Consider the following 55309-nt stretch of genomic DNA (forward strand, 5'->3'; position numbering starts at 1 on the left):
CGGCAACAGGCTGATCACCGTCCGAGCGGCCTTGCGCCGAAGCGCGTAGACATCCGCGAACTCCGGATCGGCCATCCAGTCCTTTGCTGCCTGAGCGTCGGGGAAGGCTAGCAGAACGCTGGCAGGTGCGCCCGCACCGGTGTCCTCCAGTACTTCGCACTCCGGTCCGCCGGCGATCATCTCACCGCCATGCTTGAGAACGGGCGCATACCCGCGTTCTCGATAGGCTGCCATCGCCTCCGGATCTGTCACGTCGATTTGTACGGTTACGTAGTGGGTCACGATGTGTCTCCTTTCGACAGGAACCTAGGCCCATAGATGCCCCTTGCAGAATTGCTCAACTTTTCAATGGGGATGTGCGATATTGCACGGCATCATCTTGCCATTCCGGCTGCGAGACTGAGACATGCTCGATTGGAACGACCTGAGATTGATCCTGGAGATCGCGCGGGCGGGGAGCCTCTCCGGCGCTGCGCGCAAGATGGGGGTCAACCACGCCACCGTATCGCGCCAGCTTCAACGGCTGGAAACGTCGTCCGCGCGGCGCTTCTTCGAGCGCATGCCGGATGGGATGATCCCCACGGCGGACGGAGAGGTGGCGGTTGCACGGGCAGAAACGATGGAAGCCGAAGTGCTGGCGCTTGACCTCGATCTGACCGCGCGGGCACCCGGCAGTGGGGTCTTGCGCGTGACTGTGCCGCCATTGATGGCCGATGCGGCCTTCGCCAGAGATATAGCGCTGTGGCGCGATACGCATCCGAACGTGGACCTGCACCTGCTCGGCGATAACCGGATTCTGGACCTGCACCGGCGCGAAGCCGATGTCGCGATACGCATCCAGCGCCACCCGAGCGAAAGCCTCTGGGGGCGCAAGGTGGCCAACCAGCGAGCCGGGTATTATGCCACCCCGGCATTCGTGGAGCGCCATGCCGCGGCGCTTGCGGGCGATGGCCCGCTGCCGCTCGTCGGCTTCACTGCCTGGGATCGCCCAATCGCGCCATCCATCCTCGAACGGTTCCCGAACACCGTGCTCGCCGCGCTCTGCGACGACATGATCGCGGCGCGGTCTCTCGTCCGCGAGGGGATCGCCTTTACCCGAATGCCGCATTTCATCGGCGGTACAGATCCCGCGCTCGTGCGGCTTCCGGGCACGGAAATGTCATCCTATGCGCCGATCTGGGTGCTGACCCACCCAGACCTGCGCCGCGCACCGCTTGTTGCCGGATTTCTGCGCTTCATCGCGGAGCGTTTCTCCGGTCGCGCAGCGTATTACGCCGGGCCTGACGACTAAGGGCTGCGTGCACGGCCGTAACGGGCGTGGGGGCCAGAGTGCGCAAACAATTACTGCGCGATGTCTCATCGTCGGTCCCGGTCGTGCCTTTCTATGCCGCCGCAATCGGCGCGCAGTCGCGTGTTTATATTTTGTTCTCATTTTCCGATTGGAGAATCCCCGCGCCTCGCTTATCTCTTGTCGCATCCGTCACGGGGTGGGACATGCCTGAACAGAAGTTCATCGAGGTGCGCGGGGCGCGCGAGCACAACCTGAAGAGCATCGACGTGGATATCCCGCGCGACGAGCTGGTGGTGATCACCGGCCTGTCTGGTTCCGGCAAATCCTCTCTGGCGTTCGATACGATCTATGCCGAAGGGCAGCGGCGCTACGTGGAGAGCCTGTCGGCCTATGCCCGGCAGTTCCTCGACATGATGGAAAAGCCGGATGTGGACCACATCACCGGCCTCAGCCCGGCGATTTCCATCGAACAGAAAACCACCTCGAAGAACCCGCGCTCCACCGTCGGCACCGTCACCGAAATCTACGACTACCTGCGCCTGCTCTTCGCCCGCGTCGGCACACCCTATTCGCCCGCCACCGGTTTGCCCATCGAGGCGCAGCAGGTGCAGGACATGGTGGACCGGGTGATGACCATGGAAGAGGGCACGCGGGCGCATTTGCTTGCCCCCATCGTGCGCGACCGGAAGGGGGAATACCGGAAGGAATTCCTGGAGTTGCGCAAGCAGGGCTTCCAGCGCGTGAAGGTGGACGGTGAGTTTTTCGACCTCGATGAACCGCCAAAGCTCGACAAGAAGTTCCGCCATGACATCGACGTTGTGGTCGACCGCATCGTGGTGCGCGAGGGGATGGAGACGCGTCTGGCCGACAGTTTCCGCACCGCGCTCGATCTGGCCTCCGGCATTGCCATTCTGGAAACCGCACCGCGGCCGGAGGAGGGGGAGCCCGAGCGCATCACCTTCTCGGAGAATTTCGCCTGTCCCGTGTCGGGTTTCACCATCCCGGAGATCGAACCGCGCCTTTTCTCCTTCAACGCGCCCTTTGGTGCCTGCCCGGAATGTGACGGCCTGGGCGTGGAGCTCTTTTTCGACGAACGCCTTGTGGTGCCGGATGCGACGCTGAAGATCTATGACGGGGCGCTCGCGCCCTGGCGCAAGGGGAAATCGCCCTACTTCCTGCAGACCATCGAGGCAATCGCCAAGCACTACGAATTCGACAAGAACGCCCGCTGGAAAGACCTGCCGAAGAAGGTGCAGCAGGTGTTCCTCTACGGTTCGGGCGACGAGGAGATCCTGTTTCGCTACGACGAGGGCGGACGCGTCTATCAGGTGACGCGCAGCTTCGAAGGCGTGATCCCCAATATGGAGCGCCGCTACCGCGAGACCGACAGCAACTGGATCCGCGAAGAATTCGAGCGGTATCAAAACAACAGACCCTGCGGCTCCTGCGGGGGCTACCGGCTGCGGCCCGAAGCGCTGGCGGTGAAGATCGCGGGTTTGCATGTCGGCGAGGTGGTGCAGATGTCGATCCGCGAGGCCTTTGCCTGGATCGACACCGTGCCCGAGAGCCTGACCCAGCAGAAAAACGAGATCGCCCGCGCGATCCTGAAGGAAATCCGCGAACGCCTTGGGTTCCTGAACAATGTGGGTCTGGAATACCTCACGCTGTCGCGCAACGCCGGCACGCTTTCGGGGGGAGAGAGCCAGCGCATCCGGCTCGCCAGCCAGATCGGCTCCGGGCTGACCGGCGTGCTCTACGTGCTCGACGAGCCCTCCATCGGGCTCCACCAGCGCGACAACGACCGCCTGCTCGGGACGCTGAAAAACCTGCGGGATCAAGGGAATACTGTGATCGTCGTGGAACACGACGAGGAGGCGATCCGGGAAGCGGATTATGTCTTCGACATCGGCCCCGGCGCCGGCGTCCACGGCGGGCAGGTGGTGGCGAAGGGAACGCCAGAGGAAATCGCGGCGCACCCGGCCTCCATTACCGGCGATTACCTGAGCGGCAAACGCGAGATCCCGGTGAGTCAGTTCCGCCGCGAGGGGAACGGCAAGAAGGTAACGGTGGTGAAAGCCACCGGCAACAACCTCAAGAAGGTCACTGCCGACTTCCCGCTTGGAAAATTCGTATGTGTGACAGGGGTTTCCGGGGGCGGCAAATCCACGCTGACAATCGAGACCCTGTTCAAGACCGCCTCGATGCGGCTGAACGGGGCGCGCCAGACCCCGGCGCCCTGCGAGACCATCAAGGGGCTGGAGCATCTGGACAAGGTGATCGACATCGACCAGCGGCCCATCGGGCGCACGCCGCGCTCCAACCCGGCCACCTATACCGGCGCCTTCACCCCGATCCGCGACTGGTTCGCCGGCCTTCCGGAGGCCAAGGCGCGCGGCTACAAGCCGGGGCGGTTCTCCTTCAACGTCAAGGGCGGGCGCTGCGAGGCCTGCCAGGGCGACGGTGTGATCAAGATCGAGATGCACTTCCTGCCCGATGTCTACGTGACCTGCGAGACCTGCCACGGCGCGCGCTACAATCGCGAGACACTGGAAATCAAGTTCAAAGGCAAGAGCATAGCCGATGTTCTTGATATGACGGTCGAGGACGCGCAAGCGTTTTTCAAAGCGGTGCCGAGCATCCGGGAGAAGATGGATGCGCTTGTCCGGGTGGGGCTGGGCTACATCAAGGTTGGGCAGCAGGCGACGACGCTTTCGGGCGGCGAGGCGCAGCGGGTGAAGCTCTCAAAGGAACTGGCGAAACGTTCGACCGGGCGGACGCTCTACATTCTCGACGAGCCCACCACGGGGCTGCACTTCGAGGATGTCCGCAAGTTGTTGGAAGTTCTGCATGAACTGGTCGAGCAGGGGAATACGGTGGTGGTGATCGAGCACAATCTCGACGTCATAAAAACCGCCGACTGGATCATCGACATCGGCCCCGAGGGCGGCGACGGCGGCGGCACGGTCGTGGCCACCGGCACGCCCGAAGAGGTGGCCGAGGTGCCCGACAGCCATACCGGGCGCTACCTGCGGCCGATGCTGGAAGCCGCGCGGCGACACGCGGCGGAATAGTCTCTCAGGTACGGATTACCTGACCCGGCGCATTTTCTCGCGTCGGGTCACTTGAATGTTATGGCCGTTTACATATGTTAAGGCCATTAACTTATTGCCGTCATGGAAATGAAAGTCATGAAACCGATCCTACTGGTATCGACAATCGCGCTGGCCACGGCGACGCCTCTGCTGGCTGCGGACAAGAGCTATGATTTCGAAGGATTCACCAAGGTTGTTGTGCGCGGAGCGGTGGATGTCGATATCCGCTCCGGTGACACTTACGGCGTCGATTTGGATGTTTCCCGCCGCTCCTTGCTCAGGCGGCTGGACATTCGCCAATCCGGCGACACCCTGATCATCGAGCGCCGCAAGGGCGCGAGTTTTTTCCTGATGGGAATGGCCGATCACTACGAGGTAACGGTGTCGATGCCCGAATTGGAAGAGGTCGCCGCGGTTGCCTCGGCCGATGTGGACGTCGCGGGAGTGCGGGCGGCGAGCGTCTCGGCGAAAGCCTCCAGTGGCGCGTCTCTTGATCTGCACGGGGTCGACGTTCAATCGGCCGTGTTGAAAGCGTCTTCCGGTGCGGAGATCACGGCCGAGGGTGTGTGCGGAACGCTGACCGCGCGGGCGTCGTCCGGGGCCGAGATCGAGGCATCTGACCTCGTTTGCAGCCAGATTACGGTGAAGGCGTCAAGCGGCAGCGACATGGAGGCCCACGCCACCGATGCGGCGCAGGCCGTCGCGTCGAGCGGCGGTGACATCCGTTTGCACGGCACGGCCACAGATCAGGATCTACGCGAATCCTCTGGCGGCGATGTGAGGGTTGCCGGCTGACCGCCGGCCGGTCTCCTTGAACGGGTAGTGCCGACCAGGAGAGGCGCATGCCCGACGCCTATGTCGAGTGCAAAGGGCAGTCCACAGCCGTGAGCGGAATCTGCGCCCGGCACCTGGCGTCGGGCGAGGACCCCGGTAGGGGATGCGTTCGGATTGGAACACAGCCCCCTATCGGCTCCCGGTTCGGGGACGCCAGTCCACACACCGCACATCGCCCCGGCCGGTCTCGATGGACTCGGTATTGGCGATCCGATCCTGCGGGTTTTCACACGGCTCTAGCCGCGCCCGCGTTTCTCGAAGCGCGGCAGCATGGCGGAGAAGTCCATGCCCTTGCCGTCCTCACTCTCCACGAAGGTCTCGTAAAGTGCCGTGGCGGCCTGACCGAGCGGCGTGTCGGCGTCTGCCGCCTCGGCGGCCTGTTGCGACAGGCGCAGGTCCTTCAGCATGAGCTCGGCGGCGAATCCGGGCTGGTATCCGTTGTCAGCAGGCGAGGTCGGGCCGACGCCGGGGGCGGGGCAATAGGCGTTCATCGTCCAACTGTAGCCGGAGGAGGTGGAGACGACATCGAACATCTTCTGGCGATCGAGCCCGAGCTTGTCGGCCAGCGCAAAGGCCTCGCAGGTGCCGATCATCGTGATGCCGAGGATCATGTTGTTGCAGATCTTCGCCGCCTGACCAGCGCCCGCGCCGCCGCAATGCACGGCCTTCTGGCCCATCACGTCGAAGAGCGGTGAAACGGTCGCAAAGGCCGCCTCCGGACCACCGGCCATGAAGGTGAGCGTGCCGCCCTGGGCGCCGCCAACACCGCCGGAAACCGGCGCGTCCACCGCTGCAAGCCCGGCCGCCTGCGCGGCCTCGGCCACGGCGCGGGCGCTGTCGACGTCGACGGTGGAGCAATCGAGATGCACAGCGCCGGGGGCCATCGCCGGGTGGATCTCCTCGGCGACGCGGCGCAGGATGGCACCGTTCGGCAGCATGGTAATCACGACCTCGGCGCCGCGCGCGGCCTCGGCCGCGGACGGTGCCTTGGCCACGCCTTCGGGGCAGGGGGCGGCGAGGTCGAAGCCTGTCACCTGGTGACCGGCGGCCACGAGATTGGCGGCCATCGGCGCGCCCATATTGCCCAATCCAATGAATCCGACCTTCATGCGCGTTCCTCCCTCTGCGCCTCGTCCTCGAAAACCAGTTCGTCGGCCCCGAGTGGGGCCAGCATCCCTGTCACGGTTTCCGCCCGGACATTGCCAATTGAATCCCGCCAGGCGGGAGTGCGATCCTTGTCGATAATGGCGGCGCGGATCCCTTCGAGGAAATCGCTCTGTTCCAGTGCGCGCCAGGTGAAGCGGTACTCCTGCCGCAGCGCATCGCGGACCGAGGTGCCATCGGCGCGCAGGCGGCGCAGGGCCTCCAGCGTGCAGGCCATGGCGAGCGGCGAATTGCGGGTGAGCGTCTTTGCCGTGGCGGCGGCGAAGTCACTCACCGCCGCGGTCAGCGCCGCGAGGATCCGCGACATGTCCGGTTGCGCGAAATGGCGGTCGATCTCGGCGCGGGCCCCGGCCAGCGGGCCCGGGGGCGGTGCGGCGGCGGCGGCGCCGATCAGGTCGGCGTCGCCGGTCTCCTCCAGCCGAGCAATCAGCGTGGGCCAGGTCTCTTGCGGGACGAAATGGTCGGCGAACCCTGCGAGCAGGGCGTCGGCCGGCCCCATGCGCGCGCCGGTGAGGCCGAGGTAGTCGCCCAGCCGCCCGGGGGCGCGGGAAAGCAGCCAGGTGCCGCCGACATCCGGCAGCAGGCCGATGCCGCATTCGGGCATGGCGATCTGGCTTGTTTCGCCGACGACGCGGTGGGAGGCATGGCAGCCGAGCCCGACGCCGCCGCCCATGGTGAAGCCGTGCAGGAAACTCGCCACCGGCTTGGGATAGCCTGCAATGCGGGCGTTCATGTTGTATTCGTCGTGCCAGAAGCGGCGGGAGTAGGCGTAGTCGCCCGCCTTTCCGGTGGCATAGACCTCGGCGATATCGCCGCCCGCGCAGAAGGCGCGCTCTCCCTCGCCGTCGATCACCACGAGCGCGACCTGCGGGTCATCTGCCCATGCCTTCAGCGCGGCATCGACCTTCAGGCACATGTCGTAGTTCAGCGCGTTCAGCGCCTTGGGGCGGGTCAGGGTGATGCGGCCGGCGCGGCCCGCGGTGCGGATGTGGATGTCGCTCATCTGTCGCTCAGCAGGCTGCGCGCCACGATCAGGCGCATGATCTCGTTGGTGCCTTCGAGGATCTGGTGCACGCGCAGGTCGCGGACGATCTTCTCGATACCGTAATCGGCAAGGTAGCCGTAGCCGCCGTGCAGTTGCAGGCATTGGTCGGCCACGCGGCTGCCGGCCTCGGTGACGAAGGCCTTGGCCATGGCGCAGAACGTGCTGGCGTCGGGCGCTGCCGTGTCGAGCTTCCACGCCGCCTGGCGCAGGAAGGTCCGGGCGGCCTGCAACTCGATCTCCATGTCGGCGAGGCGGAATTGCAGCGCCTGGAACCGGTCGATAGTCTGGCCGAAGGCCTTGCGCTCTCCCATGTAGTGCCGCGTGGCGTCCAGGGCTGCCTGCGCCGCGCCGAGAGAACAGGCGGAAATATTGAGCCGCCCGCCGTCGAGCCCGGCCATGGCATAGGAAAAGCCGCGGCCTTCCTCGCCCAGCAGGTTCGCCGCCGGGACGGGGCAGGCGTCCATCTGCACCTGTCGGGTGGGCTGGCTCTTCCAGCCCATCTTCTGCTCCAGCCCGCCGAAGGAGAGCCCCTCGGTGCCGTCCTCGATCACCAGGGCAGAGATGCCGCGCGGGCCGTCCGCACCGGTGCGGGCCATGACGATATAGGCGTCCGAGTAGCCGCCGCCGGAGATGAAGGCCTTGGTGCCGGTAACGGCATAGCCTTCGGTGTTGCGCGGGGCGCGGGTTTTCAGCGCGGCGGCGTCGGAGCCGGAGCCGGGTTCGGTGAGGCAATAGGAGAACACCGTCTCCATGGTGAGCGCGCCGGGCAGGAACCGTGCCTTGAGGTCGTCCGAGCCGAAGGCGTCGATCATCTTGGCGCACATGTTGTGGATCGACAGGAAGGCCGCGACCGACGGGCAGGCCGCCGAGAGGGCCTCGAAGACCAGCGTGGCATCGAGCCGTCCGAGCCCCGCCCCGCCGGACTCCTCCGAGACGTAGAGGCCGCCGAACCCGAGCTCTGCCAACCTTGGCCAGAGGTCGCGCGGGATCGTGCCCTCGGCCTCCCATGCCTGCGCGTTGGGCGCGATGGCGTCCTGGCCGAAGGCATGGGCCATGTCGAAGATCGCCTGCTGTTCCTCGCTGAGCGCAAAATCCATGAGCTTCCTCCCCAAAGCCGCTGGAAATTGAATATGCGTTCAATTTCCACAGGCGGGCGCGCGGAAGCAAGGGGATTTCTTGCAATGACACCCTGCGCCGATGCCGGTACGCGGCGCGGCTGTCTCAGAGTTCACCGGTCTCTGCGATCGCCAGGAGCGCGCCGAGCACCGCATTGGCGGCGACCGATGCGAGGATCATGCCCATGACACGGCTGACGATGGCAGCACCGGAATTGCCAATCAGGCGAATCAGCGGATCGGCAAGCCGCATGCAGAGGTAGGCGACGACGAGGACGCTGAGCATGACAGCGGCGGTCACCGCCTGGCTGGGGATGGAGAAGTGCGTGTTGTCGGTCAACAGCACGATGGCGAGCATGGCGCCGGGCGAGGCGAGCGACGGCACCGCGAGCGGGAAGACGCCAACCGAGGCGGTCTGCGACGCGCTCCCTTCGTGGTCGTCGGCGAAATGCAGGTCGGAGTCCTGTTTCGCTTCGCCGAAGATCATGGTCAGCGCGAAGAGGAACAGCACGATTCCTCCGGCGACCTGGAACGAGTTGAGGCCGATGCCGAGCGCGTCGATCAGGATCTGGCCGAAGACGAGGAAGAACATCAGAACGCCGGCGGAGACGATGGCGGCCTGAAGCGCGGTCTTGCGGCGCTCGGCGGCGGACATCGCGGCGGTGACGGCGACGAAGACCGGGATCGTCCCGATCGGGTCGATCACCACCCAGAGAGTGACGAATTGTTCGAGTAAATCCTGCATCCTTCCCTATTTCCGACGGGAGGGCGGACCGATCAAGCCGGTATTTACATACCGGCGGCGATGGCGCCTCACTGCTGCGTGGTGCGGCGCAGCGCCTCTGGCGTGGTGCCCGTCCATGTATGAAACGCACGGGTAAAGGAATTCGGGTCGGCATAGCCCAGCAGATACGAGATCTCGGCGCTGGAATGGGCAGTGTTGCGCAGGTAGTCGGTCGCCAGCCTGCGCCGCAGCGCGGTAAGTTCGCCCTGGTAGGAGGTGCCGGCCTCGCCCAGCCGCCGCTGGAGGCTGCGCGGGCTGAGCCCGAGGCGCGGCGCAACCTCGGCAATGGCGGTCCGCCCGGAGGGCAGCGCCTCCATCAAGGCGGCGCGCAGACGTTCCGCGAGGGTGACATCGGCGGCGAGTTCGCTCAGGCGCAGGCGCAGGTCGGATTCGAAGACAGCGAAAAGGGCCGGGTTCACGCTCAGGAAGGGCCGGTCGGCATCGCGGGCCGAGAAGACGAGACGGTTGGCATCGCTCTTTCGGGGCGGCGCGCCGAAGAAGTCGCCGTAGTCCGGGCTGGTGGGTGGCGCCGCCATTTCCACCCGCAGCGGGCGGATTTCGGCGCGTGTCGCCATGCGTGCGAGCGAGACGAGGAACACCATTTCGGTGGCGACAAAACCCGGCGGCAGGTGCACGCCGTCCTCCGCGCCATAGGTGACGTCAAGCCCGTCGGCGCCCCGGCGGACCTTCAGCCACAGCGGGCCGAAGAGCGGCTTGAAGAGCGACAGGCGCTCCATCGCGACGCTCAGGTCGGGGGAGCAGAAGGCGGCGAAGATCGGTGGGCTGAAGGCCTCCACCTGCACCGCCTGCCCGAGCAGGACGCCGGGCGCCGGATGGTCGAGCAGCGCCTCCAGCGCCTGCCAGAGCCGCAGGAAGGCGGGCGGCTCCAGCACCGGGCGGGCTTGCCGGAACAGGTCCGCCGGCAAGTCGGCGGCGCGCAGAAGGTCGTCGGGTGCGACGCCGATCCGGTCCAGCAGCGCGGCCCAGCCGAGATCGACGGTGAAGGGGCGGCTCATGTGAACTGGCTCATGATGATCCGGTCGAACATCCGGTCACTGACCAGCCAGCGCAGAAAGAGCGAGGGACGCGCCATGGAACCGGCGGCGTAGCGGGTGCGCGGGCGGTCGGCACGGATCGCCTTGAGGACAACATCGGAGATGACGCTGGGGGGCGAGCCACGCAGGGAGCCGCCCTCGGCGGATTTCATCAGCGCGCCGATCAGGGTGGCGTAAGCGCTGCCCTCTGTTTGCGAGAAATTGGAGGAAACCGCCCCGGCAAAGCCTGTATCGATCAGGCCGGGCTCCACGATCACCACGTCGATACCATGGGGCTTCAACTCCAGTCGGAGGCAATCCGACCAACCTTCGAGCGCATGTTTGGTGGCGTGGTACCAGGCGCCGAGCGGCGTGTAGATCTTGCCTCCCATGGATGAGATATTGACGATAAGCCCCTGTTTCTTCTCCCGCATGTCCGGCAGCAGGAGCTGCGTGAGCCGGGCGAGGCCAAAGAGATTGACCTCGAACTGGTAGCGCGCGGTGTCGATGGGCGTGTCTTCGACCGGCCCGTATTGACCGTAGCCTGCATTGTTCACCAGCACATCCACACCGCCCGTTTCCGCATGGATACGCGCGGCTGTAGCGGTGATCTGGTCGTCTTTGGTGATGTCCATCTCCAGCACGATGGCGCCGGCCTCGGCGAGGTCTGCCATCTTGTCGGTGCTGCGGGCGGCAACATAGGTCGTAAAGCCCTCCTTGAGCAGGCGGTGGGCGATGTCTTTGCCCATGCCGGAAGATGCGCCGGTGACGAGGGCAGTTTTGTAGGGGCGGGCCATGGGGCAGTCTCCTGTTCTGACGGGTACAAGCGGGAGATAGCTCGCCAATCCTGCCATCGCACTCGCGCAACGCGCCAGAGTTTATGCAGATCGCGCCAAGGTCCGGCGCGGCCGCGCCAGCGGTCAGGCCTTGCGGGAGAACATGCCCGCGACCGGGAGGATCACCCGTTCCACCAGCGGCAGCAGGACGAAGCCCAGGGCGAGGCCGAAGAGCCCGTCGAGCGTTGCCTTGACGGCCCAGGTGACGAACCCCGTCAGGTCCTCGGGCACCGCGTGGCCGATCACATGCGCCAGATCGTGAATCCAGTGGCCGATGAAGGCGCCCACATGCAATTCTTCCATGCCGTGAATGACGATACTGCCGCCGACCCAGAGCATCGCCGCCGTGCCGACCACCATCAACAGCGACATGAAGCCCGGCATACCGCGGACGATACCGCGGCCGACGGCGCGGGTGAGGCCGAGCCGGCCGCGATTGGCCATCAGCAGCCCCACATCGTCGGCCTTCACGATCAGCGCCACCGAGCCGTAGACCAGCACGGTGATACCGACGGCGACGATCGCCAGCGTCAGTGCCTCGGCCCAGAAGTTGGATTCCGGGATCGCCGAGAGCGCGATGGTCATGATCTCGGCCGACAGGATGAAATCCGTCTTGATCGCCCCGGCGACGCGGCTGGCTTCCAGGTGTTCGGGGCTGCCTGTCTCCGTCTCGTGGTCGTCATGGTGGGCGTGGGGCCGGAGCGCGTGCAACACCTTCTCCGCGCCCTCGAAACACAGGTAGCCCCCGCCCAGCATCAGGAGCGGCGCGATCAGCCACGGCGCGACCGTGTTCAACAGCAATGCGGCCGGCAGCAGAATCAGCAGCTTGTTGCGGATGGACCCCCAGGCGATGCGCCCGACGATCGGCAACTCGCGGGCAGCCGGGAACCCGGTGGTGTATTTCGGGGTGACGGCGGCATCGTCGATCACCGCGCCGGCGGCCTTCGCCCCGGCCTTGGCGGCGTCGTCGATCACGCCGCCGGCGACCTTGGCGGTCGTCTTGGCCGCCTGGCTCGCCACGTCATCGATGGAGGTCGCCGCCACCTTGGCCAGCGCGGCCACGTCGTCCAGAAGCGCCAGCAATCCGCTCATCGCACCCTCACGCGAAATCAATCCGTGCCGCTGAGCCTAGCCGGTCCCCTCGCGCAGGCCAAGCGGCGCGGTTTCAGCATTCCGTCCGCAGCTTCTCGCGCAGCGCCGTGCGCACCGACGGCGTGACGAATTGCGAGACGTTGCCACCCAGCCGCGCGATCTCCTTGACCAGCTTGGAAGCAATCGCCTGGTGCTGCGCCTCGGCCATGAGGAAGACGGTTTCGATGGAGGCATCCAGCCGCCGGTTCATGCCAACCATCTGGAATTCGTACTCGAAATCCGCCACCGCGCGCAGCCCGCGAATGATGATACCGGCGCCCACGTCGCGGGCGCAGTCGATCAGCAGGTTCTCGAAAGGATGCGCGATGATCTCGCAGCCGGTCTCGGCGGCGATCTTGGCACATTCCGCCTCGATCATCGCCACCCGATGTTCCAGGTCGAAGAGCGGACCCTTGTCGCGATTGATCGCCACGCCGATCACCAGCCGGTCCACCAGCAACGTCGCGCGGCGGATGATGTCCAGGTGTCCCAGCGTCACCGGATCGAAAGTTCCCGGGTACAGTCCGACGCGCATGGTGATGGCTCCCTCGCTCTCCTCCGGCGCGCCGGACGGGCCCTTTTCCCGGGCATGTCGCGGTCGCGCGCAAGAATCTTCCGCGTCGCCTTAGCATTCCGCAGCGCAGCAATCCACATTCTTGTTGGAGGACACCGCCCGCGGGACAAATTCGTGCGCCTCTGCTCCTCTGCGCCGCGCGGGCCTGCGTCCGAGGCGTTGCGGCGGCGGGTCGTCCGCCGCCGTGGCTATCCCGGCAGAAAAGGGGGCGTCAGTGCCCCATGATCATGCCTTCGAGCGCATCCTTCTCCATGGCCAGTTCGGTGAGCCGGGCCTTGACGACATCGCCCAGGGTGATGATGCCGATCATCTCGCCGTCGGACATGACGGGCATGTGGCGAAAACGCCCCTCCGTCATGCGGGTCAGGATCGATTCCGCGTCGTCGCCGAGCGCGCAGGTCTCGATCACCTTCGTCATCATGTCATCGACCTTGTCGGCCATGCAGGACGGGCCGCGGCGCCCCAGTTCGCGGACAATGTCGCGCTCCGACAGGATGCCCGCGCATTGCCGGCCATCGGCCGAGACCACCACCGAGCCGATCCGCTTTTCCGAGAGCACCTTGGCTGCCGCTTCGACGGACGCGCCCGGTGCCACGGTGAACACGCCTTCGGTCTGCTTCGTTTTCAGAATTTGTTGAACGATCATGGACCTGCTGTCTCCTCGCCAAATTGCCTTGACCTGTGCCTTGCCGCAGCGTCCACCGAGCGGGGCTCCGCTGTCAATGCCTGCCGCACCTGCGCCATCTGCCGGCGCATGCCGGTCACCAGCAGTTCGGCGAAGCGCGCCAGGCGCCGCGCCCGGGCATCGTCGGCATGGCGAATGAGATAGAAACTGCGCTCCAGCCCGAACTCCGCCGGCAGGACCCGCGCCAGGTCCGGGTCGCCGGCAAGCGCGAAATCATGCGTGACGGCGAGCCCGGCACCGGCGCGGACCATGTGGTATTGCACCGCTGCGGAGTTCGAGGCGAGTTGCGGCCGTTCGACGCCCAACTCGCCCAGGTAGTCCAGTTCCTTGTCGAAGATCATCTCCGGGATGTATCCCACCAGCCGGTGACCGCGAAGGTCGCTCAACGTCCGAATCGGCGGCGCGGCGGCGAGGTAGCGGCTCGAGGCGGCCAGCACCAGCCGGTAGTCGACGATCTTCTGCACCGTCAGGCGCCCCACCGTGGGGGCGCTCACGGCGACGGCCATGTCGGCCTCGCGCTGATTGAGGTTGAACACCCGCGGCAATGCCACGACCTGCACCTCCAGGCCGGGATGCGCCGCGGCGATTCCCGCAACCACCTGCGGCAGCAGGAAACTCGCGCATCCGTCCGGCGCGCCGATCCGTACGGCGCCGGTGAGCCGGTCGCCCTGTCCGCGCACGGCATCCTCGGCACAGGCCATCGCCTGTTCGGCCTCTTCTGCATGGGGCAAAAGCCGCTCGCCGGCATCGGTCGTGGCATAGCCCTGCGGCGATTTCAGGAACAACGGCGCGCCGAGCGCCGATTCCAGCCGCGCCACGCGCCGCCCCACCGTCGCGGGGTCGAGCGCGAGCGCCGCGCCCGCCGCGGAAAGGCTGCCCTGCCGCGCCACGGCAAGGAACACGCGCAGATCGTCCCAGCTTGGGGTCATCGCTTCATCCTTTGCAATTCTGCAAAACGCTTTTGGAATCCTGCCGGTTTTCGGCGCATTCCTGCAAGATTATTCTTCGTCGCAACAGCCAGGGAGGTCACTATGGAAGAGATCGGACATTACATCGACGGCGCACGCGTTGCCGGCACGTCAGGGCGTTTCACGGAGGTCTTCAACCCCGCCACGGGCGAGGTGCAGGCCCGGGTCGCACTGGCGACCAAGGCGGAGATGGACGCCGCCGTGGCGAAGGCCGCCGAGGCGCAGAAGGGCTGGGCGGCCACCAACCCGCAGCGCCGGGCGCGGGTGATGATGCGCTTCGGCCAGCTGATCAACGAGCATATGGACGAACTGGCCGAGCTGGTGAGCCGCGAGCATGGCAAGACGCTGCCCGACGGGCGTGGCGACGTGCAGAGGGGCCTTGAGGTGGTCGAGGTCTGCATGGGCGCGCCGGCGCTGCTGAAGGGCGAGTTCACCGACGACGGCGGCCCGGGCATCGACCTCTATTCCATGCGCCAGCCTCTGGGCGTGGTGGCGGGCATCACGCCCTTCAACTTCCCCGCGATGATCCCGCTGTGGAAGATGGCCCCGGCGCTGGCCTGCGGCAACGCGATGATCCTGAAGCCGTCCGAGCGCTGCCCCTCGACCTCGCTGCGGCTTGCCGAGCTGATCAAGGAAGCCGGCCTGCCCGACGGCGTGCTGCAAGTGGTGAACGGCGACAAGGAGGCGGTGGACGCCATCCTCGACAACGAGACCGTGCAGGCCGTGGGCTTCGTCGGCTCCACCCCGATCGCGCAATATATCTACGGGCGCGCCGCGACCAACGGCAAACGCGCGCAATGCTTCGGCGGCGCGAAGAACCACATGATCATCATGCCGGATGCCGACATGGACAAGGCCGCCGACGCGCTGGTGGGCGCGGGCTTCGGCGCCGCGGGCGAGCGCTGCATGGCGATCTCGGTGGCCGTGCCGGTGGGCCAGGAGGCGGCCGACGCGCTGGTCGAACGGCTGGTGCCGCGGATCGAGAAGCTGAAGGTCGGCCCCTATACCGCCGGCGACGACGTGGATTTCGGCCCGGTCATCACCGCTGCGGCCAAGGCGCGGATCGAAGGGCTGGTCGAAAGCGGCGTGGCGCAAGGCGCCAAGCTCGTGGTCGACGGGCGCGGCTTCAGCCTGCAGGGCTATGAAAACGGCTTCTTCGTCGGCCCGTCCTACTTCGACAACGTGACGCCGGAGATGGATATCTACCGCGAGGAAATCTTCGGGCCGGTTCTGAGCCAGGTGCGCGCCGACAGCTACGACGACGCCGTCGACCTGATCATGGAGAACGCCTATGGCAACGGCACCGCGATCTACACCGCCGACGGCGACACCGCGCGCGATTTCGCGCATCGGGTGAACGTGGGCATGGTGGGCATCAACTTCCCGATCCCGGTGCCGCTCTCCTACCACACCTTCGGCGGCTGGAAGAAATCCGCTTTCGGCGACCTCAACCAATACGGGCCGGATGCCTTCCGCTTCTACACCCGGACCAAGACGGTCACCGCGCGCTGGTTCTCCGGTATCAAGGAAGGCGGCGAGTTCAACTTCAAGGCGATGGACTGACGCGCCGAACGTCCCGTCCGGACGGCGGCCGACCGCCGTCCGGCCCCATGACCCACGCCGGAGGGGGGCGCTGCCCCCCACGCGCTTGCGCGCGCTCCCCCCGGGATATTTCTCGACAGAAGAAGCGGGCGGGGGCGCGGTGTTTCTTCTGTCCACAAGTATCCCCGCCGGAGGCACGATCTTCCGCGGGAAGATCGTTCAGGGCGCGTGTGTGCTCACCTCGGTGCGGCTGCGTTCCAGGGTGTCGGCGATGACCCGTTCCAGCTTCGTCAGCAGTTTGGCGTTGTCGAAGCGCGCCTCCGCCGTGGCGCGGGCGGCGGCTTCCATTTCCGACTGGCGGCCTTCGGAAAGCACCCGTTCGATCTGGGCGGCGAAGCCCGTTTCGTCCCATTCTTCCACCAGAAAGCCGTTCAGGCCATGGTCGACCGCCTCCGGGATGCCGGCATGGCGGGTCGAGATGGTGATGCAGCCGCAGGCAAGCGCCTCCTGGATCGCGGTCGGCAGGCCTTCGGTGTTGCCATCGGCGGCGGTCACCGAGTGCTGCAGGAAGACGGCCGTTTGCGACAGCCGTTCGCGGACGTAGTCGTGCGCCATGGCGCCGGGGAAGGTCACGCGGTCCGCCGCGCCCAGGTCGCGGGCGCGGGCGCGGCAGTCTTCCAGCAGCGGTCCGTCGCCGATCATCTCCAGCCGCGCCTCCGGGTGGTTGCGCGTCGCCTCCGCGAAGGCGCGGAGTGTAACGAGCGGGGCCTTCTTCTCCACGAAGCGGCCGACGGCGAGGAAGCTGGAGGGCCGCTTGTCGCCGGGGCGGAAGCGCGCGGTGTTCACGCCGGAGGGGATCACATGCGCATTGGGATGGCGGATGCCCTCGGCCGCGAGGTTGTCGATCAGGAATTGCGAGACCGAGAAGACACCCGCGAGCTTGGGCATGAGCTTGCGGTAGGCTTTCTGGATATGCGTCCGGCGCAGGTGCTTGGAGGCGTCGGTGCCACGGAAATAGGTGAAGGCCGGGATGCCCATCTCGCCCGCCAGCGGCGCCACGGCGAGCGCCTGCGTGCCGAATTCGGCCAGCACGAACGCCACCCCGTTGTCGCGCCAGAACTGCGCCAGTTCCCGCTTGGCCCGGCCGAAGGGCAGGCGCGACGTGCCGTGGACCAGCGTATTGTGCGCCAGCCAGTAGGGGGCGATCAGCAAATCGGCCGAACCGGCGCGCTTGCGGCGCTCGAACACCGGGCGTCCGAGCGGGTTCTCGCCGTGGTAGCGGCCGGCGACCACGCAGGTCTCGCCGCCGAAAAGGTGCTGGATATGCCGGTTGATGAAGGTCTCGCCGGGCCGATAGAAATCGCCGGTTGCGATACAGCTCTTCATGGGCGCTCCTTCGCCGTCGGAAGCCTCTCGAGCAGCGCGTAATCCTGTGCGTAAAAGGTCCGCACCCGGTCGCGTGTCTGCATGCCGATCTCCGGATACTGGAAGCTGGCCGGTTTCTGCCGCTCGGGCGCGGTGCCGGGGGCCGTCTCCGTCACGGTGTCGAGCCAGCGAAACACCGGCTCCAGCCCGTCTTCGAGCCGGAACAGCCGCTCGTCGCCACGCAGGAATTCGTGCTGCGGGCGCAGGTGGTTGCCGTAGATGAAGGGGTCCGCCGGGTAGCGGTCCAGCAGGTAGGCGACCCATTCGTCGAAGGTGAGGAAGCGTTTCTTGCCGCGGATCAGGAACCGGCCGCGCCGCGACAGGTCGCGCAGGCCGAAGCGCGCGTATTTCGGGTCGGGCACCCGGGCGCGCCAGCGAAACTCGCTGACCAGCCGGTCAAGCGGGTCGCGCAGGACGGCGAAGCGGGCATCGAAGAAATCCGCATCGAAGAGGCTGTCCATCATCCCGGCATGGAGATGCTGCGGCGTGGTCGCCAGCCCGTCGATCAGGTCGGGATGGTAGAGCGAGAGCGGCCCCTTCTGGCGCATGTAGGCCTCGACGGAGGTGCCGCCCGTCTTGGGAATATGGATGAACAGGATCAGCCGATTGCCATGCTTGAGGATCGGCATCAGGCCGCTCCGCCCGGATGCGCCGCGCCGCGCCCGCCTGGCACACAGGCCCGACCGTCGCGGGCGGGGACAGAAGGGGGGTGAAGCGGCATCGCGGCGGGTCTCCCAGAGGGCGGCGGGGCAGGGCGCTGTTTAGCCCCGGGACGCGGGCAATTCAACATTTTGGCGGCCTCTCACGGCGCCTGAAGGGCGGCGCGGATCTCACCCGCGTGGGCGGCGGTATCGTATAGGCGCTCATAGGCGGCGCGGCCGTTCCGGGCGATGGCGATACGTTCCTCGGGATGATCGAGATACCAGCGGATCTTGTCCATCATGTCGTCGGTGCCGTCGAAGGCGACGTAATCCTGCCCCTCCACCAACGGCGCGCGCAGCCGCAACGGCCGGATATTCGGCGTGCTGAGGGTGAAGGCGCCGGCCCAGAATTGCTCCAGATGCCGGAAGGTGAATGGCCCGATACCTTCAAGCGCAAGGTTGATCCGGCTTTGCATCATCGCCTCGAGATAGGCGGGCTTCGGCAGCGGGGCGGTGACAAGCTCCGGCGGTACGGCCTCCGCGACGCCGGCCAGCGGCAGCAGCCCGCCAATGCGGTCCAGCCCGCTTTGTGCAACCGCCGCCCATGCATTCAGCCGCTCGTCGAGCCGGTCATGGTTGACCGTGCCGATGAAAAAGACGTCATGCGTGCCCGGCTCCTCCCAGGCGTAGCGGGCGAGCGGGCGTGTCCGGTTGCGGCCCGGGAAGCGGTAACTCATGGAGACCAGCGGGTTCGAGAGATGTGTCGGCACGATCTTGGCGGCATTGGAGGGCGTGAGCCCGTAGCGGTCCGTGTCGGCGAAGGGTTCGCGCTTGAAGACCGCGCGGAACGGGTCGAGCAGTCTGTCAGGTGGCATCCTGTCGGGCTGGGCCTGTCCGAGAAAGAGCGCCAGCGGCGCGCGGAAGCCGTCGAGGGCGGCGCGGGCCGCCGCCGGGTCCCTCGCCCAGGGCCAGCCGGATTTGGCATTGATGACCACCGCGTCAAAAGCGTCGCGCTGGGCGGCCGGCATGGCCATCGCCTCGGCATAGCTGCGCCGCGTGACGCGGGCCGCCTGGTGCAGGGAGGCCTCGAAAAATCCGTCCTGCCCGTCGAGGAACCCCACCGACCAGCGGTGCAGGCGCTTTCTGACGTTGCGGCTGGATCGGTCGCGGATGATGTAGAGAACGCGCATGGGTGTCGGGGGGCCTCCGGGTTACCCTGCGGTCGCATGGCGCTTCGGCGCGGTCAAGCGTTCGCCTCTCGGCGATTGCCTGCACTGCGGGCGGGGCCCGCACTGAGGTGCCATGCAATGCCCAACAACCGGGTGTGGAATCGGACGTTTGGATCGTCCGCCGCAAAGGTCCGCAGGGAGCTGAGAGCGCCCGATGTTGCGAGCTGCGCCTGTGGCAGCCGTGCCGAGCGTGCATCCGCCCACTGCTGGTGTCCTTACGAGCGCCCACGCAGCAGACATTCGTCAAGGATCACGCCAAAGGGGGAGTCAGCCCACCGGGCCGACCAATGATAGCGCTGGGGGACCAGCGAAGCCGAACGAACCCACACGATCAAAATCGGGTTGTCGAACCGCCGCCTCGGAAACAACGACGAACGCTGATGACGTGATCAGATTGGTCCGCCGGTACCTCGGCCGAAGGGCGTCACATGTTCGGACCACCGGACGTGTTGGCCGCGATGTCGAAGTCGAGGCCTTGCCTCATGCCAAATCCGGGATCACGCATGAGGAGGTCTCAGAACGAGCATCACCCGCAGCCGGTTGGGCCGCGGGTGTTTGCCCATCTGGTCTTTCTGGTGTCATGCATGGGCGGGCCGGGCGGGGCCATGGCCGATCAGCATGCCGAAGAGTGCCTTAAGATAGGCGGCGCGCATGCGCTTGGCCTTAATCAGCAGGCTGTTGTCGATTTCGACGATCATCGGGGTCTCCGTTGGATCTGATCACATTTACAGGGCGCGAGCTATCCATGCGGCACCGCAGAAACAACGCCCAAGCGCGCAGCTCGGATATGCAAATCGAACATACTTTGTGCAGGTACGATGAAATACGCGACACTCTCAGAAAAGGGGGCGCCGTCCTTGGTATCTCAGGATGAAGTCGCGCTTGACTTCGTGCGCCTGGGCTCGCGGTTTGGTGCGCCCCTTTGCTGGTTGGATTCGCCGCCAGAGTTATGGGCGTCGGGCGCCCCCATGACATGGGCTTGAAGCGATGTATTCCCGGGGTCCGTCTCGCCGATCGCGGCTGATGCGGCCCGGTTTTCGTATCCGGGCAAATCCGCAGGGTCGCGCGTGGCGCGATGGACTACGGATGCTCGGCTCTCGCCAAGTCGGTCCGAACCTGAGCTGGCTTTGCGCTGGGCAGCACGGTTTCAGCGCCTCAGCATTGTCGGCAAACCCAACACGCCTCCCGTCGCTCCGAACTGCGTGAAGCGCCGCCCATTTCTGAATGAAGTGTTAAGATGGGCGCATAACACCTTGAAATCGTTTGATCGGTATCATGTCTCACGCGTGAGACACTGGAGGCTCCCCGGCCGACCTGCCGCTTTGTCTTGCGCCGGGCTTGGCGCTCTGCCACCTTGCCGGGACGACCTGGGAGGGACAGATGTCGCGGATCGCCCCTGCACTTACCCTTGGAATCGAAGAGGAATACCTCCTCGTCGACCTGGAAACGCTGGAGCTGGCCAATGCGCCGGAGGCGCTGATCGAGGAATGCGCCGGGGCCATGCAGGGGCAGGTCAGCCCGGAGTTCTTGCAGTGCCAGATCGAGATCGGCACCAAGGTCTGTGCTGACATCTCGGCGGCGCGGGACGAGTTGAAGCGGCTGCGCTCCACCGTGGCGACCCACGCCGCGCGTCACGGGCTGGCGCCGATTGCCGCCTCCTGTCATCCGTTGGCGGACTGGAAGCAGCAGGAGCACACGGACAAGACGCGGTACAACGAGCTGGAACGGGCGCTGGCGGGCGTGGCGCGGCGGCTGCTGATCTGCGGGATGCACGTGCATGTGGGCGTGGAGAGCCCGTCGCAGCGGATCGACCTGATGAACCAGCTGACCTATTTCCTGCCGCATCTGCTGGCGCTCAGCTGTTCCTCGCCCTTCTGGATGGGGCAGGACACCGGACTCTGCTCCTACCGGTTGACCGTCTTCGACAACCTGCCGCGCACGGGCCTGCCGCCGCAGCTCAACTCCTGGGCCGAGTTCGAGCGGATGACCGGGGTGTTGGTCGACCTGGGCATTATCGAGGACGCCTCCAAGATCTGGTGGGACCTGCGGCCGTCGTGGCGGTTCCCGACGATCGAGACCCGGATCTGCGACGTGCCGACACGACTGGAGGACACGCTGACGATTGCCGCGCTGACGCAGTGCTTCACCCGGATGCTGTGGCGTCTGGCGGCGCGGAACCAACGCTGGCGGCTGTATGACACCGTGTTGATCGGCGAGAACCGTTGGAGGGCGCAACGCTACGGGTTGAAAGAGGGGATGATCGATTTCGGCCAGCGGGAGATCGTGGGCTTCGAAGCGCTGGCCGAGGAGATAGTGGAGATCCTGTCCGAGGATGCCGAGGCGCTCGGTTGTCTGCCGGAAGTGGAGCGTGTTGTCGAGCTCGTGGCCGGCGGCAACAGCGCCGATCGCCAGCGGGCGGTGCGCAAGGAGCGGCAGGACGCCGGGGATGACGAGAAGACCGCGATGAAGGCGGTTGTGCGTCACCTTATCGACGCGTTCCACGAGGGGTTGTGACGGCGGCAGATGTGCGATCTGATTTGGGGCAAGGACAGCGCTGGCCGGACCTGCGATAGTGGTGGCAGTTGCATTGGAGCGCTGTTTCATGACTCAATCCCTTGCCTTCTGGAGCATTCAGGGACCGGGGTGGATCTTGTTCCTGTACCTCGCGATCGCCCAATGTCCGTCTGCCTTCAGCTATGCGTTGGGTGTCCGCATGGGCACCCAGGAACCGGAGGCGCGGATTACCCGCGTCGGCACGGCATTCTGGTGGGGGTTAGCGCTGGCCGACCTTGTCTTCTACACGCCGATTCTCGGCCTCGGTCTTTTCGGCCACGCGCTTGGCCTGGAGTGGGGCACCCTGATCCTGGCAGCCGCACTGGGCGTGACGATTTACTGGCCCATTGCCTGCCTGGCGACCGTGGCCGCCGCTCGCGGCGCGCCGGGGTGGTCGCTTCCGAAGGAGCGCGACTACTGGATCGTTCTGCCGCTGATCGCGGGATGGGCCACGTTGGCACTTCTGATTGTGCTGTTCGTTTGACGCAAACGCGCGGGAGCGGATGGTGACCCGGCCGGTGCGGGAAACTGATCTCTATGGCCCGGTCAAGGCCCTGCTGGAGACGCAGGGCTACGAGGTGAAGGGCGAGGTCGGTCCGGCGGACGTGGTTGCCTGCCGCGCCGGAGAGCCGGCGCCGGTGATCGTGGAACTCAAGAGAGGCTTCTCGCTGTCGCTTTTCCATCAGGCGGTCGCGCGGCAAAGCGTGAGCGATGCGGTCTACATCGCGGTGCCGCGCGGCACGGGGCGGCGGTTTCAGAAGGCGCTGAAGGAGAACCTCACCCTTTGCCGCCGACTCGGCCTGGGGCTGATCACGGTGCGGCTGCGCGATGGGTTCGCGGAAGTGCACGTGGACCCCGGCCCATATCGGCCGCGGAAACACACCGCCCGTCGCGACCGGCTCTTGCGGGAATTCGCCCGCCGCGAGGGCGATCCGAACACGGGCGGGGCGGCTGCGGGGCCGCTGGTGACGGCCTACCGGCAGGACGCACTGAAGCTCGCCGCGCACCTCGCGACCCATGGGCCGGATCGTGGAGCGCAGGTAGCACGGGCGACGGGCGTTCCTCAGGCCACCCGGATCCTGGCGGCCGATCACTACGGATGGTTCGAGCGCGTGTCGCGCGGCATATACGCGATCACGCCGAACGGGTGCCGCGCGCTTGCGGACCGCAAAGACTGACGATCGGGCTGCGGGGGTCGGCCTTGGCGTTGGGGCACACGGAACAAATGGCCACCATCGGTGCCGTGTTTGTATCCCGCGGGGTCGGAATACTGCCGCCGGGGCCTTTGTGAGGCACGCGGCCCCTCGGGGCCGCGTGCCCGGCCCAACGGGGCCGGTTGCATCTGCGATGCGGCCGGGCCGGGCGGGAGCGCGCCCGAGACGGCCGGCGTCAACCGCTCAGAGAAGTGCCTTGACCTTGTCCGCCGTGGCCGCAGCGGTAATGCCGAAGTGCGAGTAGAGATCGCTGAGCGGGGCGGATGCGCCGAAATCGGACATGCCTACGAAATCCGACTTGGCCGCGCGTCCGCGCTCGCCCAGAAGCCACTGATCCCAGCCCTGGCGCACGCCGGCCTCGATTGCCACGCGCACGCCTGTGCCGGGAAGGACCTTCTTGCGATAGGCTTCCGGCTGGGCAGCGAAGAGCTCCATGCAGGGCATGGAGACAACGCGGGTGCCGATCCCGGCCTCCTCCAATGCTGCGCGCGCCTCCAGTGCGATTGCAACCTCCGAGCCGCTCGCCAGCAGGATCGCCTGCCGCTTCGAGCCGGCCTCCGCCAGAATGTACCCGCCCTTGGCGGTGAGGTTCTCCGACGCGTCGTCGCGCACGGTGGCGAGGCCCTGCCGCGACAGCGCCAGCACGGACGGCGTGTCGGCCTGTTCGAGCGCCACTTCCCAGGCTTCGGCGGTCTCCACCGCATCGGCCGGGCGGAAGACCAGCATGTTAGGCGTCGCACGCAGCATCGCCAGATGTTCCACCGGCTGGTGGGTGGGGCCGTCTTCGCCGAGCCCGATACTGTCGTGGGTCATGACGTAGACGACCGGCACGCGCATCAGCGCCGACAGACGCATGGACGGACGTGCGTAGTCGGTGAAGCACATGAAGGTGCCGCCATAGGGCCGCAAACCGCCGTGCAACGCGATGCCGTTCATCGCCGCCGCCATACCGTGCTCGCGTACGCCGTAGCGCATGTAACGGCCGGTACGGTCATCGGGGGTGAAGTCTGCCATCTCGGCGGACTTGGTATTGTTCGATCCCGTCAGGTCGGCGGAGCCGCCGAAGGTCTCGGTCATGATCGGGTTGATCACATCGAGCGCCATTTCGGAAGCCTTTCGGGTGGCGACCTTCGGGGCGTCGGCGACCAGCTTGGCCCGGTACTCGGCCAGCGCGCCGGCAAGCGCGGCGGGCAGTGTTCCGGACTGGACGCGCTCGAATTCAGCGCGGCTGTCGGCGTCGAGCGCGGCGAGCCGGCCTTCCCACTCGGAGCGGGCACCGGCGCCGCGGGCGCCGATCTGCTCCCAGGCGGATTTGACATCTGCCGGGATCACAAACGGGCCGTGTTCCCAGCCATAGACGGCGCGGGTATCGGCGATGAGCTGGGCGTCGGTGAGCGCGCCGTGGCCCTTCGAGGTGTCCTGCGCAGAGGAGCCGAGGGCGATATGGGTTTTGCAGGCGATCATCGTCGGCAGGTCGCTGGCCCGGGCCTCGGCGATGGCGGCGTCGATCGCATCGGGGTCATGCCCGTCGATGGAGATCACGTGCCAGCCGGAGGCGGCGAAGCGGGCCTGCTGGTCGGTGCGGTCGGCAATGCCCACGGGGCCGTCGATGGTGATGCCGTTGTCGTCCCAGAAGACGATCAGATGCGAGAGCTTCTGCCGGCCGGCAAGCGCGATGGCTTCCTGGCTGACGCCTTCCATCAGGCAGCCGTCGCCGGCGATGCAATAGGTGTAGTGGTTCACCACGTCGGCGCCCCAGGTGGCGCGCAGGTGTTCCTCCGCGATTGCGAAGCCGACGGCATTGGCGATGCCTTGGCCGAGCGGGCCGGTCGTGGTCTCCACGCCGCGGGCGTGGCCGTATTCCGGGTGGCCGGCGGTGATCGCGTTGAGCTGGCGGAAATTCTTCACCTGTTCCAGTGTCATGTCGGGCGAGCCGGTCAGGTGCAGCAGCGAATAGAGCAGCATCGAGCCGTGGCCGGCCGACAGGATGAAGCGGTCACGGTCCGGCCATTCGGGATTGGCGGCGTCGAATTTCAGGTGCTTTCCGAACAGGACGGTGGCGACATCGGCCATGCCCATGGGCATGCCGGAATGACCGGAATTGGCGGCGGCGACGGCGTCGAGCGCGAGTACCCGGATGGCGCATGCCTTTTGCCAGTGCTCGGGGTGTGCCGCTTTCAGGGCTTCGATATCCAACGTGAGATCCTTTCGGTTGCCGGGCGCGCCGGAGGAGGGCGCGAAGAACGCTCGGGGCGGTTTACCAGCGGCAGCGGGCGCGTCAACGTGGCGTAGTGTACATGAAGGGCGTACATGAAGAAGCTGGTCTAAGTGCCTGAGTGCCAAGGGGGGGCGCAATCCGTGACGTTGTTGGATAGAATTGAATGCAATCGTTCGCGGGCCGATTCGCTGCGGCTGCGTAGCCCGTCCTTGCAACGAAGCCGTGACACGGGGAGAGGAGCATGAACGAAATCGCCGATCTGGAGGGCCGGATCTCTGCCGCAATGGCGCGGATTGCGACGGCCGTGGAGCGGTTCGAGGGTGACGGGACCGGATCCGCCGACGCGCTCGACCACGCGCGCCGGGCAGCGGAAACCGCGGAAGCGGAGGCGCGTGCGGCGCTGGCCCGGGCCGAGTCGGCCGAGGCGGAGGTGGCGCGTCTGACCCAGGCGCTGGAAGCCGAGAGCGATGCGGGCGGGCAATTGCGCGAGCGAGTGGGCACCCTGAAATCCATGAAGGAGCGCCAGCAGGAGCGGATTGCGGAGCTTGAGGCGGAGTTGAAGGCGATTGCCGGGCTGCGCACGGCCGACAGAGAGGAACTCGACGGGCTCATCTCGTCGCTTGCACCACTGGTGGAGGGGCAAAGCGATGCCTGAGATCAAGATCAAGATTGGCGGCAAGGAATTCACCGTGGCCTGCCAGGACGGCGAGGAGCAATACCTGCTGTCGGCGGCAGCGATGCTGGACCGGGAGGCGCAGGGGCTGGTGAGCCAGATCGGCCGAATGCCGGAAGCGCGGATGTTGCTGATGGCCGGTTTGATGCTGGCCGACCGAACCGCTGCCTACGAGGAGAAGGCGGCGGCTGCCGAGCAGCAACTAGCGCAGCAGCAAAAGGTGATCGACGAGATGAAGGCGTCGCCGACGCCCGCGCCCGAACGTGTCGAGGTGCCGGTCATTCCCCCGACACTCGCCGACAGCCTTGCCGAGATCGCGGCGCGCGCCGAGGCGCTCGCGGCCCGCGCGGAGGAAAAGACCGGGGGGTAGGCGTTTTGCCGCCACCGAACGGCACCTGCGGCCGATGGCGCCTGGCCGGTCGTGGCGCCCGCGTTTCGCGGGCGACGGCGGTACGGTAAGGAGCGTCTGTGACGCAATCTATGCAGGCGTCGGCCGTGTCAGGCGTTGGCTTCGCGGATCTTGTCCGCGGCGTCCTTGTCGTAGGCGACACCGTTCTGGTCGAAGAGCTGGTCCAACTCTCCGGAGAGCGTCATCTCCGTAATGATGTCGCAGCCGCCCACGAATTCGCCCTTCACGTAGAGCTGCGGGATTGTCGGCCAGTCGGAGTATTCCTTGATGCCCTGACGGATTTCCTCGTCGGCGAGCACGTTCACATCCGTGAAGTCCACGCCCATGAAGTTCAGCACCCCGGCAACGCGCTGTGAGAAGCCGCATTGAGGCGCCATTTTCGTGCCTTTCATGTAGAGGACGACATCGTTGTCGGTGACGGTCTGTTTGATGGTGTCTTGTGCGGTCATGGTCTGATGGTTCCTTTGTTCCTATCCGGCGCCCGGAGGAGGGCTCGCCGTGGCAGTATCCGTCGCCCTGGCGCACGCGCGCTGAGCGACGTCCCTACAGGTCGTTTCGATCAGTCGGGCGCTTTGGTTGTCAGGGCCAATGCGTGCAGATCCGCGTTGCTGCCATCCATCATGCCCTTCAGCGCGGCATAGACGGCACGCTGCTGCTGCACGCGGTTCAGGCCGCGAAAACTCTCGTCGATCACTTCCGCGGCATAGTGCGCCCCGTCACCGGCGACGTCCGTGACGACGATGACGGCTTTGGGGAAGGCATCTCGGAGCAGTGTTTCGATTTGCTGGGCCTCGATGGCCATGGGCGGGAATCCTCTGGCTTATGATTGGGGTAAAACGTAGTGGCGGGGGCAGGGCGCTGCAAGCCCGCTGATGGCGCCCGGCCCCGACGCAACGGATCGGGTGGCACGGTCGCTGCACGGATGATGGGCCGCGCAAGGGGCGCGGCCGTTCGGGTTATCAGACGGTCAGCCCACCGCCCCGGCAAACGCGCTCCGGAAGAGCGCGCTCAACTCGGCAAGCGGTGCCTCCGACGCGGCGAAGCGGACCTTGTCGCCGGTGAAGCGCCCGATGGTCTGAAGCGGCACGCTCGCCTTGCCGGCTGCGATCATCAGCGCCTCGGCCTTGTCGTAGGAACAGGCGATGAGGTAGCGGCCTTGATCCTCGCCGAAGAGCGTTGCGGTGTCTGCCGCATCGATGATGATGCCGACGCCGGCGCTCTCGGCCATTTCGAAGGCGGCGAGCGCCAGCCCGCCGTCGCTGAGGTCGGTGCAGCCGTCGATCCAGTCCCGGTTGGCACGGATGAAATCGCCATGGGCGGCTTCCGCGGCCAGGTCCACGTGGGGCGCGTCGCCGTCCTCGCGGTTGAACACCTCGGCCAGCAGGGCGGACTGGCCCAAATGGCCGGCGGTTTCGCCCAGCAGGAGCAGCACGTGACCCTCGCGGGCCTCGCGCCCGATCATGTGGCTCAGGTCGTCGATGAGGCCGATGGCGCCGATGGTGGGGGTGGGCAGGATCGGCTCGCCATCCGTCTCGTTGTAGAGCGAGACATTGCCGGAGACGATGGGCATGTCGAGGGCCGCGCAGGCCGCGCCGATGCCCTGTATGGCGCCGACGAACTGGCCCATGATCTCGGGTTTCTCTGGATTGCCGAAGTTGAGATTGTCAGTGGTTGCCAGCGGCTTTGCCCCGACGGCGGTGAGGTTGCGATAGGCCTCTGCCACGGCCTGTTTGCCGCCTTCAACGGGGTTCGCGCGGACGTAGCGCGGGGTGACGTCGGAGGTGAAGGCCACGGCCTTGTTTGTGCCGTGGACGCGCACGACGCCGGCCCCGGCGCCTGGGGTGCGGACGGTGTCGCCCATGACCGACTGGTCGTACTGCTCGTAGACCCATTGCTTCGCGGCATAGTTCGGCGAGGCGATCAGTGCCTTGAGCGCGTCGATCGGATCGACGTCGGGCACCGGCTCCATCTCGGCGGCGGGATCGGTGGGCACCCAGAGGCGGTCATATTCCGGCGAGGAGCCTGCCAGCGTCGCGAGCGGGAGGTCTGCGACGACGGCGCCATTGTGCTCGATCAGGAAACGATCCTCGGGGATTGTTTCGCCAACGATGGCGAAGTCGAGGTCCCATTTCTCGAAGACGGCGCGGGCCTCCGCCTCCTTCTCGGGGCGCAAGACCATGAGCATGCGCTCCTGGCTCTCCGAGAGCATCATCTCGTAAGGCGTCATCGCCTCCTCGCGCTGCGGCACGCAGTCCAGGTCGAGCCGGATGCCGAGGCCGCCCTTGTCGCCCATCTCGACAGCAGAGCAGGTAAGGCCCGCTGCGCCCATGTCCTGAATCGAGATCACAGCGCCAGTCTGCATCAGCTCCAGGCAGGCTTCCATCAGGCGCTTCTCGGTGAAGGGGTCGCCGACCTGGACGGTCGGGCGTTTCTCCTCGATGGTCTCGTCGAATTCCGCGGAAGCCATGGTCGCGCCGCCTACACCGTCGCGGCCGGTCTTGGCGCCGAGATAGACGACCGGCATGCCGACGCCCGAGGCGGCGGAATAGAAGATCTTGTCGGTATCGGCGAGGCCTGCGGCGAAAGCGTTGACGAGGCAATTGCCGTTATAGGCGGGGTGGAAACGGACCTCGCCGCCCACCGTCGGCACGCCGAAGCAATTGCCGTAGCCGCCGATGCCGGCCACCACGCCGGAGACGACCGAGCGGGTCTTGGGGTGGTCCGGCATGCCGAAGCTGAGCGCGTTCATCGCCGCGATGGGCCGTGCACCCATGGTGAAGACATCGCGCAGGATGCCGCCCACGCCGGTCGCCGCGCCCTGGTAGGGCTCGATATAGGAGGGGTGGTTATGGCTCTCCATCTTGAAGATCACCGCCTGACCGTCGCCGATATCCACCACGCCGGCGTTCTCGCCCGGCCCGCAGATCACCTGGGGGCCGTCGGTGGGCAGGGTGCGCAGCCATTTCTTCGAGGACTTGTAGGAGCAATGCTCGTTCCACATGGCCGAGAAGATGCCCAGTTCGGTGAAATTCGGATCGCGGTTCAGGATCCGCAGGATCTCCGAATATTCCTCGGGCTTCAGGCCGTGGGCCTCGATGATCTCCGGCGTGATGGCTGGCTCTTGCATGAACTGTCCCCTGATGTCGGCTGCGCTTTTAGGCCGGGCGGGCGGAAAGGGGAAGGGGCGGTTGCCAGGGGCGCGCTGTCGCGGTAGGCCGGGGGTACTTACAAACGTCTGGTCCACATAGATCCGGAAGCTGTTCCGGCGAATAGGCGGGGCATGCCCCTGCCAGGTTTCCTATTGGATTTCGCGGATACGCCGAGGCGATCCGCAGTTAGGACAGACGATGTTCGACACTCTAGAGTTTTTCACGAAGCGCCCCGGGATATTTGACGGGGCGGATACCGCGGCTCTTTGGGCGGACCCGCATGTGGCGCGGCAAATGCTGGCACTGCATCTGGAGCCGGGGCACGGGATTGCGTCCCGGCCGCATGCGGAAATTGCCGAAATGGCGGGATGGATCGCCGACGATCTGGATCTGCGCGGCAAGCGGCTAACGGATCTGGGCTGCGGGCCGGGCCTCTATGCGGCGCATTTCGCGGCAGCCGGTGCGGACGTGACGGGGCTGGACCTGTCAGAGATCGCGCTCGATCACGCGCGACGGGTGGCGTGCCCCGTGGGGACCTTTCGGTGCGCGAATTACCTGGATGACCCATTGCCCGGAACGGATGTCGCCACATTGATCTACGGCGATGTCTGCGCGCTCTCGCCTGCGCAGCGGGGACGGTTGTTCGCCAAGGTGCGCGGGGCATTGGCGCCCGGTGGCACATTTGTGCTGGATGCCTTTCCTCCCGCTCAGTTCGAGACACGCGAAGAGGACAGCGAGGTTGCCTTGCGGCTGATGGACGGATTCTGGGCGGCGGGCGACTACGTGGGGCTGCGGCGGACGTACCTCTACCCGGAGCACTCGACCGCACTCGACCGGTACTTGATCGTGGAGCCGCACCGGCAGCGGCAGGTCGATACCTGGCTGCAATATCTCTCGCCGGAGGCGTTGACGCAGGCGCTGGAAGCCGCGGGGTTCCGAAGTGAGCCGGCGCGCGATGCGGTGAGCGGGCAACCATGGGCCGGCGGAGGACGGCCCTTTGCACTGGTTGCACATGCATAGGTCAGCCGGTGTCGGTGGGCGGGACCCTCTGCCCGCCGGTACAGCTCACTTTCGATTGACCAATTGCCGTGCCTGAGAAGGTATGCCGCGACTCAGAGCACGGCGCCGCTGAACATGGCGCCGACGTAGCCTGCGTAGAGGGCGGGCGCCTCGACGTTCATTGAGTGGCCGATCTCTGGCAGGCGAACCAGACGGCAGGCGGGCAGGCGCTCGACCATCGTCTGCATGTGGGAAAGCGGGATGATCCCATCCCATTCGCCCCACAGGACGAGGGTTTCATGGGTAAGTTCGGACATGCGGGCCGCGACCTCGCCGGCGTCGTGTTCGGCGGACAGGTGAAAAGGCGTTCCAAGCCAGATGCCGTCGGCGCATTGCTGCGTCTGCGCGAGGAGGCGGTCGTAAAGCGCGGCCGAGTCGGCGTCCGGGGCGCGATAGATCGGGGTCTTCCCAAGACCCAGACTGTCGGGATCAAAGAGCGTGGGCGCAACACCCGCCATGACCGCGCGGGTCAGGGTCGCATCGGCTTGCATGGTGCGGAAAACCTCCAGCGCCGCCTCTTCGAACGGCAAGCCGAAGGGGGAAACCGGATCCAACGACAGGATGCGGCCGAAGCGGTCTGGCTGAGCAAGCTGCATCCGGTTGGCGATGAAACCGCCGGTGGAGTGGGTCGCGAGGTGGCAGCGCGCGATGCCGAGCGCATCCAGCGCTGCGAGCATGTCCTCCGCGTGCTGCTGCATGGAGTAATTGGAGAAATCCGCGGTCGCGGTCGGCTTCTCGCTGTCGCCGCAGCCGCGCCAGTCGATGCCGATCACGCGCAGATCGGACGGAAAATGGCGGGCGGCGAGTTCGATCCAGTCCTTGCTGGCAAGATTCCCGTGGATGAAGACAACCGTCACCGGGCCGTCGCCCCAGATGCGGCAACCGAGCTGGATGCCGCCGGCCTGTATTTGTCCTGGCATGTGGAAATCTCCTGCGACGCCGGTCAACCGTCGATCTGCGCCCCCATGACGGCCAGCGACTGCTGGTAGACGGATGCCGCATTCCATTCCTTGAGCACATTGTAGTTGCGGCTGCCTGGCTGGTAGCTCTGACCCGGCGCCCAGCCCTTCATGCGCAAATAGTTGGCGGTGGAGGCGAGGGCGTCGGTCATGTTGTTGAAATCGACGCGGCCGTCGCCGTTGCCGTCCTGGCCGTAGCGCAGGGCATTGCCCGGCAGGAACTGGGTGTGCCCCAGCTCGCCGTGCTTGGCCCCGATGGCATTGGGAGACATCATGCCCCGGTCGATCATGACCAAAGCGCTGAGCAGATGCGGCTGGAAGAAATGCGGCCGCCGGCAATCGTAGGCCAGCGTCGCGGTGGCGCTGAGCACGTTGGAATTGCCCATGAAGCGGCCGAAGCCGGTCTCCATTCCGTGGATCGCGATAATGACGCCGGACGGCACGCCGTAGCGATTCTCCAACGACTGGTAGAAGGCCGGGTTCTGCGCCTTGCGCTTCTTACCTTGCGAGACGATCACGTTGCAGCCGCGCTTCTGGCAGAATTGCTCGTAGCTGAGCTTGAAGCTCTTCTGGCCACGGTCGGCATTGATCGTGGACTGGGCGTATTGGGTGTTGGCCAGTGCCGCTAGCCCTCGCTGGCCGATACCCTGACGCGCGGCCTCCTTGGCGAATTCCTGTTTCCACGCGGGGAAGCCGCCTGCGGAATTACCGCAGTTTGCCGCGAAGCCCGGCGTGCCGGACAGCAGTGCGACAGCACAAAACAGAGTGGTGACAAGGCGGCGCATCGGCAGTTCCTCCAGGTGCATTTCATCCGAAACTACCGCAAGCGCGGTTGCTGTACCAAGGTTGCTGTCAATGTATGGAGACGAACATATCAGAGCTGGTCGGGCTGTTGCCGGCGTGTCGCAGCAATTGGCGAGGGGGCGGCACGGGGAACACCGGCTCAGGCCCGGTCATGGCCCGCTCGTGGCCATGGTGCAACCCGGTCGACTCCCGATTCTTGAGCACGTCCGCCGAAGCCAAAAAAAAGGCCGAGAACAAGTCTCGGCCCAAGTCCAACAGGGAGGTAAAGGCAAGTACATTGTACCCGCCGATAGATCGGATTTAGAAATCTGAACGGTCCGGTTCAAGTCTAAAATTGCCGCAAGTGCAAATGGCAGGCATTCCTGTGGTGCATGTGCAACGAGATTGCCCGGAGATTAAAACCTAGGCTTCCGCGGGCGGATGGGCTTCCAGGTGCCGCCTGTGCAGCTGGATTTCTTCGACAACAAAGTCGCGGAAGGCCGCTATCCTCTTGGATTGCCGCAGTTCTTCCGGGTAGGCGAGGAAGACCGGGACCTCGGCGCTTTCCACATCCGGCAGGACGCGCACGAGATCGGGCTCGGATTCGACGATGTAATCGGGCAGCACGCCGATTCCGAGGTGGTTTTTTACGCACTGCAGCACGCCGAAGTAGTTGTTGACGTTGAGGCGCGAGGTGATGTCGTGCCCGAGCAGCCACTGGACCATGGAAGCGCCAGCCGCAACCTGGGTGGAGGACGTGCCCTGGCAGATCAACCTGTGGTCATGCATGTCGTCAGGCGTTTGCGGGGTGCCGTAGCGCTCCAGATAGGTGCGCGACGCATAGAGGCGCATCCGAACGGTCATCAGGCGCTTTCGGATCAGGTCCGCCTGGGAGGGCTCTTTCATGCGGATAGCAACATCTGCTTCGCGCATGGGCAGGTCGAGAACACGCTCCTCCAGCATCAGGTCGATATTGAGATCGGGGTACTTCGAATAGAGCTTCTCAAGGCGCGGCGCCAACCACAGCGAGCCGAATCCGTGAGCGGTGGTGACGCGAAGCTCGCCGAAGACCTCTTCCTCGCTGTCGCGGATTCTGGCCGACGCAGCCTCAAGCCGTTTGCTCATGGAGCGCGTCGCTTCAAACAGCAGCTCTCCTTGCTCGGTCAGGATCAAGCCACGGGCGTGGCGGTGAAACAGGGTCGTGTTGAGGCTTTCCTCGAGCGCCCGGATTTGCCGTGAGACCGCCGACTGGCTGAGGTGCAGGGAATCGCCGGCATGCGTGAGGCTGCCTGCCGAAGCCACCGCGTGAAATATTCTCAGCTTGTCCCAATCCATTGTCGCGTACCCGTGTTGGCTCGATTGTCGGCGATGTTCTGTTTGCGATCACACGCAAGCGCTTTGGCGCCTCTTGCCATGCCCTGCGGCAGGATCATATCCCCCTTGCCAGAAAAATCTACTCACCGCCGCAGTCTGGCAACGAGCTGCTGCGGATCGGTTCCCGAGGCCCGTCGTTTCCTCTCCCAATGACTTGGGGAGTTTCCTATATTGACTGCCATCGCCGGGTGTTCCTTCGTCGCGCGCGGCGTATTCGTCACGATGGAGCCCTGGTAATGTCCAACCGCCATGTCGCACGCGACATAAGCTATGCAACAAGCGTCCGGTCGCGGGGCGGGCGGGCCGTGGTGCGGGTTCTGGAGAATGCGACCGGGCGGATCGGGCTGATCCGGCGCGCCGAGGGCTACGAGCAAGAAGTTGCCCAGGGCAAGAATTTCTGGGGCGTGATGGTGGCCCGCTACGGGTTGAGCCTGGACGTGGTCGCCGGCAGCCTCGACAACATCCCGGGCGACGGGCCCCTGATCGTGATTGCCAACCATCCGTATGGCATTCTCGACGGTTTGATGATGGGGCACATCCTCAGCATCGTGCGTGGCGATTTCCGCATTCTTGCCAACAGCGTGTTCCGCAAGGCGGAGGATCTGGACAAGGTAATCCTGCCGATCTCCTTCGAGGAAACGAAGGAGGCGATGCGCGAAAACCTTGCAACCCGAAAGATCGCTGTGGAGTATCTCGCCGGTGGCGGCGCGATCGGCGTGTTTCCGGGGGGCACGGTTTCGACGGCGGCGAGGCCATTCACGCGGCCGATGGACCCCGGTTGGCGCAGTTTCACCGCGCGCATGGTGGCGAAGTCGGATGCGGCCGTCGTCCCGATTTTCTTCGAGGGGCACAACAGCCGGCTGTTTCAGTTCGCGAGCCATTTGCACTCTACCTTGCGGCTGGCGCTTCTGATCAAGGAGTTCCGAAAGCGGGTGGACGAACCCGTGCGAGTTGCGATTGGCACGCCGATCCCACGGTCGGAATTGGACAGGCGAGGCAACGATGCCAAGGCAATGATGGACTTTCTGCGCGCCGAGACCTATGCCCTGTCGCCGAAGCCACTCAAGTCGCTCGACTACGGCTTTGAATTCGATGACAAGTATCGGGACGAAAAGGGCGAGAAAGGCATGCGGATTTACTGATGGCTGTAGGGATATTCGACAGCGGGCTTGGTGGGCTGACGGTGCTGGATGCAGTGGCCAAGCGGCTACCTGACGTGCCCTTCGTTTATTTCGGTGACAACGCCCATACGCCCTACGGCGTGCGCGACGCCGAAGACGTCTATGCGCTCACCACGGCCGGCGTGGAGCGCATGTGGGACGAGGGCTGCGATCTGGTGATCTTGGCCTGCAACACGGCTTCCGCGGCCGCCCTGCGCCGGATGCAGGAAGTCTGGATCCCGCCGGAGAAGCGGGTGCTGGGCGTTTTCGTACCGCTGATCGAGGCGTTGACCGAGCGGCAGTGGGGAGACAATTCGCCGCCGCGGGAAGTCGCCGTGAAACACGTGGCTCTCTTTGCCACGCCTGCGACGGTTTCGAGCCGGGCCTTCCAACGGGAACTGGCATTCCGTGCGATCGGCGTCGATGTCGAGGCGCAGGCTTGCGGAGGCGTCGTCGACGCGATCGAAGAGGGCGACCTGATCCTGGCAGAAGCGCTGGTGCGCAGTCATGTGGATGCGCTCAAGCGCAAGATGCCCGTGCCCGAAGCCGCGATCCTTGGCTGCACCCATTACCCGTTGATGGAGGATGTGTTCCGCGACGCGCTCGGACCGGACGTACAGGTCTATTCACAGGCGAGTCTCGTTGCCGAAAGCCTTGCCGACTATCTCGACCGGCATCCGAAAATGCGCGGACCGGGAGAGGAGGCCGTGTTTCTGACCACGGGCGATCCGCGTGTCGTTTCGCGACGCGCAACACAGTTCCTGCGACGAAAGATCGAGTTCGCGGCAGCTTGAGGTCCGTGACTGATCTTTAACACATCCTATATCCGCAATATGAAGGGCTGGTCATGACCCATTCCGTCGCCATTCTTGGAGCGTCCGGCTACACCGGCGCCGAGCTCGCCCGGCTGATCGCCACGCATCCGGGCATGACGGTGCGTGCGCTGTCGGCCGACCGAAAGGCCGGCATGGAAATGGCGGCGGTCTATCCGCATTTGCGGCATTTGGACCTTCCACGATTGCAGAGAATCGAAGAACTGGATTTCGCCGCTATCGACCTGTGCTTTTGCGCGTTGCCGCATGCCACGAGCCAGGCCGTTATCTCCGGATTGCCGCGCAGCGTGAAGGTGGTGGATCTCTCTGCCGATTTCCGGCTGCGTGATCCGGCGGAGTACGAGAAGTGGTACGGCAAGCCGCATTCGGCACCGGATTTACAGAAGGAGGCCGTTTATGGCCTGACCGAGTTTTACCGGGACGAGATCGGGGGCGCCCGGTTGGTGGCTGGGACCGGGTGCAATGCCGCGACTGGGTTGTTCTCGCTGTTGCCGCTTGTCAGGGCTGGCGTGATCGACCTCGACGCGATCGTCATCGACATGAAGGTGGGGGTGAGCGGGGCCGGCAGATCGCTCAAGGAAAACTTGCTCCATGCGGAATTGTCGGAGAACTGGCACGCTTATTCGACAGGCGGAAAGCACCGGCACCTTGGCGAGTTCGACCAGGAGTTTTCCAAGGCCGCGGGGCGCCGGGTGGAAGTGCAATTCACGCCCACGTTGCTGCCGGCGAACCGGGGTATTCTAGCGGCGAGCTACGTCAGCGGGAATGCGGCCGAGATCCATGCGACCCTTGCGGCGGCCTACGCGGCGGAGCCGTTCGTTGTCGTCCTGCCCATGGGCGAGGTGCCGGCGGCGAAACATGTGCGGGCGAGTAATTTCGTGCACATCGGTGTGGTGGAGGAGCGCGCCGCAGGGCGCGCGACGGTCTATGCCGCACTTGACAACCTGACCAAGGGATCGTCCGGACAGGCGATCCAGAATGCCAACCTGATGTTGGGATGCGCGGAGACCGAGGGGCTGATGCTGGCCCCTGTCTACCCGTGAGCCCGGTCTGGCCAGCGACGGAGGAGAAAAACGATGGCGGGAATGAAGGGCCTGAAGAAGAAGCGCAGGATCCAGGTGATCGTGCTGGCCTTCGTGGCGCTCGCCGGTAGCACGGCGCTGATCGGCTACGCGATGAGAGATGGAATCAACTATTTCCGCGCGCCCTCGGACGTGGTGGCGGAGCCGCCGGCGGCACGTGAGACCTTTCGCATCGGCGGGCTCGTGGAGGACGGCACCCTTGTGCGCGGGCAGGGTGAAACCATTACCTTCAGCGTTACAGACGGCGGGGCTTCGGTGCCGGTTTCCTATACCGGCGTGTTGCCCGATCTTTTTGACGAGGGGCAGGGGATGATCGGAACCGGCAACCTCGTGGACGGGGTTTTCGTAGCGACCGAGATCCTCGCACGCCACGACGAGACCTACATGCCCAAGGAAGTGGTGGACGCCCTGAAGGACCAAGGGGTTTATCAGGACCCCGCCGAGAGCGGCGGCTCCTGACTTGGGCGGAGCCACGGGCGGTCGCGTGTAATCGTATCTTGTACGCTAGATCATCGCCCAATCGGTGAAGCGCCAGGTTTTCGGTGCGCTGTGCGTCACGCCCGGACGTGGCATCTGGTGTTTCGTCGCCGAGTGGTTTACCCGCGCTGTATTCGGCTTTTGGACTGTCGCCTTACCGTCGGTTGTATCGAAATGTGTCATTGTGCCGGACCTCCCACTGTCGCTGTGGTAGGGGCCCCGGCCGTTCCGAAGCTCATTCCTACCGCATGCCTCAGGGATACCGAACCGGCGGGATCTTCGATGTGATGGGCGTCACACGGCGTCCATTAGACCCGCGACTGGCCATACCGCAAGTCTCTCTCTGACAGCGCACGCACCGCTTCAACTTTCTTAAACGATTTGCCTGAGCCTCTTGCGCAATCAATTGCGCCGGAGAACAGGCTCCATGAAAGACATTGAGGCAATCGCAACCGAGATCGTCGCCCGTGAGGGTGGCTACGTGAATGACCCCGACGATCCGGGCGGGGCGACGAAATACGGTGTCACCTACGCGACCTTGCGGCGCCTCGGCGTCGATGTGGACAGCGATGGTGTGGTGACAATCGGGGATCTGCAACAGCTCGACCAGGCGACGGCGGTGGAGATCTTCGTCCAGCACTATTACCACAAACCGCGGATCTCGGCGTTGCCGGAACCGCTTCGAGCGAGCGTCTTCGACATGTACGTCAACGCCGGTTCCAATGCCGTGAAGATCCTTCAGCGGCTATTGGCGAGCTTTGGCGAGCCCGTTGATGTAGATGGGTTGATCGGACCACAGACCGCCGGCGCCGCGGCGCGTGCCGCGCAGAAGGCCCCCGACCACCTTGCGGATGCCTACGGGATCGCGCGGCGCAACTACTACTACGCACTTGCCGATGCACGGCCGGCGAGCCGGAAATACGCGCAGCGCCGCGATGGCGGTAAGGGCGGCTGGATTGCGCGTGCCGAGGAATTCATCAGCCCGCGGTTTCATCTATCGGACGCACAGCATCGGGCGCGGGTGGCGGCATGGGGGTGATGTCGGGTTTGCTGGGCGCGCTCTTTGGCAGCGGACGCAACGTGGTGGCCGAAACCGTCGAGGTGTTCCGCGAGAATGCAGAGGCCGGTGCCGCGCGCGAGGCGCTACAGGCACAGGCGGCGCTGGCACAGTTCGCCGCCGAATTCACACAGCCGCGCAAATCGCTTTTCGATCAGGTGATAGACGGCTTGAACCGGATCCCGCGCCCGGCGATGGCTCTGGGCACGCTGGCGCTCTTTGTAACCGCGATGGTCGACCCGATCTGGTTCGCCGCCCGTATGCAGGGGATCGCGCTGGTACCGGAGCCGCTCTGGTGGCTGCTGGGCGCGATTGTCGGGTTTTACTTCGGCGCTCGCCATCAGGCGAAGGGGCAGGAGTTTCAACGGTCCATCGCGGCCACGCTGGCACAGGCTGCGCAGGTGCGCGACGGTATTGCCTCCCTTCAGGCGCTGGAAGTGGGGGCTGGCGGCGATCGTGCGTCCCTTACGGTATCTGCCACCGATACGGCCGGGGGCGATTTCGCAGCAGACGTGCCCTGGGCAATCGACCGCAATGCCGCGCTGGCGGAGTGGAAAGATGCCCGTGGCTGAAGGATTTTGGATCACCCTGGTTACCGAACACGGGCCGTGGGTGCTCCTCGTTTTCTACCTCCTGTTCCGGGATCATCAAAAGGATGACGCAACCCGGAGCATCCTCAACCGCAACACAGAAATCATCGTCGAGATCACCACATTGATCAGAGAGAGGCTGCCACGTGACCGCGTCTGAGGCAGCGCCGCCCCGGGGAGGGCAGACAGTTGAAACAGGCCCTATCGATCTACGCCGCAGTCCTTGCGGCAGTTCACGCCTCCTTTCTGGCCCTGGGATTCTCCGGCACCGCCGAAATCGCCTTCGGCGCGCTGACGATCATGTCGGTAATGATCTCGGCGATATTCCTCTGGCTCTGGGGCATGCGGATGTCGCCGCTCTCGCTCGGGATGGCGTTTTCCTGGGCCGGTGCGGCAATGGTGATGGGCTGGTGGTGGCTGCACAGCCTGTTGGGCGCTCCGACCTGGATGCTGCGTAGCGAAATCCCGCTTCTGCTGTCTGCACTCCTGCTGACCGGAGCCGTCCTGCATTTCGAGGTGATCGAAACCTCGTTCGGCTTTCGCCGGGGCGCTTTCCTACTGCCCGTCTCCGGGGCGCTTCTCCTGTCCCTGCTGTTGCTGGCGCTGGCGGGGTAGCGCGCGATGGCACTGGCACCTCTCGAACGGCTGCTGTCGGCGGCATCGCGCTTTCGTCGCACCGCGCTCCATCTGCTGATGGGGCGGCGGTTCATGCATACGCTGGAACGCAACCGAGAGGCGGCGGACCGCCTGGACCGCGCACTCAAGGAAGTCTTGGCGAGTTGCGAGATATCGCCGGAACCGTGAACCGGTGTCCTCTAGCGAAGCGCGGGCTCGCTCCTGAGCCGCGGCCGCTCGGGCCTGCGGGGCGCCGATGGCCGCGATAGAGGTTGCGCTGGCCCGGAGCTGTCGCGGCTTATATCCGTTCTACCGCGACGTTGGCGTTGCTGGTGTAAAAGGCGATATGGTCCTTTATCCGGTCCATGCCTTCCGCCGGCGTCTCGTAGGACCAAGCCGCCTTGGGCAGCGTGCCGCTCTTTGTTTCGATGGAGAAGTAGTGTGCGTCGCCCAAATAGGGCGAATGGGTCGTCTCTTCGCTCGGCTCAAGAAATGCCATGGCGATATCGGCGCGCGGAAAATAGATCACCGGCGCCATCTCGCCTTCGGTCAGTTCCAGCGCGTTGGTGCTTTCGGCCAGGACGGCCCCGCCGGCGCGGACGGTCCATGTGCCGTCGGCCTTGCGGATCTTGATGTGGTCAACCATTTGGGTCCCCTGAGTGGTGCGCCCACCCCTATGGGCGGCGAATATGAAACGCATGTGAAGGGTGAATGTTAGCGCACAACCTACAGCGGCGCCGTGGCGGCGTCCAGCCATTGTGCCGCGGCCCCTTCCAGCGCAGGGCCGATCCTCTGTCGTACCTCCGCGTGATAGGTGTCGAGCCAGTTCCGTTCATCGGCACTCAGCATGTCCGGGTCGATCAGCCGCCGGTCGATGGGTACCCAGGTCAGCGTTTCGAAGGCGAGCATCGCGCGCATGTCACCGCCTCGCGCGGCGGGCGCTGGAACAACGTGGATCAGGTTTTCGATCCGGATGCCGAATGCGTCCTCGCGGTAGTAACCGGGCTCGTTCGATAGCACCATGCCGGGCTCCAGAGCCACCTCCGACCGGCGCGAGAGCCGCTGGGGCCCTTCGTGGACCGACAGATAGGCACCGACACCGTGACCCGTGCCGTGGTCGTAGTCCTGACCGGCACGCCAGAGCGGTGCCCGCGCCAGCGCATCGAGGTCGCGCCCGGCGAGCCCCTCCGGCCAGCGGATCGTCGAGATCGCGATCATCCCCTGCAAGACGCGTGTGAAACAGGCGCGCTGCTCGCCCGTGACCGGACCGGTGACGACCGTCCGCGTGATGTCGGTGGTGCCATCGGCATACTGCCCGCCGGAATCCACCAAGAGGATATCGCCCGGCGAGATCCTGCGGTCGGTGGCCTTGCTGACCCGGTAGTGCACAATAGCGCCATGGGGTCCGGCCCCGGCGATGGTTTCGAAACTGATGTCGCGCAACAGCGGGTCGCGCCGCCGCTCTTCCTCCAGCCGCTCAACGACCATGATTTCGCTCAGTGTTCCGGTCGGCGCCTCGGCGTCTAGCCAGGCCAGGAATCGGCACATCGCGGCGCCGTCACGCAGATGCGCCGATCGCATGCCGCCGATCTCCGCGGCGTTCTTGCAGGCCTTTGGCATCACGCAGGGATCGCGGCCCATCTCCACGTCGATGTCCCCCAATTGTTCGGCGACCCAGACCGAGGCGCTCTCCTTGTCGAGCAGCACCGGACCCTCCAGCGCGGCCAGCCCGTCTGCCAGTGCCTCCGGTGCGCGCGTTTCCACGTTCGGGCCGAGATGAGCCCTGACCTCGTCCGAGATCTTCTCCGGCGCGCAGTAGAGTGTGACGCGCGCGTCATCGTGCAGGATCGCGACCGCGTGGGGCACCGGGTTGCGGACAATGTCGCTGCCGCGGATATTCAGCAGCCAGGCAACGGAATCCGGCAATCCGATGAAAGCCGCGCGAAGCCCGCGCCGCGACAGATCCGCGGCAAGACGCGCGCGCTTGTCGCCGTGCTCCTCTCCGGCAAGGTCCACCGGATGTAGCCGCAGCGGGCCCATGGGCGGGGCCGGGCGGTCGTCTGCCCAGATCGCGTCGAGCGGGTTCTCCACGGCCAGAAACTGCAATCCGTCCGGCTCTCCCTTCCTCCGAAGTGCGCCAATCGCCTCGACCGTGTGCAGCCGCGGATCGAATCCGATCCGTCCGCCGTCCGGCAGTTGCTCAGCAAGCCAGTCGCCCAGCGACACTTCCGGCCAGCTCACCGGCGCAAAATGTTCGACATCCACCTGCGCGCGCACCTGAACGCGGTAGCGTCCGTCGACAAAAACGCCGGCGACCTCGGCCAGGACGGCACAGAATCCGGCCGACCCCGTGAACCCGGTCAGCCAGGCCAGGCGCTCGTCATGGGGCGCGACGTATTCTCCCTGATACGCGTCCGCGCGCGGGACGAGAAAGCCGTCGAGCCCCATCGCCGCAATGCGCGCCCGAAGCGCAGCCAGTCGCGGTGGGCCGTCCTGCGGGCGGGTCGTCACCTCGAAACTCTGAAACATCCGCTTCTCCATGGACACCGGCCCCTGTTTCTTCTGTCGGAAAATATCCCCGCCGGAGGCACGCGCCATCGGCGCGTTTCCATCGCGACGCTTTGCCCGCTAACCTGCCTTCCGAAGTCCGGCGAAACGCGCCCGCGCCCGCGGGTCGGTGTCGAAGAGCGCAGCGAGTTGCTCGGTAATGGCACCTGCGAGCTGTTCCACATCCGTAATCGTCACCGCGCGGTCGTAGTATCGCGTCACGTCGTGGCCGATGCCAATGGCGATCAGCTCGACCTGGCGGCGTTTCTCGATCATCGCGATAACGTCGCGCAGGTGCTTCTCCAGGTAGTTTGCGGGGTTCACCGAAAGCGTGGAATCGTCCACCGGTGCGCCGTCGGAAATCACCATGAGGATCTTGCGCGCTTCCGGCCGCACGATCGCCCGTCTATGCGCCCATTCCAGCGCCTCGCCGTCGATGTTTTCCTTCAGCAGCCCCTCTTTCATCATCAGGCCGAGATTGTCGCGCGCGCGCCGCCAGGGCGCATCGGCCGACTTGTAGATGATGTGGCGCAGGTCGTTCAGCCGGCCGGGAATCTGGCTGCGGCCCTCTTTGAGCCAGCGTTCGCGGCTCTGCCCGCCTTTCCAGGCGCGGGTGGTGAAGCCGAGGATCTCGACCTTTACCGAGCACCGTTCCAGCGTGCGTGCCAGCACGTCGGCGCAGATCGCGGCGATGGAAATCGGCCGGCCGCGCATCGAGCCTGAATTGTCCAGTAGCAGCGTCACCACGGTGTCGCGGAACTCGGTGTCCTTCTCGATCTTGAAGCTCAGCGGCGTGGTCGGGTTGGCCACGACGCGCGCCAGCCGGCCGGCGTCGAGGATACCTTCCTCCAGGTCGAACTCCCAGCTTCGGTTCTGCTGTGCCTGCAACCGGCGCTGGAGCTTGTTGGCAAGTCGCGAAACCGCGCCCTTCAGCGGCTCAAGTTGCTGGTCGAGATAGGCGCGCAGCCGCTCCAACTCCGGCGGTTCGGCCAGGTCGGTCGCCTCGATAATCTCGTCGAACTCGGTGGTGAATACCTCGTAATTGGGATCCGCCTCGGAAACCGGTGCCGGGGCGGGGGGCTCGAGCGGCGCCTCGCCCTCTGGCATCTCCGTCTCTTCGGCCATGTCCGACTCCGCGGCGTCGTCCATCGTGACCTGTGCTTCGGAGGGATCGTCGGTGTGTTCCTGATCTTCCTCGGGCCGGCTCTCGTCGTCCTGCTCGCCGGCGTCATCCTCGTCGCCGCTGCTCTCCGGCTCGTCCGGGTCCTGTTCCGCCTCGTCGGGTTGCTCCTCGTCGTCGACCTCGTCGGGGTCTTCGCCGAGCTGGTCACCGTAGCCCAGATCGTCGATCACCTGGCGTGCGAACCGGGCAAAGGCGGCTTGGTCATTCAGACAGGTTTCAAGGTCCGGCAGGGTCTCGGCCGCCGACCCTTCGAGGTGGTCGCGCCACAGGTCCAGCACGTTCTGCGCGCCGTCCGGTAGCTCACGCCCGGTGGCAAGCTGCCGGATCATGTAGCCCGCCGCGACCGCCAGCGGCGCTTCGCTGGCACGCGTGATCTGATCGTAACGCCGCCGGTGCGCCTCGGTGGCGATCTTCGCATCGATATTGCCCGCCGTGCCGGGCATCGCCCGCGCGCCGAGCGCTTCGCAACGCGCCGTCTCCATCGCCTCGTAAAGATCGAGTGCCATCTGGCCGGACGGCAGGTACCGCCGATGCACGGCATCGTCGTGGAACTTGCGTTTCAGCGCGTAAGCATCGGCCGTGCCGCGCGCCAGCAGGACTTCCTCCTTCGTGAGCCGCCGGCTGATCTGCGGCAGCCGCATCTGGTCGGCGGTCATCCCGGGCGGGTCGACGGTAAAGACGACGCCCAGGTCGGGATCGTCGGCGATCACCCGGGTCGCTTCTGTCAGCGCCTTCTTGAAGGGATCGGCGGGGTTGTCTTGCTGGGCCATGCGCGCACCGGGAGAAAACTACGAACGTCGGCGCAGTCTATGCGGCATTCACGCCGGGGGCCATGCGCAGGCGGCAAAAAAGTGGGCGGGCGCCGTCCCCGTTTCGCGCGACCCGCCCGGCCTGCCTATCGGGAAACCAGCAAGTAGCCGCGCGAGCGTCCGTCGTTGTCGCTATCGGGCGTGTTCATCGCGTCGAAGAGCGTGGCGGCCTCGACCCAGACCGGCGGGTACTTGTAGCGCGACACATCCAGGATCAGGAAGCGATCGGTCTCGGCGTCATAGGCAGCCAGCGGCGAAATGTGTCCGCCCTTCTCCTGTCCGATCCCGGCCCGCAGGTAGTTGACCAGAATGAAGCTCTCCTCGTCCTCGATACTGGCAATTGCAGTCTCCCGAAACACGTCGAGCGTGCCGTCCTCGGCGTGATGGGGGGCGGCCGAAACGCCGTGGGCCACGAACATGCCGCCCAACTCGTCGAGCGTCAGCCCGGCGCGCTCGATACGGGCGCGGGGCTTCACCTCCTCGGTCTGGGGGGTGAAGACATTCTCCTGATCGAACAGCCCCAGTCCGAGCGTCATCTGCGACGCGGGGCGCGGGACATCCATCGCGTTCAGCACCATGGCGATCGAGGCAGGTCCGCAGAATGCCGGGTGCACCTGATTGGTGAAGTGAATGCCCAGATCGAAGTAGTCGGCCTGGGCCTCGGACTCCATCAGCAGCGACTGCCCCTCAGTGCTGTTGAGCGCAATGAGGCTCTGAGGCAATGGCAATGTCTCGGAAAAAGCGGGGGTCAGGGGCAGGACGGCGAGGCCGAACAAGCCCGGTATCAGGAATTTCATGAAATCCTCCCGTGAAATGCAGCGTTGATTTGCCGTGTTCGCGTATCAGCGAATGCTACGGGCCGGGGCGGATTCGGGCAATGCGCCCGTTAGAATGCCATGAGTCCCCGGCAATAGGACATCTCGCTCTCGGCGCGCCGGCGTGCCCAGGCGGCTGCACGGGCATCGCGGTAGAATGCGGCGCGGCTCAGAAGAGCGGAATGCGCCTGCCGCGCGGCTGTTCGCTGTGCCAACACGTGCGGACCGGCGTCCTCCGGCATCGCCGCCTCCAGCAGATCGATCATTGCAGCGCGCTCGGTTTCGGTTTCGGAAGCGCGTGGGTCGGCGAGCAACCATTGGTGGTGCATCTCGGCGGAATAGCGCCCTGCACAGGAGGCGAAAGCCTGAACGAGATCAGCGGGATACGTCGCAGCTGCCCGTCCTGCGCCTGCGGTGGAGCAGAGGTGAAGTGCGGCGACAATCGTAAATAATCTGATCACAAAACAATCGTTACACGATTTGTTCCGCTTAAAAATAGGTCACTTTGTGAACAATTGGTGGCGTTGCACATTTGCGTGGGCAACAGGATGCGCCCCGTCCGAACGGATCGGCGGGGCGACAAAGGGCGAGTTGGCCGTCTGGTATCTTGAGAGCGGGTCGTTCGGCGCGGTGGCCGACGGTTAGACGAGCGCCGCGCTCACCGCGCTTTCGGGGAGTTCCTCGTCGAAACAGCGCTGGTAGAACTCTGCAACCGTCTGCCGCTCCAACTCGTCACACTTGTTGAGGAAGGTCAGGCGGAACGCGTAGCCGACGGAATGGAAGATCCGCGTGTTTTCCGCCCAGTTGATGACCGTTCTGGGGGACATCACGGTGCTGAGTTCGCCGTTCATGAAGGCGGTGCGGGTCAGGTCGGCGACCGTCACCATCTGGCTGACGATCTTCCGCCCCTTCTCATTGTTGAAATGCGGCGTCTTGCTGAGCACGATCATCGTCTCCGCGTCGTGGCTGAGGTAGTTCAGCGTCGCCACGAGCGACCAGCGGTCCATCTGCGCCTGGTTGATCTGCTGCACCCCGTGATAGAGGCCTGTGGTGTCGCCCAGGCCAACCGTGTTGGCGGTGGCGAAGAGGCGGAAGCTCGGGTGCGGGGTGATGATCTCATTCTGGTCGAGTAGGGTAAGCTTGCCGTCATGTTCCAGCACCCGCTGGATGACGAACATAACATCGGCGCGGCCGGCGTCGTATTCGTCGAAGACGATGGCCACCGGGTTGCGGAGCGCCCAGGGCAGGATGCCCTCGTGAAACTCGGTCACCTGCTTGCCGTCACGCAGCTTGATTGCGTCCTTGCCGATCAGGTCGATCCGGGAAATATGGCTGTCGAGGTTCACCCGTGCTGCGGGCCAGTTCAATCGTGCCGCCACCTGCTCGATGTGGGTCGATTTGCCGGTGCCGTGATAGCCCTGGATCATCACCCGCCGGTTGTGGCTAAAGCCCGCGAGGATCGCCAGCGTGGTGTCGGGGTCGAACTTGTAGGTGGCGTCTATTTCCGGCACGCGGTCCGTCGCCTCCGCGAAGCCCTTCACCACCATGTCGGTGTCGATGCCGAAGACATCGCGCACCGAGATTTCCTCGGTGGGTTTCGCTTTCGGGTCGACTTGGGTGGCTGCCATGGCGCTGTTCCTCGAAATACCTCACCCGCCCCGCATCGGACGGAGCCGACGCCGGGGATGCACCATATCGGGGCAGGGCGCAAGGGTGGCCTCGGTCACGAGCCCGATGCTGCCGCAGGGTGACGACGGGTACCGCCACATAAGGTGCGGTTGTGGCGCATCGGTGCCCGGTGTCCCGTTCGAAGGTTGCCGACCGCTGGTCCGCCTTCCTGTGCGTTTGCCACGAGGTATGGCGAAGGATTTCTCCATCTGGCATCGGCGGGTAGGCCGACACCGGAAACGGCACGCAAGGATCGGCCACAGGTGCGGATATCGCTGTGGACCAATCGAGACAGTTCGAATGATCCGGCGTGACACAGCATTGACAGGGGTATGCCAACCGCCGAGTCTCCGGTGATGATATCCAGAAGATACAAAACGGTCTTCGTGCATATCCCCAAGACAGGCGGGCAGAGTGTCGAGTGCGTTTTCCTGAAAGCTCACGGGCTTGACTGGGAAAGCCGTGCGCCGCTTCTTCTCAGGCGCAACGCGGACCCCGCGCAGGGTCCGGAGCGGTTGGCGCATCTTTATGCTGACGAATACGCCGAGCGATATCTTTCGCGGGAAGAGTTCGAGAGTTTTTTCAAGTTTGCGATTGTTCGAAATCCCTACGATCGGCTTCTGTCTGAATACAGGTACCGTGGCGCAAAGGTGCCGTTGTGGCTTTTCCTGTTGCGTCCGCTGCGAAACGACTACGCGGACCGTGTTCGGCATCTCATTCCCCAGACACGATACATTTATTCGCGGGACGGTGAGCTGCTTGTGGATGCGGTGATTCGCTTCGAGGACATTGCGGATGAAATGCCGAGGATCTTCCAACGAACCATCGGCGAGGCCCATGCGTTGCCCCACGTGAACAAGTCCCGCAAGTCGAGCGCGAAATTGCGTCTGTCGTGGCTAAGCCGCCTGATCATCCGTTATCGCTATGCCAAGGACTTTCGTTGCCTCGGGTATGATCGGCATGCGTGATCTCCGGCAGCCGTTGTAGGTTTGTTGCCCGACGCGCTAGGCCGACCGTGCTTGCGGGGCGTGCCATTCCATCTTCCAGCGCTCCAGTTCCTGCCCGTTGCGTTGCACGGTCTCGCCGGCGATCACCTCCCAGCCGCGGGGCTCCAGAAACCGGCGGCACAGGTGGCTAGCGAAGGTCGTCATGTGACTGAGGCCGCGCGTGGCGGCCCAGCCGGACATTTCGCCATAAAGGGCAGCGGCAATGCCGGAGCCATGCCAGGGCGGACGTACGAAGAAGAAATCGAGATGGCCTTCTGGCGTGACCGTCAGAAAACCCGCCGCGTCTCCGCTGTCCTCGGCGACCCAGGTGACGCCCGCGGCCAGCCGCGGCGGCATCCAGTCTTCGAGTGTGTCGCTCGGCGCCCAGGCGCGCGCCTGTTCGGGCGTATAGAGCGGCGCCGTGCCATTGCGGACCGCATCGACATAGATTGCGTGGCAGGCGGCAGCATCGGCCGCGCTGCCGAGGCGGATTTGCCAGTTCATGTGATCATTGCCTTCACCTTGAATTCCGGCCTGTCCCAAAGGCGGCCGGCCATGATTTCCGCCAACGTGGCAATGGCGCGGTCCACCTCAGCCTCCCCGACATAGAGGGGCGTGAAGCCGAAGCGCATGATGTCCGGTGCCCGGAAGTCCCCGATCACGCCGCGGGCGATCAGCGCCTGCATCGCCGCGTATCCGTCCTCGAAGTGGAACGAAACCTGCGAGCCCCGGCGGTCCGGATCGCGCGGAGAGGCGAGGCGCAGCTGCGGGCAGGTCGCCTCGACGCCTGCGATGAATCTCTCGGACAGCGCGATGGAACGGGTCCGGACATCGGCGATATCCACCTTCTCCCAAATGTCGAGTGCTGCCTCCAGCGCGGCCAGTTGCAACACCGGCGGGGTGCCGACACGCATCCGGGCGATCTGGTTGGCCGGGCGGTAGGCAAGATCGAAGTCGAAAGGTGCGGCATGCCCCTGCCAACCCTGCAACGCGGTTCCGGCGGCATTGGCATGTGCGGGCGCGACATACACAAAGGCTGGGGCTCCCGGGCCCGCGTTGATATATTTGTAGGTGCACCCGGCGGCAAAGTCGGCCCCCGCTGCCGCAAGGTCGACGGGCAAGGCGCCGAAGGAATGCGCCAGATCCCAGAGGGTTAGAGCGCCGACCTCATGTGCCGCGTCAGTCAATGCGGTCATGTCATGCCGCCTGCCGGTGCGGTAGTCCACCTCGGTCAGCATCAGCACGGCGACCTCTTCGGTGAGCGCTCCGGCCACTTCCTCTGGCGCCACGGTCACGAGTCGCGTGCCGTTGCCCAGCGTCCGTGCGAGCCCTTCCGCCATGTACAGGTCGGAGGGGAAATTGCCGGTGTCGGAGAGGATAACCCGACGCTCCGGGCGCAGCGCGAGCGCGGCCGCAAGCGCCTGATAGATCTTGATCGAGAGAGTATCTCCCACCACCACGTGCCCGGGTTCAGCACCGATCAGCGCGGCGATCCGGTCGCCGAGGGTCTCCGGCATCATGTGCCACCCGGCCGCGGTCCACCCGCCGATCAGCAATTCCTCCCATTCCGGACGCATGACCTGCGCCACGCGCGCCGGCGTTGCTTTCGGAAGTGGCCCGAGCGAATTGCCGTCGAGATAGACGACGCCCTCGGGCAGGTGAAACTGGTCACGGGTCCAGTTGAATTCTGTCATCCTCGGCTCCGGTCTGGTCCCGGCCTCTTGGCATATCGGCGCGTCGGTTGCCAGTACGTGCACGCGCCGAAGGCGCGCCCGGCCCAACGGGAGGAGGTGCATCTGCGATGCGCCGACGACGGGCGGGAGCGCTGGCGGTCCGTTTCGCCGCAGATAGCGGACTCGACTTTAAATTCGTTTGTTGGAATATGTAAGGCGGGAGGAACCGCACATGATCCACAAGACCTGCACGGCACTCGCGGCGTCGCTCATTGCGTTGACCGCACAGGCGAGCGAAGACATCGCCGATCAGTATCCGCAAAGCCCGCTCTATTCCAAACCCGTGGAGGTGATCCCCGGCATCTGGTCGGCCATCGGCGCAACCGCGCCGCCGACCTATGAAAACACCGGTCACAACAACAACCTCAGCTTCATCGTGACCGGTGACGGCGTTGTGGTCGTGAATGCCGGTGCTGCTGCGGTGCTGGCCGAAGCGCTGCATCAGGAGATTCAGGCGGTGACGGATCAGCCCGTGAAGCTGGTGATCAACGAGAACGGGCAGGGGCATGCCATGCTCGGCAATTCCTACTGGGCCGCGCAGGGAGTGCCTATCCTGGCCCATGTGGATGCGGCGCATGAAGTGAAGGAAACCGGCCATCGCATTCTGGAGGGAATGAAAGGATACAACCGCGACAAGGCCGAAGGCACCGAGATTCAGGGGCCGACGATTACCTTCGAGGACAGGTACGATGCATCCATGGGGGACGTGACGATCGAGGTTCTGCATCTCGGACCGGCACATAGTCCGGGCGATATCCAGGTCTGGCTTCCCGAGAAGGGCCTCGTCATTGCCGGAGACATGGCGTTTCACGAACGTATGCTGCCGATCTTCCCGGACACGATCACCCGCGATTGGATCGAGACCTGGGACACCGCGTTCGAGACGCTTGGCGCGACATATGTGATCCCCGGCCACGGCCACCCGACCAACATGGACCAGGTACGCCGCTACACGCGCGATTATCTGGTGTATCTGCGGGAGAAGATCGGAGCGCACCTCGACGAAGGCGGCGATCTGGCCGAGGCCTACTACGTGGACCAGTCGCCCTATGTTGGTCTCGATACGTTCGAGGAACTGGCCACGAAGAATGCCGGTCGTGTCTACGAGGAGATGGAATTCGAGTGACGTCAGGCCGTGCCGGGTCTCCGTTCAGTTGGGTCTGGACTTAGCTAGTGTCTAAGTCTTGAGGGGCGTCTCGTCTCGATCCGTATAGCACGTAGCGCCTGAAGACCGGTGTCAGGACATTGCAGCTGTCGTTGGAATTGTGTCGCACGGAGCTGCGCCGGCTAGAGAACTGAACAGGTCTTCTGGCTTGTTCGCGGTAACATTGCGCGTTTGCGTCAACCGCTGTGTCGACGAAGGCGTCTGTTGCTTGTTAGGTTTTGCCTAACTAGAGCTGTCGCAGGTTCTACTTTCGGAATATCGTTTTGCGAGAGATGGATGAGGCCGTCCGGGGGTATGCCGGCTGGTCTGACTGCCGGCCTTGCGGTGCCCGCGGCTCGACCAAGGATGCAAGGAGAACGCCAGAGACATGCCAGTCGAAACGACGGACACGCTGATCGTGGGGGCGGGCCAGGCAGGGATCGCCATGAGCGCGCATCTGGGCGAGAACGGCGTGCCACACGTCATTCTGGAACGCGGCCGGATCGCCGAACGCTGGCGGTCCCAGCGCTGGGATTCGCTGGTTGCGAACGGCCCGGCCTGGCACGACCGTTTCCCGGGGCTGACCTTTGACGATCTCGCGCCCGATGCCTTCGCATCGAAGGAACGGGTCGCTGACTATTTCGCGGAATATGCCGAGAAAGTCCGCGCGCCGGTGCGCTGCGGCGTCGAGGTAACGCGGGTGGTGCGGAACGCGGGGCGGCCCGGGTTTCTGGCCGAGACCACTCACGGTGCCATCGAGGCCAGCCGGATCGTTGTCGCGACGGGGCCGTTTCAAAAGCCGGTCATCCCGCCGATCGTGCCGGCGCACGCGCCGGTGACACAGATGCACTCGGCAAGCTACCGCAATCCCGATGGCCTGCCGGAGGGGGGCGTACTCGTCGTGGGCGCGGGGTCTTCGGGCGTTCAGATCGCCGATGAGCTTTTGCGCGCCGACCGGCGGGTCTTTCTCTCGGTCGGCCCGCACGACCGGCCGCCGCGAAGCTATCGCGGGCGGGACTTCGTCTGGTGGCTCGGCGTGTTGGGCCTGTGGGACGCCGCAGCGCCTCCGCAAGGTGCCGAACACGTGACGATCTCCGTCAGCGGCGCCCATGGCGGGCACACGATCGATTTTCGCGATCTTGCCGCGCGCGGGATGACCCTGGTCGGACGGACCGAGGGGTACTCGGACGGGGTATTGTCCTTCGCCGGGGACCTGGGGGAAAACATCGCCGTCGGCGATGCCAATTACCTCTCCGTGCTGGACGCGGCCGATGCCTATGTCACTCGCAATGGGCTCGATCTGCCGGAAGAGCCGCACGCACGGCGGATCGGTTCCGATCCCGACTGCATCGCCAATCCGTTGCTGTCCGTGAACCTCGAAGACGCCGGGATCGGCACGATCCTCTGGGCGACGGGGTTCGGACGCGACGACAGCTGGTTGCATGTCGATGCCTTCGACACCGACGGCAAACCACGCCACCAGCGCGGGGTATCCACCGAGCCCGGCGTGTATTTCCTCGGGCTTCCCTGGCAGTCCCGTCGCGGCTCCTCGTTCATCTGGGGCGTGTGGCACGATGCGAAGTTCATCGCCGAACACATCGTGACGCAACGCGGTTACCTGGCTTATTCTCCCGCGGACGCACAGATGCCGGCGGGACGTTGAGGACCGTACCGTATCGGACGCGTGCCCGTTTCGACGCCGGCACCGCAGGACATGAGACCCAAACCACGGAACGACGCATGGCCCATACCCGTATTCGCAAGTTCAACACAGCAGAGACCTACCCCGAGCAGAATCTGGACAACGATCTTTGCCAGGCCGTCGTCACGCAGGGCGGGCGGACGGTTTATCTGCGTGGGCAATGCCCGCAGGAACTGGACGATGCGCGCAATATCGACAGCCACGATCCGGCCGAGCAGACCCACAAGGTCATGCAGAACATCCGCCAGCTGATCGAGGAGGCTGGCGGCTCGATGGAGCATCTGGTGAAGGTCGTGGTCTATATCACCGACGTCCGTCACCGGGAGGCGGTTTACCGGACGATGGGTGAGTACATCAAAGGCGTTCACCCGGTCTCCACGGGGCTCGTGGTGTCTGCTCTGGCGCGTCCCGAGTGGCTGGTGGAGATCGACGCCACGGCGGTGATCCCCGATTGAGAACGCGGCCGGGGGCTGTCTGCCCCCGGACCCCCGAGGATATTTGCCGACAGAAGAAGGGGCCTTGTCCGATGACATTTTCGCTTGTGGCACGATGCGCGCGGACAGGTATGTTCGGGGTCGCGATCTCATCCTCTTCGCCGGCGGTGGCGGCACGGTGCTCCTATGCGCGGGCAGGCGTTGGTGCGGCGGTTTCGCAGAACGTCACCGATCCGGAGCTCGGGCCAATGGCGCTCGATGCGATGGCGGCTGGCGGAAGCGCTGCGCAAGCCATTCGAGAGGTCGCCGAAAGGGGGCGTTTCGTGGAGTATCGGCAGGTTCTGGCGGTGGACCGCGCCGGGCGCACGGCCATTCATTCCGGACCGAACTCGCTTGGGATCTGGACACAGGCGGAGGGTGACAACGTTGCCGCTGCCGGGAATCTTCTTGCGAACGAAGGTGTGCCGCAGAGCCTCGTCAAGGCCTTCTGCGCCGCCGATGGTCATCTCGGGGATCGGTTGATTGCCGCGCTGCGCGCCGGGCTGGCGGCCGGCGGGGAGGCCGGGCCGGTGCATTCGGCAGGTTTGATGCTGGTGGACCGCGTCCCCTGGCCCGTGGCCGATCTGCGATGCGACTGGACGGAGGAATGCCCGATCGAGGCGGTCGCGACTGCCTGGCACGTCTACAAGCCGCAACTCGAAGACTATGTCCAGCGCGCGCTCGATCCGCGCGCGGCGCCGTCCTATGGCGTGCCGGGCGACGAATAGGAAAAAGACGGAGACGCGCATGAGCGACCTTTCTCACACCGACTGGCAGGCCCGTGCGGCTGCCCTGAGTTTCCGCAGCCAGGCGTTTATCGGCGGAACCTTCGTCGACGCAGCCTCTGGCGAGACCTTCGACTGTATCAACCCGGCGACGGGAGAGGTGCTGACGCAGGTCGCAGCCTGCGGCGCGACGGATGTGGACCGCGCGGTTGCCGCGGCGCGGCGGGCTTTCGAGGCCGGACATTGGTCGCGTGCTGCGCCGGGGGAGCGCAAGGCGGTGCTGTTGAAGCTGGCCGATTTGATTCGGGCGAACCTGCAGGAGCTAGCGCTCCTCGACAGTCTCGACATGGGCAAGCTGGTGCAGGATGCCGTGACGGTCGACGCGCCGGGATCGGCGCATTTCTTCCAATGGCATGCCGAGGCCATCGACAAGCTCTATGACGAGGTCGCGCCCAATGGGCCGGGCGACCTGGCACTGGTGCGTCGGGTGCCGGTGGGCGTGGTCGGGGCGGTGACGCCGTGGAATTTCCCGCTCGACATGGCGACGTGGAAGTCGGCGGCGGCACTGGCGGCGGGCAATTCGGTGGTACTGAAGCCGGCGGAGCAGTCGCCGCTCTCCGCCTTGCGGCTTGCGGAACTGGCGGCCGAGGCGGGGGTGCCGGACGGCGTCTTCAACGTCCTGCCCGGTTTCGGCGGGACGGCGGGTAAGGCCCTGGGGCTGCACATGGACGTGGATGCACTGGCTTTCACCGGCTCCACGGCCGTGGGCAAGATGTTCATGGCCTATTCCGGGCAATCCAACCTCAAACAGGTCTGGCCGGAGACGGGCGGCAAGAGTCCCAACCTGGTCTTCGCCGATTGCGAGAATCTCGACGCGGCGGCCGACATGGCGGCGTTCGGCATTTTCTTCAACCAGGGCGAGGTCTGTTCGGCGAATTCGCGGCTCTACGTGGAGCGGTCGATCAAGGACGCCTTCCTGGAGAAAATGATTGCGCGGGCGGAGGCAATGCAGCCCGGCGACCCGCTCGACCCGGCCTCGAAGATGGGCGCCATCGTCGACGCCGCGCAAACCGAACGGATCATGGGTTTCATAGGCGCGGGTCGGAAGACGGCCAACCTTGTGGCGGGCGGCGACCAGGTGACGGTGGCGGGCAGGGGGCTGTTCGTGCAACCGACGATTTTCGATGACGTCTCGCATGACGATCCGCTGGCGCGGGAAGAGATCTTTGGCCCGGTCCTGTCCATCGTGCCTTTCGACACCGAGGCAGAGGCCGTGGAGATGGCCAACGACTCGATCTACGGGCTGGCGGCCTCCGTCTGGACTGACAACCTGAGCCGGGCACTACGGGTTTCCGATGCGCTGCACGTGGGGACGTGTTCGGTCAACACGGTCGATGCGCTCTCCGCCCAGACGCCCTTCGGCGGGATGAAGCAATCCGGGTTCGGCCGTGACCTGTCGTTGCACTCCTTCGACAAATACACGGCACTGAAGACCACCTGGATCAAGTATCGGGCTTGAAGCGCGTGGGGCGCGTCGGCTACCTCCGTCCCATGCCGCTGCGCTTCACACTCCGCCAGTTGGAATACTTCGTCGCCGTCGGCGAGGCGGGCTCGATTGCGCGCGCCGCCGACAAGGTCAACGTTTCGTCTCCGTCCATTTCTGCTGCGATCGGCCAGTTGGAAGAGGAATTCGGCATCCAGCTCTTTGTGCGGAAGCACGCGCACGGGTTATCGCTATCGCAGGCCGGGCGGCAGTTCATGGGGCAGGCCAAGCGTGTTCTGGAGCAGGCGGAAACCCTGAACCGTCTGGCCGGCGACGTGCTCGGCAAGGTGCAGGGGCCGCTCTCCGTGGGCTGCCTGCTGACCTTCGCGCAGATCGTCGTGCCGCGGTTGCGGCGATCGTTCGAGGCGCGATTCCCGGGGGTAACC

Annotated in this window: 56 protein-coding genes (2 of these 56 cut by a window edge); 26 read left to right on the forward strand and 30 right to left on the reverse strand. The window is 65.3% G+C overall.

Annotated elements, in window-relative coordinates; genetic code table 11:
* A protein-coding gene (locus ARC39_RS03705) for a DUF1330 domain-containing protein (RefSeq protein WP_068110290.1) crosses the window boundary here: on the reverse strand, positions 1 to 282 show its 5' portion. The gene continues 12 nt to the left of window position 1, outside the view; only the first 282 of its 294 coding nucleotides appear in the window; its start codon is at positions 280 to 282; the stop codon falls past the left edge of the window.
* Positions 283 to 406: 124 nt separating this feature from the next.
* On the opposite strand from ARC39_RS03705, the gene ARC39_RS03710 reads away from it, so the two are divergent.
* From ARC39_RS03710 to ARC39_RS03720, 3 genes are all read left to right on the forward strand, one after another.
* Positions 407 to 1291 carry a LysR family transcriptional regulator gene (locus ARC39_RS03710; RefSeq protein WP_068110292.1) on the forward strand — a complete coding sequence of 295 codons (885 nt, stop codon included), beginning with the start codon at positions 407 to 409 and terminating at the stop codon, positions 1289 to 1291.
* Positions 1292 to 1494: 203 nt separating this feature from the next.
* On the forward strand, positions 1495 to 4362 hold the full coding sequence (uvrA, locus tag ARC39_RS03715) for an excinuclease ABC subunit UvrA (protein WP_068110296.1): 2868 nt from the start codon (positions 1495 to 1497) through the stop codon (positions 4360 to 4362).
* A 117-nt stretch (positions 4363 to 4479) separates the two neighbouring features.
* Complete coding sequence (locus ARC39_RS03720; RefSeq protein ID WP_068110299.1) at positions 4480 to 5178, forward strand: GIN domain-containing protein; 699 nt, start codon at positions 4480 to 4482, stop codon at positions 5176 to 5178.
* A 275-nt stretch (positions 5179 to 5453) separates the two neighbouring features.
* Here ARC39_RS03720 and mmsB read toward each other — a convergent pair whose 3' ends face one another.
* The 10 genes from mmsB to ARC39_RS03770 form a co-directional block, all read right to left on the reverse strand.
* Complete coding sequence (gene mmsB / locus ARC39_RS03725) at positions 5454 to 6326, reverse strand: 3-hydroxyisobutyrate dehydrogenase (protein ID WP_068110300.1); 873 nt, start codon at positions 6324 to 6326, stop codon at positions 5454 to 5456.
* Positions 6323 to 7384 (reverse strand): enoyl-CoA hydratase/isomerase family protein, encoded by a 1062-nt coding sequence (locus ARC39_RS03730; RefSeq protein WP_068110303.1) that lies wholly within the window; start codon positions 7382 to 7384, stop codon positions 6323 to 6325. Before ARC39_RS03730 ends, mmsB begins: the two co-directional genes overlap by 4 nt.
* Positions 7381 to 8523 carry an acyl-CoA dehydrogenase family protein gene (locus tag ARC39_RS03735; RefSeq protein WP_068110305.1) on the reverse strand — a complete coding sequence of 381 codons (1143 nt, stop codon included), beginning with the start codon at positions 8521 to 8523 and terminating at the stop codon, positions 7381 to 7383. Before ARC39_RS03735 ends, ARC39_RS03730 begins: the two co-directional genes overlap by 4 nt.
* 124 nt (positions 8524 to 8647) lie before the next feature.
* Entirely contained in the window at positions 8648 to 9286 is a 639-nt protein-coding gene (locus ARC39_RS03740; RefSeq protein ID WP_068110309.1) for a MarC family protein, read from the reverse strand.
* Between the two features lie 68 nt (positions 9287 to 9354).
* Positions 9355 to 10341 (reverse strand): AraC family transcriptional regulator, encoded by a 987-nt coding sequence (locus ARC39_RS03745; RefSeq protein ID WP_068110313.1) that lies wholly within the window; start codon positions 10339 to 10341, stop codon positions 9355 to 9357.
* Positions 10338 to 11156, reverse strand: coding sequence for an oxidoreductase (locus ARC39_RS03750; protein WP_068110316.1), 819 nt, complete (start codon positions 11154 to 11156; stop codon positions 10338 to 10340). Before ARC39_RS03750 ends, ARC39_RS03745 begins: the two co-directional genes overlap by 4 nt.
* 123 nt (positions 11157 to 11279) lie before the next feature.
* Entirely contained in the window at positions 11280 to 12287 is a 1008-nt protein-coding gene (locus ARC39_RS03755; RefSeq protein WP_068110319.1) for a DUF808 domain-containing protein, read from the reverse strand.
* Positions 12288 to 12360: 73 nt separating this feature from the next.
* Positions 12361 to 12861 (reverse strand): pantetheine-phosphate adenylyltransferase, encoded by a 501-nt coding sequence (gene coaD / locus ARC39_RS03760; RefSeq protein WP_068110322.1) that lies wholly within the window; start codon positions 12859 to 12861, stop codon positions 12361 to 12363.
* A gap of 250 nt (positions 12862 to 13111) precedes the next feature.
* Entirely contained in the window at positions 13112 to 13546 is a 435-nt protein-coding gene (locus ARC39_RS03765) for a CBS domain-containing protein (RefSeq protein ID WP_068110326.1), read from the reverse strand.
* Positions 13543 to 14514 (reverse strand): LysR family transcriptional regulator, encoded by a 972-nt coding sequence (locus ARC39_RS03770; RefSeq protein WP_068110329.1) that lies wholly within the window; start codon positions 14512 to 14514, stop codon positions 13543 to 13545. The genes ARC39_RS03765 and ARC39_RS03770 overlap by 4 nt, the downstream gene beginning before the upstream one ends.
* A gap of 102 nt (positions 14515 to 14616) precedes the next feature.
* Between ARC39_RS03770 and ARC39_RS03775 the strand changes: the two genes are divergently transcribed.
* Positions 14617 to 16116: a CoA-acylating methylmalonate-semialdehyde dehydrogenase gene (locus ARC39_RS03775; RefSeq protein ID WP_068110332.1), complete on the forward strand. Its 1500-nt coding sequence runs from the start codon at positions 14617 to 14619 to the stop codon at positions 16114 to 16116.
* A gap of 198 nt (positions 16117 to 16314) precedes the next feature.
* Here the strand turns inward: ARC39_RS03775 and ARC39_RS03780 are convergent, their stop codons facing one another.
* The 3 genes from ARC39_RS03780 to ARC39_RS03790 all read right to left on the reverse strand — a co-directional run bounded on the left by ARC39_RS03780 (position 16315) and on the right by ARC39_RS03790 (position 19351).
* Positions 16315 to 17481 (reverse strand): glycosyltransferase, encoded by a 1167-nt coding sequence (locus tag ARC39_RS03780; RefSeq protein WP_068110344.1) that lies wholly within the window; start codon positions 17479 to 17481, stop codon positions 16315 to 16317.
* On the reverse strand, positions 17478 to 18149 hold the full coding sequence (locus ARC39_RS03785) for a sulfotransferase family 2 domain-containing protein (protein WP_068110348.1): 672 nt from the start codon (positions 18147 to 18149) through the stop codon (positions 17478 to 17480). Before ARC39_RS03785 ends, ARC39_RS03780 begins: the two co-directional genes overlap by 4 nt.
* A 173-nt stretch (positions 18150 to 18322) precedes the next feature.
* Complete coding sequence (locus ARC39_RS03790; RefSeq protein ID WP_068110351.1) at positions 18323 to 19351, reverse strand: glycosyltransferase; 1029 nt, start codon at positions 19349 to 19351, stop codon at positions 18323 to 18325.
* A 1419-nt stretch (positions 19352 to 20770) separates the two neighbouring features.
* Between ARC39_RS03790 and ARC39_RS03795 the strand changes: the two genes are divergently transcribed.
* From ARC39_RS03795 to ARC39_RS03805, 3 genes are all read left to right on the forward strand, one after another.
* On the forward strand, positions 20771 to 21904 hold the full coding sequence (locus ARC39_RS03795; RefSeq protein ID WP_068110352.1) for a carboxylate-amine ligase: 1134 nt from the start codon (positions 20771 to 20773) through the stop codon (positions 21902 to 21904).
* 88 nt (positions 21905 to 21992) lie between these two features.
* Positions 21993 to 22427, forward strand: coding sequence for a hypothetical protein (locus ARC39_RS03800; protein ID WP_068110354.1), 435 nt, complete (start codon positions 21993 to 21995; stop codon positions 22425 to 22427).
* A 22-nt stretch (positions 22428 to 22449) separates the two neighbouring features.
* The gene (locus tag ARC39_RS03805; RefSeq protein WP_236545115.1) at positions 22450 to 23121 is read left to right on the forward strand and encodes a DUF2161 domain-containing phosphodiesterase; all 672 of its coding nucleotides are present in this window, start codon (positions 22450 to 22452) and stop codon (positions 23119 to 23121) included.
* 219 nt (positions 23122 to 23340) lie between these two features.
* Here the strand turns inward: ARC39_RS03805 and tkt are convergent, their stop codons facing one another.
* Positions 23341 to 25353, reverse strand: a complete 2013-nt coding sequence (gene tkt, locus ARC39_RS03810) for a transketolase (RefSeq protein ID WP_068110357.1) — start codon at positions 25351 to 25353, stop codon at positions 23341 to 23343.
* Between the two features lie 263 nt (positions 25354 to 25616).
* Between tkt and ARC39_RS03815 the strand changes: the two genes are divergently transcribed.
* Positions 25617 to 26030, forward strand: a complete 414-nt coding sequence (locus ARC39_RS03815) for a hypothetical protein (protein ID WP_068110360.1) — start codon at positions 25617 to 25619, stop codon at positions 26028 to 26030.
* Positions 26023 to 26418: a cell division protein ZapA gene (locus ARC39_RS03820; protein WP_068110363.1), complete on the forward strand. Its 396-nt coding sequence runs from the start codon at positions 26023 to 26025 to the stop codon at positions 26416 to 26418. Before ARC39_RS03815 ends, ARC39_RS03820 begins: the two co-directional genes overlap by 8 nt.
* A 128-nt stretch (positions 26419 to 26546) precedes the next feature.
* On the opposite strand, the gene grxD is transcribed toward ARC39_RS03820, so the two are convergent.
* The 3 genes from grxD to purL form a co-directional block, all read right to left on the reverse strand.
* The gene (grxD, locus tag ARC39_RS03825; RefSeq protein WP_068110365.1) at positions 26547 to 26906 is read right to left on the reverse strand and encodes a Grx4 family monothiol glutaredoxin; all 360 of its coding nucleotides are present in this window, start codon (positions 26904 to 26906) and stop codon (positions 26547 to 26549) included.
* A 110-nt stretch (positions 26907 to 27016) separates the two neighbouring features.
* Positions 27017 to 27259 (reverse strand): BolA/IbaG family iron-sulfur metabolism protein, encoded by a 243-nt coding sequence (locus tag ARC39_RS03830; RefSeq protein ID WP_068110369.1) that lies wholly within the window; start codon positions 27257 to 27259, stop codon positions 27017 to 27019.
* Positions 27260 to 27424: 165 nt separating this feature from the next.
* Entirely contained in the window at positions 27425 to 29584 is a 2160-nt protein-coding gene (gene purL / locus ARC39_RS03835) for a phosphoribosylformylglycinamidine synthase subunit PurL (protein ID WP_068110371.1), read from the reverse strand.
* Between the two features lie 220 nt (positions 29585 to 29804).
* Here purL and ARC39_RS03840 point away from each other — a divergent pair, with 220 nt between their 5' ends.
* On the forward strand, positions 29805 to 30626 hold the full coding sequence (locus tag ARC39_RS03840; RefSeq protein ID WP_068110376.1) for an SAM-dependent methyltransferase: 822 nt from the start codon (positions 29805 to 29807) through the stop codon (positions 30624 to 30626).
* A gap of 92 nt (positions 30627 to 30718) precedes the next feature.
* Here the strand turns inward: ARC39_RS03840 and ARC39_RS03845 are convergent, their stop codons facing one another.
* The 3 genes from ARC39_RS03845 to ARC39_RS03855 form a co-directional block, all read right to left on the reverse strand.
* Positions 30719 to 31585, reverse strand: coding sequence for an alpha/beta fold hydrolase (locus tag ARC39_RS03845; RefSeq protein ID WP_068110379.1), 867 nt, complete (start codon positions 31583 to 31585; stop codon positions 30719 to 30721).
* A gap of 23 nt (positions 31586 to 31608) precedes the next feature.
* On the reverse strand, positions 31609 to 32409 hold the full coding sequence (locus tag ARC39_RS03850) for a lytic murein transglycosylase (protein WP_078059105.1): 801 nt from the start codon (positions 32407 to 32409) through the stop codon (positions 31609 to 31611).
* Between the two features lie 421 nt (positions 32410 to 32830).
* On the reverse strand, positions 32831 to 33742 hold the full coding sequence (locus tag ARC39_RS03855; RefSeq protein ID WP_068110385.1) for a LysR family transcriptional regulator: 912 nt from the start codon (positions 33740 to 33742) through the stop codon (positions 32831 to 32833).
* Positions 33743 to 34017: 275 nt separating this feature from the next.
* On the opposite strand from ARC39_RS03855, the gene ARC39_RS03860 reads away from it, so the two are divergent.
* Genes ARC39_RS03860 through ccmE form a run of 4 tightly spaced genes read left to right on the forward strand, consistent with a single transcriptional unit; the run spans position 34018 to position 37315 of the window.
* Positions 34018 to 34923 (forward strand): lysophospholipid acyltransferase family protein, encoded by a 906-nt coding sequence (locus ARC39_RS03860; protein WP_068110389.1) that lies wholly within the window; start codon positions 34018 to 34020, stop codon positions 34921 to 34923.
* Positions 34923 to 35735 carry a glutamate racemase gene (locus tag ARC39_RS03865; protein ID WP_068110392.1) on the forward strand — a complete coding sequence of 271 codons (813 nt, stop codon included), beginning with the start codon at positions 34923 to 34925 and terminating at the stop codon, positions 35733 to 35735. The genes ARC39_RS03860 and ARC39_RS03865 overlap by 1 nt, the downstream gene beginning before the upstream one ends.
* A gap of 53 nt (positions 35736 to 35788) precedes the next feature.
* Complete coding sequence (gene argC, locus ARC39_RS03870) at positions 35789 to 36817, forward strand: N-acetyl-gamma-glutamyl-phosphate reductase (RefSeq protein ID WP_068110395.1); 1029 nt, start codon at positions 35789 to 35791, stop codon at positions 36815 to 36817.
* A 42-nt stretch (positions 36818 to 36859) separates the two neighbouring features.
* Positions 36860 to 37315, forward strand: a complete 456-nt coding sequence (gene ccmE / locus ARC39_RS03875; protein ID WP_068111597.1) for a cytochrome c maturation protein CcmE — start codon at positions 36860 to 36862, stop codon at positions 37313 to 37315.
* A 45-nt stretch (positions 37316 to 37360) separates the two neighbouring features.
* On the opposite strand, the gene ARC39_RS25795 is transcribed toward ccmE, so the two are convergent.
* Entirely contained in the window at positions 37361 to 37516 is a 156-nt protein-coding gene (locus ARC39_RS25795; protein WP_161470927.1) for a hypothetical protein, read from the reverse strand.
* Between the two features lie 244 nt (positions 37517 to 37760).
* Between ARC39_RS25795 and ARC39_RS03880 the strand changes: the two genes are divergently transcribed.
* From ARC39_RS03880 to ARC39_RS03900, 5 genes are read left to right on the forward strand one after another with little or no spacing between them, the layout of a single operon-like run.
* The gene (locus ARC39_RS03880) at positions 37761 to 38372 is read left to right on the forward strand and encodes a holin-associated N-acetylmuramidase (protein WP_068110398.1); all 612 of its coding nucleotides are present in this window, start codon (positions 37761 to 37763) and stop codon (positions 38370 to 38372) included.
* Positions 38363 to 38962, forward strand: coding sequence for a holin family protein (locus tag ARC39_RS03885; RefSeq protein WP_068110402.1), 600 nt, complete (start codon positions 38363 to 38365; stop codon positions 38960 to 38962). Before ARC39_RS03880 ends, ARC39_RS03885 begins: the two co-directional genes overlap by 10 nt.
* Positions 38955 to 39140: a hypothetical protein gene (locus ARC39_RS03890; protein WP_236545116.1), complete on the forward strand. Its 186-nt coding sequence runs from the start codon at positions 38955 to 38957 to the stop codon at positions 39138 to 39140. Before ARC39_RS03885 ends, ARC39_RS03890 begins: the two co-directional genes overlap by 8 nt.
* A gap of 29 nt (positions 39141 to 39169) precedes the next feature.
* Positions 39170 to 39595 carry a hypothetical protein gene (locus ARC39_RS03895; RefSeq protein WP_068110408.1) on the forward strand — a complete coding sequence of 142 codons (426 nt, stop codon included), beginning with the start codon at positions 39170 to 39172 and terminating at the stop codon, positions 39593 to 39595.
* Positions 39596 to 39601: 6 nt separating this feature from the next.
* On the forward strand, positions 39602 to 39784 hold the full coding sequence (locus tag ARC39_RS03900) for a hypothetical protein (protein ID WP_068110411.1): 183 nt from the start codon (positions 39602 to 39604) through the stop codon (positions 39782 to 39784).
* Positions 39785 to 39893: 109 nt separating this feature from the next.
* Here ARC39_RS03900 and ARC39_RS03905 read toward each other — a convergent pair whose 3' ends face one another.
* From ARC39_RS03905 to cobS, 6 genes are all read right to left on the reverse strand, one after another.
* Complete coding sequence (locus ARC39_RS03905; RefSeq protein ID WP_068110415.1) at positions 39894 to 40241, reverse strand: DUF427 domain-containing protein; 348 nt, start codon at positions 40239 to 40241, stop codon at positions 39894 to 39896.
* Between the two features lie 80 nt (positions 40242 to 40321).
* Positions 40322 to 42124, reverse strand: coding sequence for an aminopeptidase P family protein (locus tag ARC39_RS03910; protein WP_068111599.1), 1803 nt, complete (start codon positions 42122 to 42124; stop codon positions 40322 to 40324).
* A 99-nt stretch (positions 42125 to 42223) separates the two neighbouring features.
* On the reverse strand, positions 42224 to 44095 hold the full coding sequence (gene cobT, locus ARC39_RS03915) for a cobaltochelatase subunit CobT (RefSeq protein WP_068110418.1): 1872 nt from the start codon (positions 44093 to 44095) through the stop codon (positions 42224 to 42226).
* Between the two features lie 125 nt (positions 44096 to 44220).
* Complete coding sequence (locus ARC39_RS03920; RefSeq protein ID WP_068110422.1) at positions 44221 to 44931, reverse strand: phytochelatin synthase family protein; 711 nt, start codon at positions 44929 to 44931, stop codon at positions 44221 to 44223.
* Positions 44932 to 45020: 89 nt separating this feature from the next.
* Complete coding sequence (locus ARC39_RS03925; RefSeq protein ID WP_149866303.1) at positions 45021 to 45410, reverse strand: hypothetical protein; 390 nt, start codon at positions 45408 to 45410, stop codon at positions 45021 to 45023.
* Positions 45411 to 45590: 180 nt separating this feature from the next.
* Positions 45591 to 46577, reverse strand: a complete 987-nt coding sequence (cobS, locus tag ARC39_RS03930; RefSeq protein ID WP_068110429.1) for a cobaltochelatase subunit CobS — start codon at positions 46575 to 46577, stop codon at positions 45591 to 45593.
* A gap of 396 nt (positions 46578 to 46973) precedes the next feature.
* On the opposite strand from cobS, the gene ARC39_RS03935 reads away from it, so the two are divergent.
* Positions 46974 to 47585 carry a sulfotransferase family 2 domain-containing protein gene (locus ARC39_RS03935; protein WP_161470928.1) on the forward strand — a complete coding sequence of 204 codons (612 nt, stop codon included), beginning with the start codon at positions 46974 to 46976 and terminating at the stop codon, positions 47583 to 47585.
* Between the two features lie 36 nt (positions 47586 to 47621).
* Here ARC39_RS03935 and ARC39_RS03940 read toward each other — a convergent pair whose 3' ends face one another.
* Together ARC39_RS03940 and kynU are read right to left on the reverse strand one after the other, a co-directional pair.
* Positions 47622 to 48107, reverse strand: coding sequence for a GNAT family N-acetyltransferase (locus tag ARC39_RS03940; protein WP_068110435.1), 486 nt, complete (start codon positions 48105 to 48107; stop codon positions 47622 to 47624).
* Complete coding sequence (kynU, locus tag ARC39_RS03945; protein ID WP_068110438.1) at positions 48104 to 49297, reverse strand: kynureninase; 1194 nt, start codon at positions 49295 to 49297, stop codon at positions 48104 to 48106. The genes ARC39_RS03940 and kynU overlap by 4 nt, the downstream gene beginning before the upstream one ends.
* A gap of 211 nt (positions 49298 to 49508) precedes the next feature.
* Here kynU and ARC39_RS03950 point away from each other — a divergent pair, with 211 nt between their 5' ends.
* The 6 genes from ARC39_RS03950 to ARC39_RS03975 all read left to right on the forward strand — a co-directional run.
* Positions 49509 to 50462: an MBL fold metallo-hydrolase gene (locus tag ARC39_RS03950; protein WP_068110441.1), complete on the forward strand. Its 954-nt coding sequence runs from the start codon at positions 49509 to 49511 to the stop codon at positions 50460 to 50462.
* 406 nt (positions 50463 to 50868) lie between these two features.
* A complete protein-coding gene (locus ARC39_RS03955) occupies positions 50869 to 52143 on the forward strand; it encodes a flavin-containing monooxygenase (protein WP_068110444.1) in 1275 nt (424 codons plus the stop codon).
* 77 nt (positions 52144 to 52220) lie between these two features.
* Complete coding sequence (locus ARC39_RS03960) at positions 52221 to 52637, forward strand: RidA family protein (RefSeq protein ID WP_068110448.1); 417 nt, start codon at positions 52221 to 52223, stop codon at positions 52635 to 52637.
* Positions 52638 to 52708: 71 nt separating this feature from the next.
* On the forward strand, positions 52709 to 53383 hold the full coding sequence (locus ARC39_RS03965) for a DUF1028 domain-containing protein (RefSeq protein ID WP_068110450.1): 675 nt from the start codon (positions 52709 to 52711) through the stop codon (positions 53381 to 53383).
* Between the two features lie 19 nt (positions 53384 to 53402).
* Positions 53403 to 54899, forward strand: coding sequence for an aldehyde dehydrogenase (locus ARC39_RS03970; protein WP_068110453.1), 1497 nt, complete (start codon positions 53403 to 53405; stop codon positions 54897 to 54899).
* A gap of 32 nt (positions 54900 to 54931) precedes the next feature.
* Positions 54932 to 55309, forward strand: the 5' portion of a protein-coding gene (locus ARC39_RS03975; protein ID WP_068110457.1) for a LysR family transcriptional regulator. It continues 570 nt past the right edge of the window; only the first 378 of its 948 coding nucleotides appear in the window; it begins with the start codon at positions 54932 to 54934; its stop codon lies beyond the right edge, outside the window.

The organism is Tropicimonas marinistellae (genome assembly GCF_001509585.1).
In the GTDB taxonomy this organism is placed as follows: domain Bacteria; phylum Pseudomonadota; class Alphaproteobacteria; order Rhodobacterales; family Rhodobacteraceae; genus Tropicimonas; species Tropicimonas marinistellae.

Excerpts from the sequence above, each read along its gene's own strand:
- ARC39_RS03710 (WP_068110292.1), top strand. The coding sequence starts at position 407 with ATGCTCGATTGGAACGACCTGAGATTGATCCTGGAGATCGCGCGGGCG.
- uvrA (WP_068110296.1), top strand. The coding sequence starts at position 1,495 with ATGCCTGAACAGAAGTTCATCGAGGTGCGCGGGGCGCGCGAGCACAAC.
- ARC39_RS03720 (WP_068110299.1), top strand. The coding sequence starts at position 4,480 with ATGAAACCGATCCTACTGGTATCGACAATCGCGCTGGCCACGGCGACG.
- mmsB (WP_068110300.1), bottom strand. The coding sequence starts at position 6,326 with ATGAAGGTCGGATTCATTGGATTGGGCAATATGGGCGCGCCGATGGCC.
- ARC39_RS03730 (WP_068110303.1), bottom strand. The coding sequence starts at position 7,384 with ATGAGCGACATCCACATCCGCACCGCGGGCCGCGCCGGCCGCATCACC.
- ARC39_RS03735 (WP_068110305.1), bottom strand. The coding sequence starts at position 8,523 with ATGGATTTTGCGCTCAGCGAGGAACAGCAGGCGATCTTCGACATGGCC.
- ARC39_RS03740 (WP_068110309.1), bottom strand. The coding sequence starts at position 9,286 with ATGCAGGATTTACTCGAACAATTCGTCACTCTCTGGGTGGTGATCGAC.
- ARC39_RS03745 (WP_068110313.1), bottom strand. The coding sequence starts at position 10,341 with ATGAGCCGCCCCTTCACCGTCGATCTCGGCTGGGCCGCGCTGCTGGAC.
- ARC39_RS03750 (WP_068110316.1), bottom strand. The coding sequence starts at position 11,156 with ATGGCCCGCCCCTACAAAACTGCCCTCGTCACCGGCGCATCTTCCGGC.
- ARC39_RS03755 (WP_068110319.1), bottom strand. The coding sequence starts at position 12,287 with ATGAGCGGATTGCTGGCGCTTCTGGACGACGTGGCCGCGCTGGCCAAG.
- coaD (WP_068110322.1), bottom strand. The coding sequence starts at position 12,861 with ATGCGCGTCGGACTGTACCCGGGAACTTTCGATCCGGTGACGCTGGGA.
- ARC39_RS03765 (WP_068110326.1), bottom strand. The coding sequence starts at position 13,546 with ATGATCGTTCAACAAATTCTGAAAACGAAGCAGACCGAAGGCGTGTTC.
- ARC39_RS03770 (WP_068110329.1), bottom strand. The coding sequence starts at position 14,514 with ATGACCCCAAGCTGGGACGATCTGCGCGTGTTCCTTGCCGTGGCGCGG.
- ARC39_RS03775 (WP_068110332.1), top strand. The coding sequence starts at position 14,617 with ATGGAAGAGATCGGACATTACATCGACGGCGCACGCGTTGCCGGCACG.
- ARC39_RS03780 (WP_068110344.1), bottom strand. The coding sequence starts at position 17,481 with ATGAAGAGCTGTATCGCAACCGGCGATTTCTATCGGCCCGGCGAGACC.
- ARC39_RS03785 (WP_068110348.1), bottom strand. The coding sequence starts at position 18,149 with ATGCCGATCCTCAAGCATGGCAATCGGCTGATCCTGTTCATCCATATT.
- ARC39_RS03790 (WP_068110351.1), bottom strand. The coding sequence starts at position 19,351 with ATGCGCGTTCTCTACATCATCCGCGACCGATCCAGCCGCAACGTCAGA.
- ARC39_RS03795 (WP_068110352.1), top strand. The coding sequence starts at position 20,771 with ATGTCGCGGATCGCCCCTGCACTTACCCTTGGAATCGAAGAGGAATAC.
- ARC39_RS03800 (WP_068110354.1), top strand. The coding sequence starts at position 21,993 with ATGACTCAATCCCTTGCCTTCTGGAGCATTCAGGGACCGGGGTGGATC.
- ARC39_RS03815 (WP_068110360.1), top strand. The coding sequence starts at position 25,617 with ATGAACGAAATCGCCGATCTGGAGGGCCGGATCTCTGCCGCAATGGCG.
- ARC39_RS03820 (WP_068110363.1), top strand. The coding sequence starts at position 26,023 with ATGCCTGAGATCAAGATCAAGATTGGCGGCAAGGAATTCACCGTGGCC.
- grxD (WP_068110365.1), bottom strand. The coding sequence starts at position 26,906 with ATGACCGCACAAGACACCATCAAACAGACCGTCACCGACAACGATGTC.
- ARC39_RS03830 (WP_068110369.1), bottom strand. The coding sequence starts at position 27,259 with ATGGCCATCGAGGCCCAGCAAATCGAAACACTGCTCCGAGATGCCTTC.
- purL (WP_068110371.1), bottom strand. The coding sequence starts at position 29,584 with ATGCAAGAGCCAGCCATCACGCCGGAGATCATCGAGGCCCACGGCCTG.
- ARC39_RS03840 (WP_068110376.1), top strand. The coding sequence starts at position 29,805 with ATGTTCGACACTCTAGAGTTTTTCACGAAGCGCCCCGGGATATTTGAC.
- ARC39_RS03845 (WP_068110379.1), bottom strand. The coding sequence starts at position 31,585 with ATGCCAGGACAAATACAGGCCGGCGGCATCCAGCTCGGTTGCCGCATC.
- ARC39_RS03850 (WP_078059105.1), bottom strand. The coding sequence starts at position 32,409 with ATGCGCCGCCTTGTCACCACTCTGTTTTGTGCTGTCGCACTGCTGTCC.
- ARC39_RS03855 (WP_068110385.1), bottom strand. The coding sequence starts at position 33,742 with ATGGATTGGGACAAGCTGAGAATATTTCACGCGGTGGCTTCGGCAGGC.
- ARC39_RS03860 (WP_068110389.1), top strand. The coding sequence starts at position 34,018 with ATGTCCAACCGCCATGTCGCACGCGACATAAGCTATGCAACAAGCGTC.
- ARC39_RS03865 (WP_068110392.1), top strand. The coding sequence starts at position 34,923 with ATGGCTGTAGGGATATTCGACAGCGGGCTTGGTGGGCTGACGGTGCTG.
- argC (WP_068110395.1), top strand. The coding sequence starts at position 35,789 with ATGACCCATTCCGTCGCCATTCTTGGAGCGTCCGGCTACACCGGCGCC.
- ccmE (WP_068111597.1), top strand. The coding sequence starts at position 36,860 with ATGAAGGGCCTGAAGAAGAAGCGCAGGATCCAGGTGATCGTGCTGGCC.
- ARC39_RS25795 (WP_161470927.1), bottom strand. The coding sequence starts at position 37,516 with ATGACACATTTCGATACAACCGACGGTAAGGCGACAGTCCAAAAGCCG.
- ARC39_RS03880 (WP_068110398.1), top strand. The coding sequence starts at position 37,761 with ATGAAAGACATTGAGGCAATCGCAACCGAGATCGTCGCCCGTGAGGGT.
- ARC39_RS03885 (WP_068110402.1), top strand. The coding sequence starts at position 38,363 with ATGGGGGTGATGTCGGGTTTGCTGGGCGCGCTCTTTGGCAGCGGACGC.
- ARC39_RS03900 (WP_068110411.1), top strand. The coding sequence starts at position 39,602 with ATGGCACTGGCACCTCTCGAACGGCTGCTGTCGGCGGCATCGCGCTTT.
- ARC39_RS03905 (WP_068110415.1), bottom strand. The coding sequence starts at position 40,241 with ATGGTTGACCACATCAAGATCCGCAAGGCCGACGGCACATGGACCGTC.
- ARC39_RS03910 (WP_068111599.1), bottom strand. The coding sequence starts at position 42,124 with ATGTTTCAGAGTTTCGAGGTGACGACCCGCCCGCAGGACGGCCCACCG.
- cobT (WP_068110418.1), bottom strand. The coding sequence starts at position 44,095 with ATGGCCCAGCAAGACAACCCCGCCGATCCCTTCAAGAAGGCGCTGACA.
- ARC39_RS03920 (WP_068110422.1), bottom strand. The coding sequence starts at position 44,931 with ATGAAATTCCTGATACCGGGCTTGTTCGGCCTCGCCGTCCTGCCCCTG.
- cobS (WP_068110429.1), bottom strand. The coding sequence starts at position 46,577 with ATGGCAGCCACCCAAGTCGACCCGAAAGCGAAACCCACCGAGGAAATC.
- ARC39_RS03935 (WP_161470928.1), top strand. The coding sequence starts at position 46,974 with ATGATATCCAGAAGATACAAAACGGTCTTCGTGCATATCCCCAAGACA.
- ARC39_RS03940 (WP_068110435.1), bottom strand. The coding sequence starts at position 48,107 with ATGAACTGGCAAATCCGCCTCGGCAGCGCGGCCGATGCTGCCGCCTGC.
- kynU (WP_068110438.1), bottom strand. The coding sequence starts at position 49,297 with ATGACAGAATTCAACTGGACCCGTGACCAGTTTCACCTGCCCGAGGGC.
- ARC39_RS03950 (WP_068110441.1), top strand. The coding sequence starts at position 49,509 with ATGATCCACAAGACCTGCACGGCACTCGCGGCGTCGCTCATTGCGTTG.
- ARC39_RS03955 (WP_068110444.1), top strand. The coding sequence starts at position 50,869 with ATGCCAGTCGAAACGACGGACACGCTGATCGTGGGGGCGGGCCAGGCA.
- ARC39_RS03960 (WP_068110448.1), top strand. The coding sequence starts at position 52,221 with ATGGCCCATACCCGTATTCGCAAGTTCAACACAGCAGAGACCTACCCC.
- ARC39_RS03965 (WP_068110450.1), top strand. The coding sequence starts at position 52,709 with ATGACATTTTCGCTTGTGGCACGATGCGCGCGGACAGGTATGTTCGGG.
- ARC39_RS03970 (WP_068110453.1), top strand. The coding sequence starts at position 53,403 with ATGAGCGACCTTTCTCACACCGACTGGCAGGCCCGTGCGGCTGCCCTG.